The organism is Lentzea atacamensis (genome assembly GCF_003269295.1).
GTDB lineage: Bacteria > Actinomycetota > Actinomycetes > Mycobacteriales > Pseudonocardiaceae > Lentzea > Lentzea atacamensis.
Genome location: NZ_QLTT01000015.1, coordinates 56962 through 114632 on the forward strand (window position 1 = coordinate 56962; position 57671 = coordinate 114632).

Here is a 57671-nt window from a genome sequence, read left to right on the forward strand (position 1 = left end):
ACGGTCCCCGGCGCGAACCGCTGGGACTACACCACGAAGACGAGCTACGACGAGCTGGACCGCACCGTCGAGGTGCAGGAACCCGGAAAGCACAACTCGTACCGCACGTTCTACGACGAGGTGGGCCGGGTCCGGGCGACGATCAACCCCGAGGGCCTCGAGGTCAGGAACCGCTACCTCGACAACGGCCGCCTCGACGCGGTGACCGACCCGCGCAGGACCATGTCGATCACCTACACCAACGCGGGCCGGCGCGCGGCCGTGCGGACCGAGATGCGCGGCGACGGTCCCGACCTCGTCACGTCGTACAAGTACAACGCCAAGGGTCTGCTGCAGTCGACCACGTCGGCGCGCGGCAACGTGCCCGGCGCGAACCCGGCGGACTTCACCACCACGTACCGCTACGACGCGAACGACAACCTGGTCCGCATGTCCCGGCCGTATCCGGGCGGCCAGGTCGTGCACCGCGACATCAAGGTCGACGAGCTCGACCGCACGACGTCCACTGTGGACGAGTTCAACAAGACGTCGTCCAACCGGCGCGACAACAACGGTCAGGTCACGTCGGCGACGGACACGCTCGGCCGTGAGATCAAGATGGGCTACGACCGCAACGGGCGGCAGACGTCGCAGTCCGACGCGGGCGGCAACTCCTCGACGTTCACCTACGACGAGGCGGGCAACAAGACCAGCCGCACCGACGCGTCCGGCGGCAAGACGACGTGGGAGTACAGCGACGACGGCCTGCTGGTCGCGACCACCGAGCCGCGCGGCAACGTGCCCGGTGCGGACAAGGAGAGGTTCACCTCCCACCTCGAGTACGACCTGGCGGGCAACCGGGTCAAGGTGATCAACGCGCTCGACCAGGCCACGACGACGACCTGGGACGCCAACAACCGGATGACCTCGGTCACCGACGCCAACAACCACACGACCCGCTACCGCTACCGGGAGGACGACCAGGTCCACAGCATCCATCAGGCGGATGCGCAGTACTTCCCGCTCGCGCCGGACATCAACGCCACCGTCTACGACTACTACGAGGACGGTCTGCTGAAGTCGGTGCGGGACCCGAAACTGCACACCACGCGCCTGGACTACGACCGCGCCGGCCGCCCGGTGAGCTCGGTGGACCCGTTGGGACGCAAGGCCGAAGCGGGTTACGACGCCGAGTCCAACCTCGTCACGATGATGACCCGCCGGCAGGGCGAGCACATCTCCGACGAGGAACGGGCCAAGCGCACGATCGTCAATACCTACGACATCGTGAACCGGCGCGAACGCCGTGCGCTGGGCAGTGGCGGCCCTGTCTACACGTGGGGTTACGACGCCAAAGACCGTGTCACGTCCTATGGCGACCCGTTGGGCGTCCGTGAGGTCACCTACGACGACGAGGACCAGATCAAGAAGGTCGTGCGTCGCGAAGCGGGCGGCCGCACCGAGACGTTCAACTACGAGTACGACGTCCGCGGCGACATCACCAGCCGCGAGTACCCGGACGGCACACGGGTCACGTCGGACTACGACAAGGACGGCCGGGTCACCAGCGTGACGGCGGCGGGTGCGACGTGGAACTTCGGCTACGACGTGGCCGGACGGCGGATCCGCACGACGCTGCCCGGCGCCACGGGGCTGGCGGAGAACCGCACGTACGACGACGCGGGCCGGCTCACGAGCATCGGTACCGAGCGCGTCGGTCCGGCGCGTCCGGACGTGCAGGATCCGGTGTCGCGGTACCAGTTGACGCTGGACCCTGTCGGCAACCCGACGAAGGTCGACACCACTCGCGGTGGCGTGACCGAGACCGTCGCGTACGCCTACGACGAGGCGGACCGCGTGACGTCGGCGTGCTACGCGGCGGCGGACTGCGGCAAGCACACGCCGTCGGCGGGCCGGATCGACTACCAGTACGACCTGGTCGGCAACCGCCTGTCGCAGAAGAGGTCGGGCACCGCGGGCGACGACGTCACCCGTTACCACTACGACGCGGCGAACCAGCTCACGAAGAAGATCTTCGATCCGCGTGGTGGCAGCCCGACGACCACGGAGTACGGCTACGACCTCAACGGCAACCAGACCAAGGCGGGCAAGGAGAAGTTCACCTACAACCTGGACAGCTCGCTCGCCACGGCCACGAACGCCGGCGGTCAGCAGACGACGTTCTCCTACGACGCGACGGGTCTGCGGCTCGCCGGCACCAGCGGTGAGCACACCAAGCGCTGGGCGTGGGACGTCAACGGCACGCTGCCGCAGATCGCGCTGGACACCACCACCAATGCTTCCGGTGGCGTGGTCGAGAAACGTGCCTTCGCCTACGGCCCGGACGACGAGCCGCTGGCATTGATCGATCCGGCGGCGGGAGTGCACTCCTACACGCACGACTGGCTCGGCGGCATCGCGAACATGCTGTCGCCGGACGGCAAACCGCTGGCGGGCTACGACTACGACCCGTTCGGCAACCCGCGTCAGGGCCCGACCCTGACGCCCGGCAAGCCAGAGGGCCCGGCGAACCCGTTGCAGTTCACCGGCCAGTACCAGGACTCCAGCTCCGGTGAGGGCAACTACTACCTGCGGGCCCGCAACTACAACCCGGACACCGGCCGGTTCACCTCCACCGACCCGATGCCGCAGCCGGGCCCGGCGATCTCCGCCTACGCCTACGCGGAGAACAACCCGATGGCGTTCACCGACCCGACCGGTGCGGTGGTCGACGCGGGCGGCGGTGGTGGCACGACGCTGGAGAACGGTGCCACCGAGCCGACCGGTCCGAGCCCTGAGGACGTGGCGAAGGCCCAGCAGATCCAGAGCAAGAGCGTCCTCGACGTGATTCTGGAGGCCGGTGGTCAGATCCTCATGGAGTTCCTGGGGATCAACGACCTGATGAACTGCCTCAAGGGCAACCTGGGCGCGTGCGTGTCGCTGGTCGTGGGCGCGCTGCCGTGGGGCAAGATCTTCAAGGCGCCGAAGATCATCGCGGCGATCTTCAAGGCCGGCAAGGCCGTCGTCACCTTCTTCCAGGAGCTGAAGTGGGCGCGCGCCATCATCCAGGGCGCGGAGAAGGCGGCAGAGGCGGCGAAGGCGGCGGCCGCGGCAGCCGCGAAGGCTGCGGCGGAGAAGGCGGCGAAGGCCCGTGCCGCGGCGGAGGAAGCGGCTCGCAAGGCCGCCGCCCAGGCCGCTGAACGTGCCAAAGCCGCGGCGGCCAAGGCGAAAGCGGCCACCAAGAAGAAACCCGAGACGTGTCCGACCGGCGGCAAGCACAGCTTCCCGGCGGGTACGCGGGTGCTGCTCGCGGACGGCACGACCAAGCCGATCGAGGAGGTCCAGTCCGGCGACACGGTCGTGTCGGCCGACGAGAAGTCCGGCAAGTCCGCTGCGCAGCAGGTGTACTTCACGATCCGCACCGACCACGACAAGTCCTATGTGGACATCACGGTGGTCGCGGAGGACGGTTCGAAGTCCACGATCACGGCGACGGACAACCACCCGTTCTGGTCGGTGACCGCGGGACGCTGGGTCGACGCGGGCGACCTTCGCGCCGGCGATCTGCTCAAGACCGCCGCCGGGACGTTCGTGCAGATCGGGGCGGTGCGCGCCTACACGGCGTCGCAACGCACGTACGACCTGACGATCAACGGCACCAGCACGTACTACGCGCTCGCCGGTTCGACCCCGTTGCTGGTGCACAACTGTGGCACGAACCTCGCGGACGAGGCGGCCAAACTGCCGAAGGACCGCGACCGGAGGTCCACGGGCATTCTCGACGTCGGCACGGAGCAGTTCCCGATCTCAAGCGGTCCCGGGGGTCACTCCGAGCTGGTCAAAAGCCTTCCTGGGCGGACCAAACAGAACCAGGACCACGTCGAGACGCATGCCGCGGCGTTCTTGAGGAGCAATCCGGGGATCAGGAATGCGGTTCTCTACGTCCAGAACGCCAAGGGGCAGATGTGCCAAGGGCCTCGAGGGTGCTTCGAGAACCTCGAGGACATGCTCCCGGAAGGCGTGCGCATGTGGGTGTACATGAACGGAAATCCTGTCGGGAGGGGTCCTTTCATCGGTAACGCCAACTAGGCGGCCGGTGCATAATGACGGCGTGGAAGAACTGCTTTCGATATCCGAAGACAGTGTCGAAAAGTTCCTGAGGCGATGGTACGGCGAGCCGGATCTGCCGGCTCGCCCCCTGCCTGCGGATGTGCGGGTGCCGGCGCGGCTGAGGGCCTGGTTCGAGCTCACCTCCCGGTGGTCCGCCGACATCTGTGCGGTCAGCGGGCCACTGGACCCTCCGGAGCTCGTGGCAGAGGACGGAAAGCTGATCTTCTGGGTGGACGGGCCGGGTTCCTGGGAATGGGGTGCGTCCCTTTCCGGGGACGATCCTCCGGTGTTCGGCAGGGAGGTGGACTCGGACTGGGTGCCGGCCGGTGAGTCCCTGTCCGAGTTCCTCCTCCACGTGACCGTGCTGGAGACCGCGATCGGGGCCTCGAACCAGTGCTACGCGCACGGCGTCCCGGCGGAGCGGTTGTCCGGGGTCGTTTCCGGCTATCGCGCTCTTCCGCTGCCGGTGTTGCCGTGTCCGTCGATGGATTCCCGGATGTTTGTCGGATCGGATGCGCTGCTCCAGGTTTCGGAGAGCGTGAGCGATTTGACTCAGCCGAAGGGGGAGTTGTTCGACGTTTCGGTGTCGGTTTTGATGCCGGCGTCGATTGACGAAGTGATCGACAGCCATCCGGAGATTCCCTGGAAGCGTTACTCCGCGGTCGTTCCAGAGGGATTCTCGCCCGATGATCTTCCGGGATTTCTCCGTTAGCCGAGGCCCCTGCTGGTGTGAGCGCCCGCACCAGGCACAATGGAGCACCGTGGGGATCTCGGAGGGAGCTGTGGTGGGCCAGGGTCAGTTGCGCGGTGTGGTTGCACTCGACGGACCGGCCGGCACCGGCAAGTCCACCGTCGCGAAGCGCCTCGCGATGGCGCTGGACGCGCGCTACCTCGACACCGGCTCGATGTACCGGGCGATCACGGTGGCGGTGCTGCGCGCCGGGGTCGATCCGACGGACCCGGGGAAGGTCGCCGAGATCGCGGACGGCGCGAAGCTCGTGGTCGGCACCGACCCGGAGAAGCCCGGAATCACGCTGGACGGTGACGACGTGTCCGTGGAGATCCGCGGGCCAGAGGTGACGCTGGCCGTGTCGCCGGTGTCGGCGACCGCGCACGTGCGGGAGCTGCTCGTGGCGCAGCAGCGGGCGATCATCGCGGATGCCGTCGACAACGTCGGTGGCATCGTCGTCGAGGGGCGGGACATCGGCACCGTCGTGTCGCCCGACGCGCCGTTGAAGGTGTACCTGACCGCGTCGGAGGACGCGCGGGCGCGGCGGCGGACCAAGCAGGACAGCGCGGCCGGACGTGAGTCCACTTTGGACGCCGTGCTGAAGGACGTGCAGCGGCGCGACAACTACGACTCGTCGCGAGCGGTGTCGCCGTTGAAGGCCGCGGCGGACGCCGTCGAGGTGGACACGACCGACCTCGACCTCGCGGGCACCGTGGACGCGTTGCTCGACCTCGTCGAACGGCGCGGGCTGAGGGTGACCGGGTGAGCGTGCCCGAGGGCACCGTCGGGTGGCTGTTCGACTTTGGACGGTGGATCGCGCGCGTTCCGTACGCCTGGCAGTTCCGGATTCGGGTGCACGGCCGCGACCGCGTACCCTTGAGCGGCGGCGTGGTCGTCGTCGCCAACCACAGCTCGATGGCTGATGGACCGATCCTGTTCGGTGTCGTGCCCCGGCGCGTGACGTTCCTGATCAAGCAGGAGATGTTCAAAGGTGTCGTGGGCAACCTGCTGCGCAAGATCGGCCAGATTCCCGTCAAACGGGGAGAAGCCGATCGCACGGCGCTGACCAGCGCGTTGTCCGTGCTCAAGGCCGGTGGCGTGATCGGGATCTTTCCCGAGGGCACGCGCGGTGAGGGCGACGTGGCTTCGGCGCAGAACGGCGCGGCGTGGCTGGCGCGGGTCGGCGGCGCGGTGGTGCTGCCGGTCGCGTGCCGCGGGACGTACCAGGCCAAGGGCTGGCGGCCCCACGTCGACGTGATGATCGGTGAGCCGTTCCACCTCCCGGACGGGAAGGGGAAGGCCGCACTCGGCGTTGCCACCGAGCAGGTGCGCGACCGCCTGGCGACACTGGTCGCCGAACTCGATGGACTTCGTATGAGTGAGGGAAGACGATGACGGACCTGGACGGCACCTGGGAGGACGAGGCCGACTGGTCAGCCTTCGACGACCTCGACGGCTCCGACGGTGAGGACTCTTCGCCGCCGCAGCCGGTGCTCGCGGTGGTGGGGCGGCCGAACGTCGGCAAGTCCACGCTGGTCAACCGCATCATCGGCCGGCGAGAGGCCGTGGTGCAGGACGTGCCGGGCGTGACGCGTGACCGCGTGGCGTACGACGCGTTGTGGAACGGCCGCAAGTTCACCGTGGTCGACACGGGCGGCTGGGAGCCGGACGCGGTGGGCCTGCAGGCCGCGGTGGCCGCGCAGGCGGAGCTCGCGATGGCGACGGCGGACGTGATCCTCGTGGTCGTGGACGCGACGGTGGGCGCGACGACCACGGAAGAGGCCGTCGCGAAGGTGCTGCGCCGGTCCAAGAAGCCGGTGATCCTGTGCGCGTCCAAGGTGGACGACGACCGGCTCATGGCCGACGTCGCGTCGCTGTGGTCGCTGGGCCTCGGCGAGCCGGTCCCGGTGTCCGGCCTGCACGGCCGCGGCTCCGGCGACCTGCTCGACGTGATCCTCGCGAAGCTGCCCGAGACGCCGCGTGACGACTTCGGGGCACGCAGCGGTGGTCCCCGGCGCGTGGCACTGGTCGGCAAGCCGAACGTCGGCAAGTCGTCGCTGCTGAACCGCCTGACCGGTGAGCAGCGCTCGGTCGTCGACTCGGTCGCGGGCACCACCGTCGACCCCGTCGACTCGCTGGTCGAGCTCGACGGCGAGGTGTGGCGCTTCGTCGACACCGCCGGCCTGCGCAAGCGGGTGAAGTTCGAGAGCGGCGCCGAGTACTACGCCTCGCTGCGCACCAAGTCGGCGATCGAGACCGCCGAGGTCGCGATCGTGCTGCTTGACGCGCACGAGCCGTTGTCCGAGCAGGACCTCCGCGTGCTGACGATGGTCGTCGAGTCGGGCCGCGCGTGCGTGCTGGCGTTCAACAAGTGGGACCTGGTCGACGAGGACCGCCGCAACGAGATGATCCGCGAGCTCGAACGCGGCCTCGTGCGAGTGCCGTGGGCGGACAAGGTCAACATCTCGGCCCTGACCGGCCGCTCGGTGCACAAGCTGGCCCCGGCGCTGCGCACGGCCCTGAACTCGTGGGACACCCGGGTTCCGACCGGCCGCCTGAACCAGTGGCTGTCGGACCTGATCGCCGCCACGCCGCCCCCCGTGCGCGGCGGCAAGCAGCCCAAGGTGCTGTTCGCGACCCAGGCCTCGACCCGCCCGCCGACGTTCGTGCTGTTCACGACCGGTTTCCTCGAGGCGGGCTACCGCCGGTTCATCGAGCGCAAGCTCCGCGAGGAGTTCGGCTTCCAGGGCAGCCCGGTCCGCATCTCGGTCCGCGTCCGCGAGAAGAAGAAGTCGGGCGCCGCCAAGAGGTGAGCTGGTCAGAGCGAGAACTTGTTCCTCGCTTCGGTGAGCCGTTCGACCAGCAACGCACATTCGGCCTGAGTGTGCGTGCTGGTCACGCCGATCCGCAGCCTGCCTTCTCCTGACGGCACGTGCGGGTGCACGAACGTTCCGACGAAGATCCCGTGGTCCATCAGCCAGTTCGAGACGGCCACGGTCTTGTGCTCGTCACCGACCAGCACCGGGACGATGTGGCTGGTCGTGCGCATCAGGTTCAGCCCGGCCTCGGTGAGGCCGTCGATGACGAACCTGACGTTGTGGTCGAGCCTGGCGCGCAGGTCGCCGCCGTGTTCCTCGACGAGCTGGAGCGACGCGAGGCTCGCGCCCGCGACGCCGGGCGCGCTGCCGCGTGAGCTGGTGTAGCTCGGAGCGAGGTAGCGCAGCTCGCGTTCGAGCCCCTTGCCGGTGAGGACGAACCCGCCGACGCTGCCGAGCGCCTTGCTCATCGTGCCGACCACGGCGTGCACCCGGTCCAGCACCCCGAAGTGGTCGGCCACGCCCAGCCCGTTCGGTCCGATCGCGCCGAACGAGTGCGCCTCGTCCACGACGACCAGCGCGTCGTGTTCCCCGGCGAGTGCGGTGATCTCGTCCAGCGGCGCGAAGTCCCCGTCAGCGCTGTACAGGCCGTCGACCAGGATCACCCGGCGGCGCTTGTCCTTCTCCTTGCGCAGCAGGTTTCCAGCTTCTTCACGTTGTTGTGCGGGAACGTGCGCAGCTCGGCACCGGACAACCAGCTGCCCATGTAGATCGAGATGTGGGCGGTGCGGTCGCAGAGGATGACGTCCTCCGCGGAGGCGATGGTGGAGATCACGGCGAGGTTCGCGGCCATTCCGGACGGGAAGAGGATCGCGGACTCCTTGCCGGACAACGTCTTGAGCTTCGCCTCGATGCCGTCGTGCAGCCGGGTGCGGCCGCAGAGCAGTTGCGCGCCGTAGGTGTTCGTGCCGAACTCGTGGATCGCGTCGATCGCGGCCTGTTTGAGCGCAGGCTCCTGGGAGAGGCCGAGGTAGTCGCACGAGCCGAACATGAGCAGATCGCCGTGCGCGGCGGTCGTGACGTGGTGGCCTCGGTTGGTCTCGATCACCGGGAAGAACGGCGAAACGCCCTCGTCCTCCCACTCGTCGTACAGGGCGGTCGACTTGCCGAACAACGTCACTGGATCCCCCTGGAAAGTGCGGTGCGGTCGGTCTTGCCGTTGGCCGTGCGCGGCAGTTCGGCCACCACGGAGAGCGAGTCGATGATCATGTAGCCGGGCAGGCGTTCGGCGCAGTGCCGTTTCAGGCCGACGAGGCCCGGGCGCTTGTCGTTGCGCGGCACGACGACGGCGTGCAGTTTCGCCTCCAGGCCGCTGCCCCTGACGACGACGGCCACGGCGCCGACATCGGGGTGAGCGGCGAGCGCGGTTTCGATCTCGCCGAGTTCCACGCGGTGGCCGCGGACCTTGACCATGGCGTCGCGCCGGCCGCGGTACTCGAGCACCCCGTTCGTTCGTCTGCCGAGGTCGCCGGTGCGGTACGGGCCCTGCTGCGGTGGCCCGCCCCAGTAACCGAGCATGACGGTGGGGCCGTCGACGACGATCTCGCCGTCGTCCAGCTCGACGTTGTTGCCACAGCTGGGAGAACCGATCGGCAGTGGGCGGCTCGGATCGACGTCGTGCACCTCGTACGACGTGCAGACGTTCGTCTCAGTCGGCCCGTACCAGTTGAACAGCCTGGTGTTCGGCCACGCCTTGCGCAGCTCGAGCACCTGGTCGGACGGGAACGGTTCGCCCGCGAAGACGCAGACGCGCAGGGCGTTGTCCCGGTGCAGAAGGCCGCCTTGCCGCATCATGAGCAGCAGCGCGGACGGCACGGAGTACCAGACCGTGATGCCACGCGTGACGAGGAAGTCCGTGAGCTCCGCCGGGTGGTAGGCGACATCGCTCGGCACGAGGTCGACCGCGGCGCCCGCGTGGAAGGCGCCGTAGAGGTCGAACACGCTCAGGTCGAAGTTGAACGGCGCGTGGTTGCTGAGCCGGTCTCCCCGGTGCAGACCGGTTTCGCGGGCCGCCCAGGAGACGAACGCTTCGGCGTTGCGGTGGCTGACGCAGACGCCCTTCGGTTCGCCGGTCGAGCCCGAGGTGTAGAGGACGTAGGCCGGGTCGTCCGGCTCCGGCTCGTGGATCTCTGGTGCTGAGCCCGCGGTTGGCGCGGTGCGCGAGTCGGTGATGGCCAGCTTCGGCCGCGCGCTCCTGATGATCTTTTCCACGCGCGCGGGAGGGTTGGCCGGTGCCACCGGTACGTAGATGGCGCCGACTCGCAGTGCGGCCTGCATCAGTGCGATGGTGTCCGCGCTCTTGTCGGCGGTGATGACGATGCGGTCGCCCTTGCCGATGCCTTGTTCCCGCAGGCCCGCGGCGAGGTGGCCGGCACGGTCGTCGAGCTCGCGGTAAGTGATCGTCGTGGTGCCGTCGTGGATGGCGGGCGCCTCCGGTGTGCGTCGGGCGGCCTCGCCGACGAGCCGGTGCAGCGCGGTCACAGGCCCAGCTCCAGTGCCGCCAGCTGCCGCTGGATGTCCGACGTGCCGGAGAAGATCAGGCCTCCCACGGCGTCCCTGAGGTGCTCCTCGATGCCCTCGCCGGTCTGGTAACCGCGGCCGCCGAAGAGCTCGACGGCGTCCAGCGCGGTCTGCACGGCGGCCTGTGAGACGGCGAGCTTCGACAGTGCCGCGGGAAGCACCGCGAGATCGTCCTGGTCGATCGCCCAGCAGGCCTTGTAGAGCAGCAGACGGGCGCTTTCCAGTCGCAGCCGCATGTCCACGACCCGGTTGCTGACGGACTGGAAGTCGCTGAGCCGCCTGCCGAACTGCTTGCGCTGCTTGACGTGCCTGATGCAGCGCTCGATCAGCCGGTCCTGCACGCCGAGGTAGATCGCGAAGAGGCAGGCGCGTTCCCAGAGCATGCCGTGCTGGAACACGAGGGAGCCGTTGCCCAGCACCGCGTCCTCCGGCACCGCGCAGTCGCGGAACTCGACGGTGCCCGCCGCGCAGCCGTTCATGCCGAGCTTGCCGAACGGCTCGCCCCTGACCAGGCCGGGCGTGCCGGCGTCGACCACGAAACCGGTGGTGCCGAGGTGGCCCGCGGTGGGGTCGGTGACGGCGTAGGTGACGTAGACGTCCGCGATCGGGCCGTTGCTGACGAAGCTCTTCATGCCGTTGAGCACATATCCGTCGTCATCGCCGTTGCGCACGGCGGTGGTCTTCAGCGCTCCGATGTCGGATCCGGCGTCCGGCTCGGTCATCGCGTTGGCGCCGATGAGCGTGCCATCGCACAGTCCGGGGAGCTTCTTCTTCTGGCTCTCGGAGCCGAACGCGGCGATCGGCAGCGCCACGGCGAAGAGGTGCGCGCCAGCCGCGAAGATCAGCCCGGTGTCGTGGCAGCCGTACCCGGCGGCCTCGAAGACCAGGGCGGTGTCGAGCGCGCCGAGTCCTCGTCCGCCGTGTTCGACGGGTATCGCGGCGCCGAGCACGCCGAGTTCACCGAGCCGTTGCCAGTCGTATTCGCCGGCATCCCGAATTGTCCGGCAGCGGTCTCTTTGTGCGGCCGTCTGGCCGAACTCCATCCGGCTCACCCGCGCAATGCCGTGACGAGTCCGGCGATGCTTTGCAGATCTCGGAAGTTCTCCGTCGTGACTTGGGCCGGTGGAACGCGCACACCGAATTCGGTGCGCACGTACGTCACCAGCCGCGTGGTTTCGATCGACTTGAGGATTCCCCACTCCATCAGCGGTGTCGTGGCCGTGAGCTCCTCGTCCTCCCCGTCGAGGAACTCGTCGCGCACCAGTTCGGTGAGCTTCTCCAGCACATCGCGGTGGTACTCGTCGGACATGGGTCCCCTATTCCACGTCGGCGGGTGTTCCGGTGCCTGCTCTGCCTTTGTACTGCCGAAACGGATTGTTCGGTGGCCACGCCTGGACTTGTACGACGAAGCCCGAACAAAATGGGGAGCGGGGGAGGTAACCGACTATGGCCCGCAAAGAGCGTCCACTCGACGAAGGAGACAGCCCGCTACTACGATTCGCCGCCGACCTGCGCACACTGCGACGCGCGGCCGGCATGCCGACGTATCGCCGGCTCGCCGCGTTGACGCACTACTCGGCCGCGACGCTGTCCGACGCCGCCGGCGGCCGCAAACTGCCCACGCTCGACGTGACCTTGGCCTACGTCCGCGCGTGCGGCGGCGACGAACCGTCGTGGGAACGCCGCTGGACCTCGCTGGCCGCGCAGCCCGCCGACGTCAGGATGAACCGCGCGCCACAGGTCCGTGCCTTCAACGCGGCGGCCACGATGCTCGCCACCGTGGCGGAGGCCGGCGTCGTCCTGTGGCACATCCAGGACCAGCGCTTGGTGACAGTTCTGCCGCTGCTGGGACCACCGTTGCGCGCCTTGGTCTTCACGTCCGACGACTCGCACGTGATCGGAGTGCACACAGATGGTGTCGTGACCACTTGGGTGATCTAGTTGCCCTTTGGCATGGGGTGCGGTTGGTTGGGCTCGTGGCCGTACGAGTGGTGCTAGCCGACGACGAGGCCCTGCTGCGGCGGGGCCTGAAGGTCCTCCTGGAAGCCGACGGACGGGTGGAGGTCGTCGGCGAGGCCGCCGACGGCGCCGAACTGGTCGAAGTCGTCCTGGCCCGCCTGCCCGACGTCGTCCTGGTCGACGTGCAGATGCCGGGCGTGGACGGCCTGGAAGCGGTGCGGCGGCTGAGAACGTGGGCCACACCGCCCGCCATCGCCGTGCTGACCACGTTCGACCTGGACGACTACGTGGCCACCGCCCTCGACCTCGGCGCCCAGGGCTTCCTGCTCAAGGACGCCGAGCCAGAAACCCTGGTGCGAGCCGTGATCGACCTGGCCGCGGGCGGCGCCGTGCTGGACCCCCGCATCACCGCCCGCCTGCTGCCACGACTGCGCGGCTTCCGGGCCAACCGGCAACTGGACTCGTTGTCGGCCCGCGAACGCCAGGTGCTCGAACTGCTCGCCGGCGGCCGCTCGAACCACGCGATCGCGGAAGAACTGTGCCTGTCCGAGGCCACGGTGAAGAGCTACGTCTCGACCGTGCTGACCAAACTGGGCGTGGAAAACCGGGTGCAGGCGGCCCTGGTCGCGCACCAGGTCGGTGTGTGGTGAAGCCGCTCTACCGCGAAATCCTCACCGTGGGCATCACCACGGGCGTGGTCCTGCTGGCCCAGGACCGCCCGTTCCCGTGGTCGCTGTGGACTGCGGTGGTCGCCTCCCTGCTGCTGCCCGTACGCCTGCGCTGGCCGTGGCTGGCCGCGTTGCTGTGCGTCCCAGCCGTGGCAGGCGGCCTGGGCTGGGCCCCGGCCCTGGTGGCCCAATACCGCTTGGGCCGCAAGGAAAAGTCGATCCCGGTCCAACTCTTCTGGGTCGTCCTGCAAACCGTGGCCGCAATCGCCCCGGTACTGCTGACCGAAACCATCCCGCTCGGCTCGTTGCTGCTGGCCACCGCCTTCGCCTTCGGCCTGGCAGGCGCCCCCACGGCGCTGGGCGCCCTCGTGACCACCCGCAAGGACCTGACCCGGTCGCTCTACGAAACCCGCCGAGCCCGAGCCGCCGAACTGGAAGCCCAGGAAACCTCGGCCAGAGCCGCAGAACGCGCCCGCATAGCCCGCGAAATCCACGACGCCGTGGGCCACCACGCCACCCTGATAGCCGTGGAATCCGCCGCCCTCGCCGCCACCGCCACCGACCCCGCCGTCCGCGAAACCGCACAGCGCTTACGTGCCCTGGCAAAGGAATCCCTGTCCGAGATGCGCGCCGCCCTGGGCCTGCTGAACTCCGACACGTCCTACCCGTCCCTGCAGGAGCTGGTGGACCGCGCACGGGTCGCCGGCGTGTCGGTGACGCTGTCCGAGACGGGCGAGGCCGCGCTGTCCCCAGCCGTCTCCCGCGCCCTGTTCCGCGTGGTCCAGGAAGCCCTGACCAACGTCACGAAACACGCACCAGGCGCCGCCGTGACGGTGACCGTCGACCGCTCATCGCCCGTGCGAGTGTCCGTGGTGAACGGCCCCAGCACGCTGCCTTCCCTGGCCGACGGCGGCGGAGCGGGCCTGCACGGCCTGTCCGAACGAGTGCGGCTGGCCGGCGGCACCCTGACCACCTCGTACCGAGCAGACGGCGGCTTCAGCGTCTCAGCCGTCCTACCCTCCGGTAAGTCGAAGGTTGACGGACAAGACTCGACTTTCGGCGGTGGTGCACGAGACGCGGCCAACGCATAGTTCTCGGTGTCGGTCGAGGATCGGGGGATCGGTCGGACCGAGGGACGCGGGGACCCGCACGTCGGGTCCCCGCCGTATTTCCGCAGCTCCCGCCCTGTGCCGGGGGCCGTTTTTGATCTCTGTTCCGGGTGTTGTACGATTCTCCCTGCACGCCGGGCAACCGGGAGTGTGGCCGGGACGTGGCGCAGTTTGGTAGCGCACTTGACTGGGGGTCAAGGGGTCGCAGGTTCAAATCCTGTCGTCCCGACGGCCAAGAGGGTTCTCGCAGGTCAGATACTGCGAGGGCCCTCTTTTTGTGATCTTGCCGAGTTCTGCCGGGTCGAGCACGCCGCTCATCGACCCCTTTACTCGGAGGGCTTTCACAATGCCTCTGCTGAACCTCGACAAGCTCACCTTCGGCCTCTCGAAGACCTGGGCGGGATATCTCCGCGACTGGGATCGGACGCTGCGCTCCGCCAGCCATCCGGAGACCACTCGCTACAACTACCTGCTGGCCGCAGCCCAGCTCGCGCGCTACCTGGCGGAGTACTCGCCCGATCCCGACGCTGACGACGCCGCCGACGACCCGTGCGAGGTGACTCGCGCACACATCGAGTTCTTCCAAGCGTGGATGATCGAGACCCGGTCTGGCGCAACGGCGCTGAACAAGCACAAGGGTCTGCAGCAGTTCTTCAAGTGGCTCGAGTTGGACGAGCAGGACATCGACCGCTCACCGATGGAGCGGGTGAAGCAGCCCAAGCCACAGAAGAAGGTTATCGCCGTCATCCGCGACGACGACACCAAAAAGGTCCTCGACACCTGCAAGGGCAAGGACTTCGTCCAGCTCCGCGACGAGGCCATCATCCGGCTCTACTACAACACCGGCGCCCGCCTGTCCGAAGTCGGCAACCTCAGCCTCGAGGATCTCAACCAGGACACCGACTCCGTGCACTACCACGGCAAAGGCAACAAGGACCGCCGCGTCCGGTACGGGCCCAAGACCGCACGAGCGATCAGCCGCTACCTCCGCGCCCGTGCGAAGCACAAGGGCGCTGAGCTGCCGGACCTGTGGCTGGCCGACCGTGGCGGCAAGCCGTTGAAGCCCAACGGCATCAAGATCATGATCAAGCGCCGTGGTCTCTCTGCCGGGCTGACCGGTGTGCACGCGCATCGGTGGCGGCACAACTTCGCGCACGAGTGGAAGCGAGCGGGCGGCGACACCGGCGACCTGATGCTGCTGCTCGGCTGGACGTCCGAGGACATGCCGCGCCACTACGGCGAAAGCGCAGCCGCCGAACGTGCGCAGGAGATGCAGCTGCGGATGGGGATCGGTGAACATGTCTGAGGACCTGATTCGCCGAGCAGTGGCCGTGATTATGGGGACCGTCGTTGGGCTTACCTTCCTTTTCGGGTTCGGCAACGTATTGAGTCTCGGTCTGCGGCTGGGAGTGCCTGGATGGATCGCACCGCTGGTTGCTCCCGCAGTCGACTTGTCTGTGCTGGGTCTGCTCCTCGGCTTGCGTCAGTTGACTGCGGCGGGCGCGTGCGACTCGCAGCTCAAGCCCTTGCGTCGCTTGTTGATGTTCTGCAGCGTGGCGACGTTGGTCCTGAACGTGGCAGAGCCGCTGATCGGCGGCGAGTACGGCAAAGCAGCCTTCGACGCTGTGGGGCCGCTGCTCCTGATCGGCTGGGCGGATGTCGGCCCTTGTCTCTTGCAAGGGATACGTCCGGTCCTGCCAGCCCGTCAAGAAGTCGGAGATCCGTTGGCGACGCTTGGCCCGAATCAAGCCGCGGTTCAGTCGAATGCCGGTGCCATTGCCGCAACAAACTCGGAGCCGGTCCACGACGAACTTTTGGAACGCGCAAGGCGTGAAGACGTCCGCCATCGCGAACTTCATCATCGTCCGATATCGGCGGAGACGCTGCGCCAGCGGCTACACGTTGGTTCTTCAAGGTCGAGGAGCCTGGTCAGGGCCATACGCTCAGCCTCACGGACAAGCGGTGATTCTGTTCGTGCGCTCACCGCGTAGCTCCTGCTGGCCGACGTCGCGTTTGCCGGCGACCGACACTCGACCCCGCTGATTAAGAGTCCTCGGGGTGCACCCTGACGGAGGTGTCGGCTGATGTCGGCCAGTGCCGTTTCCGCACGTCAAGTACAGGGTCCAGAGGCCACGCCTGCTGCTCGATGTCAGCCTGTGTCGTCGCAGGTCAGCGTTCTCGGGCCCGTCACGGGCTCGCATTCCGGGGTTCTGCAGGACGTGTCGCGTGCGGTCACGGTGATCATCGCGGTGGTTGTTGGTCTGACGTTTCTCTTCGGGTTCGGCAATGTGCTCAGCCTTGCGCTGCGGCTCGGTGTACCGGTGTGGGTGGCTCCGTTGATCGCGCCTGCGGTCGACTTGTCGATTCTCGGGCTTCTTCTTGCGACGAGGTATCTCGCCATGCACGGCGCTTCGGCGGAGGACCTTCGGCCTCTGCACAGGTTCACGTTATTCGTCAGCGTGATGTCGCTGGCTCTCAACGTGGCTGAGCCTTTGTTGAGCGGTGCGTACGGCAAGGCGGCGTTCGACGCGGTCGGTCCGGCGTTGTTGATCGGTTGGGCGGAGGTCGGCCCGCAGGTCTTGCAGGCGCTCGCTCGCGTCAGTCCGTCCGCAGCCGTCCAGCTTGGGTCCGAACAGGTCGAGCGTGATGAGCTGGAGTCTGCAGCGCTCTCGCAGGACGACTTGGTGCGTGCTCGGCGTGCTGACGCGCGGTACTGGGCGTCGCACCTGCGGCCGATTCCGGCTGATGTGCTTCGCAGGGAGCTGGAGATCGGCACCGTCCAGGCACGTGAGTTGATCGCGGTGGTTCGCCGTGAAGTCGCGGCCAAGGTGTGTGCTGCGGTTGCCTAGTTCAATCCCGTCGGTCGTCGTGCAGGGGATGGTTCAACCGGTTTGGATCGATCTGCCTGGCCCGGAGGAAAGTGCTCATGGAGGCCGAGTACGGCCCATCGATGTGGAACAGGCCGTACAGCCGCTCCATCTCGTTCCAGGCCTGGCCGAACAACCCTGTGCCGCGCTCGTAGGGGTGCACCCACACCCAGTCCATCCACCACGTGTCGTCCTCGCGGCTGAAGCCGGCCGCGCCCGCGGCGATGGGGAACGTTGCGGAGAACCTCTCTGAGTTGATCAGGACGCCCTGGTAGTTCGGATTCGAGGGGTCGAACGGGCCGAGGTCGTACCTGGTCTCTCGCTTGAACTGCAGCCCGATCTCCGCCACCACCTGGCGCAGTGCGTAGGTGTTGGGGTCGATCAGCACTCCGGACGGGCACTCCGCGGTCAGCAGCGGGAACATGCGGATGTCGAAACGGGCTGGTTCGCCGAAGTGGGTCAGCTCCTGGCGGCGTCTGTCGAGAAGGTCGTCCATGACAGATGTGTACTGCATTTCAACGTCATGCGGACGAGTCAGCGCGAAGCTGATCGGCACTGTGATGCCGTCCGAGGCGACCTGCACAGCAACTCCGTGAACTCGTTGAGGTCGTTGCGATTGCGGTCAACGTGTGCGCGGTCCTGGTCGAGTAGACCTTGACCACGCGCTCTTCAGGCGCATGCGCGCAGGTTGGTCGCCGTTGCCCGGATGATCGTGGCGACAACGGCGAGCACTGCGTCGCAGTCGTCACGGACTTCCTCCATCTTTCGGCGCCACCGTGCTTTGCTGTTTGGAGCCGATGGATCTTCGTAGTCGAGATCGTGGACGATCGCATTTCGTGCAGCGAAGAACTTGTCCAGTGTTTCGATCTGCGCGACTGGGAGCTGTGCGTTCGAGATGCCCAGGGTGTCGCGCACTCGGGTCTTGACGTCGCCGCTGCCCTGCATACTGGCCTTGGTGCGGACATCGATGTACACCTTGATCATCTGCTTGCGAGGGTCGCCCGCAAGGATCGCCTGGGCCAGTGGATCGGAAGGGCCAGTGGCGAGCTCCTGTTTGATGAAGTCGTGGAACTTGCGGCCAGCAGTGGCGTTGCCCGCGATGAGGCTTTCCAAGGTGTCCCGGAGGAGCCGTTTGCAACAGGCATCAAGGCCGCTGGAAGTAAAGACCAGTGCCGCCCGGAGGAGATCCTCCTCGTCACTGGCGAGCCGGCCGCGTGTGTCTTGGCCCGTCGTGGCCTGCTTGGTCGCGCGGATAGTTGCAAGAGCGTCAAACAACCCTTTGACGCTGCTATGGCATCCGACGAGGTAACGCCATGCTCCGGTAACCAATGAGCCTGTGGGTTTTCGAGGCAGTGGCGTGAGAGCGATCGCCGTGTATCCGGCTCCAGCCATAGCTTTCTCCCTGTGGTCGCTGCCCTGTCCTAACAGGATGAGCGACTATTCGGTGACACCTACTACAACAGCGCCCGGCGGCGTCTCATTGACCGCCGCGAGCCGGCAACCGAACCAGCTCGGCCCCGTCTCCCTGGCAACCTTGATCCGGGTTTCCAGCATCGGCCTCAGTCGGGAATGGTCGAACCGCTCGTCCCGAACTGATGGTTGAGATCATCAGCGAGTTGGCGCGCCACACCGCGCAGAGCGGCGACATCGTCCTCAGCTGAGAACCCAGCCTCCACCGCCACCGGATTGCGCACTGCCCGCGATCCAGGAACCCGTTGGTAGAGCGAACTCATCCCGCCGATGAGCTGATTGTCGATCGCCTCGAGCGGCGCGCTGACGGCCGCCTTACTGGTCAACAAGGCTGCGCGAGCCAGGATCGTGCCGACTGTGCCAAGCCCGCGGGCATGGGTCGCCGCCAGCGTGACCGCCTCCGCGATCGCAGCATCAACGATCTTGAGGTGCACCTGCATGGCAGTCGGAGATGTGCCGACGATCTCCACACCCTGGGTGAACGCTCCCAGCGAGATTGCCAAAGCTATGGAGCCGTCGTGATGAAGTTCCACCAAGGCCCAGTTGACTCGTTCCTGGGCGTCGGTAGAGTAGTGATTCGACCGGATGACCCAGCGCCGCAAGCCGTGCCTTGCGTTGTTCACCGCATCACCTGACAACAGCTCGTTGAGCACCGGCACCCTGCCTTGCCCCCGTCCGAACACCTCAGAGGCCAGCTGCAGAGCGGTCCTCAGAGTGGTAGACACCTGCTCGCGTTGCGGACGCCGGCTCAGGAGCGGCAACGGCGCGATGGGGCGCGCTGCTACCGCAAGCCAGACGCCCTTGTCGAAGTCGATCTCGGGCACCAAGCCGTCGATCAACGCGGTGAGCGCCGCCCGATCGTCGGCTCGCCGGGAGAAGCGATCACGGTAGGCGCGTTCGAGCTGGCCCTCCGACATCCACAGCGTGTCTGAGCCGTCGCGGTGCGGGATGCCCATCTCGTTCTTCTCACCGATCACGTGAGGTGCGTCGGGACTCGGAGGCACAGATACAACAATCAGGCCAGGAGCGTCGTCCTCACCGTTGAGCGGCTCGATCACCAGGCTGTCCACCAGCGGCCGCAGGTACTTGTGGGTGAACGACCGCATGGCCTGTCTGTCCTGCTCACTATTCGGCACGCCCAGCAGCTTGACCGGCCGCTCGTTCTCCTCGGACACCCCGAAGACGATCAACCCACCTCGGGTGTTGGCCATCGCCGCTACGTCCTTGGCAAACTCCCGCTTCTTCTTCTCCTTGGCGTCGGGAGGCAGGTCTTTTTTCCAGGCCAGATCTCTCTTCCAGTCGAGGTCTTCGTTCTCACGAACGCCCTGCGCGATGGCCTGTTCCACCATGGCGTAGGTCAATGGCTGCGGGGAAAGGCCAAGTTCGGCATGGATCCGTGACCACATCAGCGCCATCAGCCGACACTAGCCAACTCGCCCGCCGACGACGCGAGGCTCGCCGGGACGCCGTGCTTTGGAAGCCAGCCTGAACGCGATAGCTGCACTGCTGGAGCCAACACCTGGCGCGTCGGACACGCGGCGAGGCAGCTGTGCATCCAAAATGATGGGCACTCAGATCGTGGGTGACAGCTGAAGGGATGGCTATGGCGCGGTTGCCAAGTGAAGGCGAGAGGTCGGCCCTGGTGGGGTTCGCCGGCCAGTTCCAGTTGGCAGCCAGGATCGTCATCGCGAAGCTCGGGACGCTTGAGTGGATCCACGTGGCGGATCCGGCTGCCGGGATCGCCGACGACTTTCAGTTCAAGTCGGGTCAGCGGCGACATGCTCTGCAGGTCAAGTGGTCTCAGCTCCCAGGCATGTTCAATTGGAGTGATCTGACGGCCGGTGAGAAGGACGAGCCTGGGCTGTGGACGAAACTTGCTGCAGCTTGGATCCGCTTGCGAGAGGTATCCGCCGAGCCACTGACCGTCTACCTGTGTACCAACAACCATGCGTCCACGACTGCGGCCACCGGGAAGACGCCGCTCGCCACGTCGTCTGCTGACAAACCGCGCAGTCTCGCGGCCTTCTTGGCCAGGGCATTCACTCCTGTGCGCACAATGATCGTCGATCGCGTCCAGGCATGGTCCGATCTTGCCGCGCTCCCGGAGGTCGTCCAGTGGGAACCAGCATGGACCCGGCTTCGTCAACTCAGCGGGCTGTCCGATAACGACTTCGTCCTGTTCATTCGAGACCTGGAGTTGATGTTTGGGCTCCAGCCGACCAGTCCGTTGCTCCGTCCTGACGAAGCGCCAGACGACCGCGAAGTTGACCACCTGGCTCAAACCTTGCAGAACATCGTGGCGGACCCCTCGCGGAAGGGACGGCTGAGTCGCGATGAGCTGCTGAGCAAGCTCGATTGGGTAGATCGTTTGCGGTATCGCCATCCTCACCGCTTCCCGATGCCCATGGTCTACGTGAGTAATGAGGCGGCCCGTGAGGCGCTGGAGTCGGCGGCGAGTGACCTGACAGGCGGGTACTTGGCGCTCGTAGGACCTGCTGGCTCGGGGAAGTCGACATTGCTCTCGATGATCAGCTTTCCGGGGCACATCGTGCATTACTACGCGTTTGTGCCGGACTCTGCGGATCCATTGAGCGGCCGCGGCGAGGCAGACAGCTTCTTCCATGACCTGTCGTTGGCCTTGGAGGACACGGGGCTGCGCCGCAGTGGCGTAGGCACTGACTTGCGTAGCCGTCAGAGGGTTCTGCTCGATCTGCGCGATCAGGCCGGCGTCAGGTGGGAGGAAGACGGCGAAGCTACGGTCATCGTGATCGACGGGCTTGACCATATTCCGCGTGAGCAGAGGCCGACGCGCTCGCTGCTGGAGGAGCTACCTGCGCCCGCTGCGTTGCCTCACGGTGTGTTCGTTGTTCTCGGCACGCAAACCGTGAGTGTGGTGCCGAGCGCGATTCAGGCAACGCTCGCTAGCGAGGGCCGGACGGTAGAGCTACCTCCGCTGACGAAACGGGAAGTGGAGCAGCTCGCGGAGGCCGCGGGCTTGACGGAGTGGCTATACCCAGGTCACATCAAGAAACTGGCAGAAGCCAGCGAAGGACACCCGCTGGCGTTGACCTACGTCCTGGAGGAACTGAAGGCGCTAGAAGAACACGAGCCGGATGCTGGCGTTCGTCAGGAACTTGCGAGCCGGTTGCTCGTGGATGCGTCGAACTACGGTGGCGACATCGAGTAGCGCTACAAGGGGTACCTGCGTGCAGTAGGCGACGAGGCAGCATTGACCGACTTGCTTGGAGTGGTCGCTCGTCTTCGTGTCCCTGTGAACGTCCGTTGGCTTGCGACGTGGGCTGAGCCTCACGCCCTGGACGAGTTCGTGCAGAGGACCGCGCCGTTCTTCCATCGCCACGGTCCGGAGTGGCAATTCATCCACAATAGCTTCCGTAGGTTTCTCTGAGGTTCCCCCCGGTAGCTCGGAGACTTTCAAGCATGGTCCGATAGGGCCTGAAGGGAGTCGTCCGTGGCAGCACCGAAGAAGTACCCCGACGAGTTGAGGGCTCGTGCGGTCCGGCTGTATCGGGAGTCGGATCCGAAGCCGGTGATCCGTCGGCTGGCCGAGCAGCTCGGGGTGCATCACGAAGCACTGCGCAACTGGATCCGGCAGGACGAGGCCGACCGCGGCGAGCGCGACGACCGGCCCACCACAAGCGAGTCGGAGGAGCTGCGGCGGCTGCGGCGGGAGAACGCGGAACTCAAGCGTGCCAACGAGATCCTCAAGGCCGCGAGTGCTTTTTTCGCCTCGGAACTCGACCCGGCCCGGCGACGGTCGTGAAGCTCGTGTCACAGCTTCGTGGCCGCTTCGGGGTCGAGCCCATCCTCCGGGTCCTCGGTATCGCCTCCTCCACCTACTACGGCTGGGTCCAGCGCCAGGCAGACCCGTCACCGCGGCAGCGCCAGGACGAGGAACTGGTAGCCGAGATCGTGGACATCCACACCATCTCCGGCGGCACCTACGGCAGCCCGCGGGTGCACGCCACCCTGCGCCGCCGCGGGATCCGGGTGTCGCGCAAGCGAGTCGAGCGGCTGATGCGCGGCCACGAGCTGCAGGGCGCGTTCCTGCGCACGAAGTGGCGAACACCCTCCACCCGGCGCGATCCACGAGCCACGCCGGCACCGGATCTGGTCAACCGGGACTTCACCGCCCCGGCGCCGGACCGGCTGTGGGTCGCCGACGCCACCCGCATCCCCACCGGCGAGGGCGTGTTCTGGCTGGCCGCGGTCCGCGACGCCTTCTCCAACCGGATCGTGGGCTGGAAGACCAGCGACCGCTGCGACACCAGCCTCGTGCTCGGCGCCCTGGAATACGCAATCTGGTCCCGCGACGTCCGCGACGGGCAGCTGATCCACCACAGCGACCGAGGCTCGACCTACACCTCGATCCGCTTCGCGCAACGCCTGGCGGACAACGGAATCCTGCCGTCGATGGGCTCGGTCGGCGACTCCTACGACAACGCGCTGATGGAGAACTTCTTCTCCACGTTGAAGATCGAGCTGGTGTACCGGAACTCGTGGCGCACCCGCGACGAGGCCGAGAACGCGATCTTCAGCTACATCGACGGCTGGTACAACACCCAGCGCATCCAGAAAGAGCTCGGCTGGCTCAGCCCCGACGAGTACGAAGCCGCCTGGCACGCCGACCAACTCGAGCCATCTATCATCCCGGCATCCCCGACCGGAGCCAGGTAGTCAACCCTCCGAGTTATCGGGGGAACCTCATCGAGCGTCACGATCCGGGTCGTGCCTGCGGCGATCGGTGCCCACGCGGGCATACGCGGGCCGTTCACACAGCTGACGTTCGCCAAGTACGAGCCGCTGGTGTGCCTGAGGAGCGAGAACTCCACGCTGTTCGTCGAAGACGCCGCCGCAGTCGAGGGTTACGCCGCGATTGTCCGCTCCCTCGACCGGTGCAGCCTGGATGCTGATCAGTCGAAAGCAGCGATAACTCGACTCGGCGAGGCGTTGTCGGCCACCGACTGCTCGAACGAGGAAACGATGCCGCAGGCCGATTCGATTCGCGCGCAAGGTGAATCCGCGTGACGCGGTTGGGGATCGGCGGCCTCGAGGGACCGCAGACGGAGGTCCAAGCCGCCGCGCAGTCCTATCAGGACGAACATGGCTGGACCGTTGATGTGTACGGCTCGGGTGTGTGGCTGGTCGCCGGGCGTGCGGTCGAAGCCCTTGACATGCCAAGGGAACTTGGCTCCCGTACATGGAACCTGCTGGACCAGTTGGCCCCTGTGTTCGAGTCGTCAGACGATCACGCTGTCCGCTGGACCTTCATCACGGCGCCGCACATCGGGCCGACGCTTCCGGAGTTCGCCGTGCGGGGTGTCGACCACATCCGGTCAGGCCTGTCGATCGACCTACCACCCAGCACCTTCGGACGGCACCGCCTGCGTTGGATCACCCCACCGGTCCCAGCGCAGGTACCCAGTTTCAACGCCGTGGCCGATGCCGTGCTGCGAGCTATGCCGAGCTGACTGACCGGGCAAGCGACCATGACACGTGCCGCAGCCATCCGCTGACCCAGCCGTGGCCGCAGGTCCGCGTCTCCTGGCCCGCCGAACCGTTGCTCGGCGACGACGGAGAGCGCGCCGACCGACTCGACCACGGCCGCGAGTTGATCGGGACCATGCAACTCGCCCCAGCCGTCCTCGGTGTCGGCGGTCAGCACCTCGGACAGGGCAACGTCCGCGTGCGCGTCGAGTTCGCGCCACGGGTCGGCTTCCCACCACTGCACCAGCCAGTCGGGATCGCTGTCGTTGCAGTACTCCAGGAGTGCCAGGAGCCGTGGATCGTCGGGCAGCTGCGCCGAGATCTCCAGTTCTACACCGTCGAACGGTTGCCGCATCGGCATGGTGTCCAAGCGCTTGCGCACCAGGCGTTGTAACGCGCCCAGCTCGCGACGCAAGTAGGCGACGCGGTGGTGCGGGAACACCCCGACCACCACGCCGTCCTCACGACGCCGCCACCCGAACAGGGGGCGGTTTACGGCTCGGTCCATTCACCGATGACGGGCGGCGCCACCAAGGCGTCGCTGCCAAAGGTCTCGTCAGGGTCCGGTTCCAGCAGGTACGACGGCGTGGTCCGCTCGAGATCTTCCTCGCCCTTGCCCTTCGCGCCACCGGCACCCATGGCACCCATCGCACCGGCACCGGCACCGGCACCTGCGCCACCGCGGCCAGTCGCCGCGCCACTGGTGCCCGTGCTGCCGCCACGGCCTGCCGAACCGTCACCGGGCAGCACACCCACGGATCCACCGGAGTTGAACCCCTTGGCGGCGTTGGGATTGCCGACGCCGGTGCCGCCGGGCACACGTCCGCCGCCCACACCGGTTCCAGTGCCACCTCGGCCTGCACCGGTACCTGCAGGGCCACCGGTCCGGCCGGTGCTCTTGTCGCCGGCGCCTGGGCCGGGCAGGAAACCTGGGTTGAGCCCGCCGCCACCGCGGTTGTTGTTGCCGTCGCCTGGCTGGTTGCCGCCCAGGCCGAGGTTGTTCTGGCCACCGCCCAGACCGCTGGTGTTGGTGGTGTTACCGCCGGTGCTGGTGACCGGTGGTGCCGTCCACGCCGTGTTGGTCGTGTCACCGATCTGCGGCGGTGGTGTGAACCCGCGGCCGTTCGAGTCATCGGTGCCGATCGGAGGCTGCGGCCGCGGCTCGGGTTGAGGCTGGGACGGTGGCGCTGGGGGAGCGGGTGCGAACGCGGGCTGGGCGGCCGCGGTCTGCGTCACTGTGCGGTCGTAGGTCTCTACCGCTCGCGCAGCGTCCTCGTGCTGCTGTTTCTGTTCCTGGAAGGCGGCGGCGTCGGCGGCAGCCTGTTGCACGTACAGGATCGGGTCGGTGATCGCCATCCGCCTGGCGTTCGCCGCTGCGGGGTCGTAGGGAACGGCGGGTGGTGGCGGCACGGTGGACTTCGCGGTGCTCAACGCGCGCGACTGCTGGGTGATCAGCGTGCCCGCGAGTTGCGCCGCCGTTCCGGCCTCGGAGGCTTTGTTGCCCAGGCCTGCGACCGCGGTGCGGGCTTGGTCGGCGGCTTTGCCGCTCCAGTCGGCCTCGCTGCTGCCGATCGCGGTGGCGATGCGGTCCTGGAACGCGGTGAGCTTGTTGCCGATCTGGGTGTAGGTGTCGCCGGCCGCGCCCACGGTGCCGGGGTCGACGCCGTTGTTGACCATCTCGTGCAGTTGCGGGTGGGAGATGCCGAGGTAGTGCACGCCGGGCGCGGCCGGGGCCTGGCGGGTCGACACACCCTGGTTGCGCAGGTTCACTGCCTGCCCGTCCAGGAGATCGTCGACCTGGCCGCTGCCCTGCACGATCGCCATCAGTGGGCCCATGATCGGCCCGTGCGTCGCCAGGTTCACCGCGGTGACCTGGTCATGGATCTGCTGGCCCGTCTGTACCTCGCCGTGACGCTGCAGCCCGTATCGCGAGTAGACGTCGCCGGACTGACCGCGTGGCCCCTCGTTCATCCCTGCACCCTCTCAACCCACAGTCAGAACAAGCGCCTCACGGCAACTTCGGCGCGACGAACTCAGCGACCTTCAAGGCCAGCGGACAACCATCACTCTTTGGCGGAGGCGTCACCGTTACGTCAACGCGCGACGAGGAAGTGACCTCAAGCGCGATGATGCAGGTGCCCGCAGTGTCCTCACTGACCTGCTTGGCTGGGCGGCCACCGACGGTGATTTCGGTCAGCTTGCCGCCGTCGGCCTGTACCTGTGCCAAACCGAGGTTCGTGCGAATGCCGACGTGGAAGTTGGAGTCTGCGGACTTCCACTTGCAGGTGTCCTTGGTGCCGACCATTTCACGCTTTGGTGTTCCTGTGGCGCCGAGTCCGGAAGCCTCCGTCGAACTCAGCAAGGAGCAAGGATCCTTGTCCTTGAGTGACCCGTCGTTCGCGCTTGGAGTGGTTGAAGCGCTCGTGGTCGTTGTCGCGGCCTGAGTGTTGGTTTCTGGGCGTGGTGTTCCGGACGACTGTCCGCCCGAACACGCGCTGATGGCAACCAGCGCACCAGCCGCCAGCGTGGTCAGGATGAAGCGAGATGTCACGTGCATTCCTTCGGTGTTCACGCCGTGGGGCCGCCAGCCTTGGTGATGTTCTGCTGGCCACCCTCGTCTGCGGCCTTGTAGGCGCCCATCGCCTTTTCGACCTCGGTTTTGAACTCCAGAGCTTCTTCGCGGAGCTTCGTCAGGACGGCGAATGCGCCTTGGCTTGGATCGGTCGCAACGGTCGCCATGAACGGTTTGTAGACCTGGGCAGCAGGAGTCGTGCCGAGCGGCAGTTCCTGTCCGAGGTCCCGTGAGTTGGCCAGGATCTCGCCAAGCTCGTCGTAGAGGTCCTGAGCCGCAGTGATCAAGGCTCGGCCGCCAGACTCGTTGATGGCCCAGCCGCCAGCTGCGCCGACAGCCTTCAAACTGTTCAACGCGTCGCCGAAACCACTCACGCTCGACCAGATGTCAGCCACTGCTGCCCCTCCCTGACAGGTGCTCCAACGTTAGCAATTCGTCGCTCACCGTGTTCGGTGATTCCGACGTATGACCAGCGGCGCTGGTTCCTTCACGACACGTTCCTCACCAGGTTGGTCAGGTGTCGGTCGAGTGCAGCGAGATCAGCGGGCGTGTAGGTCGCTTGGAGTCGTCCGTCGCAATCGGTGCTGTTTAGGACGGCGTAGCGGCCCGCTTGGGTGTCCAGCCAGTTCATCGTGATCGGAGTGCTCTGTCGGCTGTTGCGGCTGCGGGCAGTGACCAGGAAGTCGCCGCCACCCAGTCGTGGCTGGCGCAGGATGTCCTCGGCTGCGGCTCGTTGCGCCGCCGGCGAGTGTCCTGCCGCTCGTACCGTCGAGGTGAAGGTGAACTCGGAGAAGTCCTCGTCGACCCGTCGCCGCGCGGTCGGCGGGGGTTTGGCGGTCACGGTGACCGAGGTGCCCGGTCCTGGGGACAGCGGTGGCAACAGCCCGACGAGCCTGCGGATGACCGAGTCAGGTTGTGCCAGTTCGAACCGCAACGCCTCGCCTTCCTGCACCGCCAGCACGCCGGCGTGGTCGTCGATCACCGCGAGGGCGAGATGCTGCTCCTGGTCGGCAACACCACGCATGGCGATGGCGACCCGCCCACGCGCGTACACGTTCAGCGTCTGCACAAGCTCAGGGGCGAAGTCATCCCTGCGAATCAACCTGCGTGCGATCAGCTCATCCTGCGCGGCCTGCCCCAACCTCAGCCGCTCCTCCGCTTCGACGGCGAAGTGCGGAATCGAGAACGGAAACTGCCGGACGTCGAGCCGCAGCGCAACGCCCAGCACGTCGAGTTCGACGAACGAGCAGACGATCTCCCCTGACACGTGGATCTTCCCTCCCCGAACACCGCTCCCACGGTGCGTGACCGGAAGCCATACTGCCAGTCGACCTGTGCTCTACGGAGCGTTACAGAACGGGTTGCCCCTGTTTGAGGGGTTGATCACTACGGTCCGTGAGTAGATTGCGGTCAACATCGGCATCGGGGATAGGTAGAAGCACGCAATTCCGGGTGAACGGCGTGCGCCTCCACCACCTGTCATGATTCGCTCGCTGTGAGTGAGGGGCGGAGACATGTACGGGAACCCGGACGAGCTGGACCGGATCGCGGGCGAGATCGAGAAGCGCGCTGACGGGGTGCGGGATCGCGCGAAGAAGCTCGACGACGATGCGCGGAAGATGGAGTGGCAGTCGGTAGCGGCCGAGGGGTGCCGGGAGACGGTCGGTGGGGACCGGCGGCAGCTGGAGAAGGCCGCGGATGGGCTGACCGAGGCGGCCGCGCTGTTGCGGCGGCATGCGCAGGAGGTCCGTGAGCTGATCGCGATGATCAAGAAGATCTCCGAGGCCGTGGTCGGCTGGTTCACCAGCGCGATCGACCGGTTCAACCGAGCGGTCGATGCCTTCAACCAGGCTGCACGGGATATCGCGAACGGTGTTGCGGATGCGCTGGGGTTCGGTGGTGGTCAGCCGCCTCAACCTCCGCAGCCGCCGTGGACGGGATGGAAGTGGGGGCCGGACAACCTGCCGCCCGCGGGGGACAAGGCGTGGCTCGAGGTCGGCGAGTACCTGCGTGGGCAGGGGGTGCCCGCGTGAGCCCGGCACCGCACCGGCTCGTGCTCACCGCCGGCGAGCTCACGTACCTGGTCGAACGCGCCGGTGTCGAACTGCCGCCAGCTTGGATGCCGTCCGCCGACATCGGCCCTGCCGAGGCCAGCCTGATCAAGAAGCGCGTGGTCGACGGAGTGGGCGGCGAAGTGCACCGGTCGGTGGTCAAGAACCTGGAGATCCTGGCGTTGCCGATGGTCATGCTGGACACCGTCGCGGCGATCGGCGACAAGGGCCTGCACAGCATGCACACGGTCTCCGGCCCGTTGGGTGCGTCGCTGTTCGAGCTGGGTGACGGCGCGGTGGAGATGTCGATGTTCGCTTCGGCGGATCTGGGCAAGGAACTGATCCGGGCCGTTCCACCCGAGGGTCAGGGCACCAACGCCGGGATCGAGTCACGCCTGGGCGGAGGCGGATCGGAGCAGGCTCCGTTGCGTGGCCGGTTGCCGCTGGCGGTGCTGCAGGAGATGGGCGCCGCCAGGCTGTTCCGGGGTGCCGATCCCGGCGGTCCGGCCGCCGTGGCCGCCACGCTGAACCTGTCGGGCGGTGAAGCGGCGCTCGCTCGACAGGTGGCGACCGAGACGGATGGGGCGTTGCGGTGTCTTGTTGTCGGTCGCAATGGGATGACGTCCCAGGTCAGCTGGGTGCACACCGACGGTGGCTGGAGCGGCCTTGAACCGGAGCCGGACGGCTCCGGGCGTCGGATGGTGCGGCTGGAGCCAGCCGAGCGTGAGGATCTGGGCACGTGGGTCGCCCCGGCTGTGGCGGGAGCGCTGTAATGCCCGATGACCGCGTAGTTCCTGATAAGCCGGTGGACCGCAACGTAGAGATCGCCGCTGTCTCCGATATCCAGATCAGCGGTGGCGCTGGCGGGTTCAGAGCCAAGGGTGAGGATCTCGTGGCGATGAGCGTCCTCACCGATGAGGTTGCCGGTGACACGCTGAAGACCGCGTTGGCCAGCCACAAGTTCCTCGCTGAGCCCGACGTGCTGGCTTCGGCTCTGCTGAATCCGTCCGGGGTGGCGAAGTTCGAGGCGGCCATGGCCATGGCGCTCGACGGGCCAACCGGTCTCACCGCAACGTCCGCGGCCATCGGCCTGCGTGGCGATGCACTTCGCGCCACGAAGCTGGCTTACGAGGCCGCGGACGAGCTCGCAGCCAGGAGACTGGACGCCTCGCGATGGATGGCAGGCCTGGCGGTCGCCTCGGCGCCAGGTGGTGTTGTCGCCGCTGGGCTCGCAACGGGTACCGCGATCGCCGCGGATGTGTACACCAACTACGACGGTGACTGGCAGAAGTGGCTGGTTGATCACCCAGGCATGGTCGACACCCTGATCGGCATGTCGCCCGGCATGCTCTCATCGCTCGGCGTACCGGTTGATCTGGCATCCACATTGGATCTGCTCGCCGCGACTTATGCGGACGGTACGGCGGACGTCAAATACCTCCAGACCTATGACGACGGTTCGGGACCGCACAACCTGCGAGACATTCTGCTGGGTCTTGACGAGCGCAACAGCCCCACCAACAAGGAACCGAGCAACATCGATGTACGAATCATCAAGGACGCCAACGGAAACGTGACCGGCTACATCGTGGATGTCCCTGGTACCAAGGACTGGAATGCGCCGTGGGATCCCAAGAGCGCCAACGACTCAGGCGTCAACGTCGACGCGATGGCAGGCAACAGAACCGTTCTGCAGCAGGGCATCGAGCAGGCGCTGCGTGATGCCGGCGCGCAGGGATCCGGTGTGCCGGTGATGCTGGTCGGGCACAGCCAGGGCGGCATCGTCGCTGCCCAGTCGACCAGCGACCTCGTCGCGAGCGGGTACAACGTGACACACGTGGTCACTGCCGGCTCGCCGGTCGGCCGCATCGACATTCCCGGCAACGTGCAGATGCTGTCGCTGGAGAACAAGGGCGATATCGTTCCGCATCTCGATGCCAGCGACAACCCGAACACCGCGAACCGCACCACGGTCACCTTCGAGAACCAGACCGGCACCATCGGCGAGAACCACAGCATCGGCGGCTACCGGGAGAACCCTGGCCAACCGCAAGACCAGCGCGTCGACCGCAACTACGTCGCGGTCGCGGGACAACTCGACCAGAGTTCGGATCCTTCGGTCCGGAGGTTCCTCGACAGCACGGAAGCCTTCACCCAGGGCGGGCCGGCGTCGCAGATGAGGACCTATCAGGTGACGCGTGAGGGAGTGAAGTGAGTAGCGCGCTGCGTTCGGTCGTGCTGGCCGGCCTGCTCGCCATGGTGGGCTTGCTGGCCGGGTGCAACGTCGGCGACCAGTATTACGAGGGCGTCGACAGCTTCGGCAAGCAGACGGTCGCTGACTGGAAGGCGATGCCGGAGGTCGTCGATGCGACCTATGAGTACCGCCATGGGCTGGACCAGGGGCAGGTTGTGTACCTCGACGTCACGATCCGCGGGGACGTCGACAAGGACACGCTGATCGGCCAGTTGCAGGAAGTCGCCCGAAAGAACTTCTGGCAGAAGACCTCGTCGAACGACGTCAAGGTCAACCTGGCGGTCCGTTCCGAGGGCAGCGCGCTCGGCGGCGGGTCGGCGACGCCCGGTCCGGTGATCTACGAGGGTGGGCTCGGCCAGGGTTCCGGATCTCCTGAAGAAAAGTACGGGCCGAGAGCGACGACGAGGTGAGTAGACGATGACTCCGGACGAATGGCTGGCCGACTTCGAGGCCAAGACCGCGGAACTGCAGCGCAACGCGGTCGCGTTCCGCCGCAACCTGGAGGCCGCGGGGCAGACCGTCACCTCCGAGGACAAGACGCTGACCGTGACGGTAGCGCCGAACGGCGCCCTGCTTGATCTCAAGATCGCACAGAACCCGGATCTCGCCGCGAGGCTCATAACGTTGGTGCGGCAGGCGAGGGAAGGTGCCGCGGCCAACGTGCTCGGCGAGTTCCGCAACGCGGTCGGCGGACAGGCAGGACAGCTTGACAGCGATGTGTCAGTGCCCGCGTTCAGTACTCCTGAACCGCGGAAGCCGAAGCAGCAGCTGGTCGAGGACGAGGACTTCAGTGACAACTCGATCTACCGGCGACCGTTGTGATTGCGTAGTGGACGCCCCAGTGCCACCGCGAACCGCACGACGGGCACTTCAGCACCAAGACCGATCAGTTTTCGGATCAGCCTGCTCGAAGGTCCCGTCCGCGCCGCGCCCTGCTGGAGGGGAACCGGATTGACACCGGCTGCGGGTGCCGAGCGAAATCCCGCCCAGCGCCCGTCATCTCAGTACAGGGGCGTCATGTCTTTGTTTTCGACGACGAGGTGCGCTCTCATGGCGCGATCGCATAGTCGCAGGTAGATGCGTTGCCTGCTGCTTGCGTCCGTCGTCCATGTCGGTGATCCTCCGTACCTGACCGCTGTGCGCGACTCTCCCATCGGAGTCCGTAGCGCTGCAGGCCGAAGTTCCGGGGCAGCGCTACTGCGTCGGCATGCAGCTCTGACCGATGGTGCCTCATCGTCATCCGCGCAGAACTGCAGTCCAACCTGCTCGCTTGAGACCTGAGTGTCCGCATCCGACTTCTGCGCGAAGCTCGTAGAAGGGTTCTATCGATCTCCGGCGCCACCGTGCTGCGCCACCTGTGCTTTTGAACGGAGTGCGGTCCGGTCTCAAGGTGGAGTCTGTTGGCGTCGTTAACAGATTGAGTAGCAGTTGAGATGGTGATATCGTGTACTTCTGTTACATGCGGGGGCGTCGTGACGACGTAGGGCGAGTGGGCCGTTCACGGTCGGCGAGCGCGGGAGGGTGGGAGTGTGAAGCCGGAGATGGACCTCGTGGCTGGCCGGTTCCGGCTGACGGCTGCGATCGGCAAAGGCAACATGGGCGAGGTGTACCGCGCGGAAGACCTGGAGAGCGCGGGCAGAGATGTTGCTGTAAAGCTCGTCCTGCGCGGCCAATCAGGCGCGGTGCTCGTCTCGGGATTCGACGAGAAGGCCGTTCGGCGATTCGAGCGCGAGGTCCGGATCATGCGCAAGCTTGATCACTCCAACCTCCCGCGCCTGCTGGCCGGTGGTGTCGACCAGTTTCCTTATCTGGCGATGGAGCTGTTGGACGGCCGCACGCTTCGCGACCTCGTGGACGAGCAGCCGCAGCTGCCTGTCTCCTGGGTTGCGGCGATCGGCGCGCAGATTGCCGATGGTCTCTCCGCAGCGCACGCGGTGAATGTCGTTCACCGAGATCTGAAGCCGGCCAACGTCATGCTCGTCCAGGGCGGCGGTGTGAAGGTCCTCGACTTCGGCATGGGTCGCATCATTGATGATGCTGGGGACGGGAAGCTGACCAGCAGCGGTGTCACGGTCGGTACGGCTCGGTACATGGCACCTGAGCAGTTCGAGGCCGCCTCCGTCACCCAAGCGGCCGACCTGTACGCGTTGGGCTGCGTCTTGTTCGAACTGCTGAGCGGTGTTCCACCGTTTCACAGCGAATCCGCGCACGGGCTCGGCGAAAAGCATCTGAAGCAGCAACCGCCGTCGATCAAGCTCATGCGCTCGGACACGCCGGAAGCGCTGGCGCTGCTGATCGAGAAGCTCTTGGCGAAGAGTCCGGCGAGCCGCCCCGCTGACGCCGTCGCGGTTCGTGAGGCGTTGTTGCCACTTGCGGTGGGCGCCGAGGGAGTCCCAGGTTGGGATTCCCTGAACCCCGTCGCTTGGCTCGAGGCGAGGCCCGGAGCGCAGAGCGTGACCGTGGAGTCCGCATCCAGTGCAGTGGTGAAGACATCCGGAATGGACGTCTTCGCAGTGCACGAGAAGTTGATCGCCGACTACCGGGCCTTCACCGAGGGCGGCACGATCATTCGCGACGACGAGATCGCCGAGTTCGTCCGGCAGGACCTGGACAGCAAGTCGCAGTGGCCGGACCCGTGGGTGTCGTTGAACCCGTTCTTCGCTTCCGGGGGAACGGTGCTCGAGCTGGTCAGCGATGGTGTGTTGCACAACGAATGCGCGCGGATCTTCCAGGCTGGCAAGACGGAGGGTGGCACCGTGTGCGACGGTCGTCCTCTGACCCTGCACCGTCACCAACGCGAAGCGATCGACATCGCGGATGCGGGCCGTTCCTACGTGCTGACCACAGGAACTGGGTCCGGCAAGTCGCTCTCCTACATCATCCCGATCGTCGACCGAGTGCTCAAGGAACGGGCTGAGGCGGGACCATCCGCACGCAGGCGGGTCCGCGCGATCATCGTGTACCCGATGAACGCCCTGGCCAACAGCCAGCTCAAGGAGCTCGACAAGTTCCTGCTCGACGGCTACGGCAAGGGCCACGAGCCGATCACCTACGCCCGCTACACAGGCCAGGAAACCGACGAGCGCCGCAAGGAGATCCGCGACAACCCGCCGGACATCTTGCTGACGAACTACGTCATGCTGGAGTTGATGCTCACCCGACCGGACGACCGGAAATCGCTGATCAGAATGGCGAAGGGTTTGCGGTTCCTGGTTTTCGACGAGCTGCACACCTACCGGGGCCGGCAAGGGGCTGACGTAGCGCTGTTGATCCGCAGGGTTCGTGACGCGTGTGAAGCAGACGGGCTCCAGTGCATCGGCACCTCCGCCACCATGTCGAGCGAAGACACGTTCGACGATCAGCGAAATGTCGTTGCCGATGTGGCCACGATGCTGTTCGGCGCCGAAGTGCGACCGGACAACGTCATCGGCGAGACGCTTGTGCGCGCCACCAGTGGTGACGACGGCGCTGTTCCGATCGGACGGCTTCGAGTACTTGAACCGCCACGTGCGTATGCGGACCTCGTGACCGATCCTCTCGCGTCCTGGATCGAGACGCGCTTCGGGCTGCGAACGGACACCACCGGGCGTCTGGTCCGGCAGAAGCCCGCCAAGATCGAAGATGCTGCCCGCGAGCTCGCCGACGCGAGAGGGCTCAGCGTGCGTGTCTGCAAGGAAGCGATCCAGCGGACGCTCAAAGCGGGTTCGGAGGCACGGCATCCGGTGACGGACCGTCCGCTGTTCGCGTTCCGGCTGCACCAGTTCCTGTCGAAGGGCGACACCGTCTACGTCACGCTTGAAGACAAGGCATCGCGCCACCTGACTCGCGACTACCAGCGCGTGCTGCCCGGCTCTGACGGCAAGATCCTGCTGCCGCTGGCATTCTGCCGTGAGTGCGGGCAGGAGTACCTGACCGTGTGGCGGACGGTCAAAGACGGCACGGTTCGCTACGAGCCCAGGCGGGACACCTCGGCAACGGGTGGACGTGCGGGCGACGGCTACCTCTACTTCGATGCGGATCGGCCCTGGCCCGCCACCACGGATCAGGCGATCGACGGTCGCCGGCTGCCCGAGTCCTGGCTGGAAACGGATGACCACAGCAACGAGCGCGTGCGTGAGTCATATCGGCCGAGGCTCCCGATTTCCATCAACGTTGATCCGTACGGCAAGGAGGTGGCAGCGGGGCTCGCCGTCGCGTTCATCCCGGCGCCGTTCCTGTTCTGCCTGCACTGCTCGGTCAGCTACGAGCAGACGCGGGGCAAGGACTTCGCCAAGTTGGCTACCCTGGACCAGGAGGGACGGTCGTCAGCCACGTCCCTGGTGTCCGCGTCGATCGTCCGCTCGCTCAAAGCAGTCCCGGAGGAAGCGCTCAGCAAGCGAGCGCGCAAGCTGTTGACGTTTGTCGACAACCGTCAGGACGCGTCGCTGCAGGCGGGGCATTTCAACGACTTCGTGCAGATCACGCAGTTGCGCGGAGCGTTGTACCGCGCGGTTGTGGCCGCCGGGGAGGCGGGCGTTCGGCACGAGGAACTGTCGTCGCGGGTTGCTGGTGCACTCGGCCTCACACCGGCCGACTACGCGAAGGGGGCTGACGACCTCGCTCCGGGATTGCGCACCCGTGCTGCCAAGACGTTGCAGGACGTCATCGCCTTCCGGCTCTATCTCGATCTTCAACGTGGCTGGCGGGTCACGATGCCGAACCTGGAGCAGACCGGACTGCTCCGGATCCAGTACGAGGACCTCGAGTGGCTCGCCGGCTCGAACGACCGATGGGCCGGCACGCACCCGAGCATCCGTGACGCTGAGCCGGACCGCCGAGCGGAGATCCTCCGCACCCTGCTCGACCACCTGCGCCGCAACCTCGCCATCGACGTGCAGTACTTCCGCGATGATTTCGACTCCCTGCAGCGTGCCAGCGAGGAGCGCCTCGTTGATCCCTGGATTTTGTCGACGAGTGACCAGCCGCAGGTGGGAACGGCTTTTCCAGGGAGTTCCCGGCCGGGGGTGAGCCGGTCGAGCCTGTTCGTGTCCGGCCGCGGAAAGTTCGGCAAGTACCTGCGTCGTGAGCATTTCAAGGGCCTGTCGACGGACGATGCCGCGCAGGTGATCGAGCAACTGCTGGAACTGCTCGCCGAAGCCGGGCTCGTCGAGCGAGTCGACGTTGCCCCGCAACGCTCCGGGCGGTTCCGGAGAGGTACGGGGTCGAGCGCCACCGGTTACCGTGTCGCGGCGAGAACCCTGATCTGGCAGGCCGGAACTGGCGAAACGGGTTCGCACGACCCGCTGACCCGCACCTATGCCAGCGGGGACGGCCCAAGGGTCAACACCTTTTTCCGCGATCTGTATCGAGAGGCCGGCAGTGCGCTCAGCGGTCTGGCCGCTCTTGAACACACCGCGCAGGTCGATCCGGAAAGGCGCGAGCAGCGCGAAGAAGCGTTTCGCAGAGGCGACCTGAAACTGCTGTACTGCTCGCCGACCATGGAACTCGGTGTCGACATCGCCGAGCTGAACGCCGTCATGCTGCGCAACGTTCCGCCGACTCCTGCCAACTACGCGCAGCGCAGTGGCCGGGCAGGCCGGTCGGGCCAGCCCGCGCTGGTCACCACCTACTGCGCCACCGGCAACAGTCACGACCAGTACTACTTCCGCCGCTCCGACCGGATGGTCTCCGGCATCATCACCCGGCCTCGACTGGACCTGACGAACGAGGACCTGGTGCGCTCGCACGTGCACGCCATCTGGTTGGCCGAGTCGGGACTCAAGCTGGGGCGGGCGATTCCCGACATCATCGACATCAGTTACCGCGAGGACACCCGCCTTCCCAATCCTGAGCTGCGCCTGCACGACGACATCGATGTGGGACGCCGTGACCCGCAAGCACAACGACGGACCGTCGAGGCGGCGCATCGCGTGTTCGATGCGATGGGAGCCGAGTTCGCCGAGACCTCGTGGTGGCATCCGCAGTGGATCGAGGAAACCGTCCGTGTCGCAGGTGAACGGTTTGACGAGGCGTTCGACCGGTGGCGGCAGCTGTTCAAGGCCGCTCTGGTCGACCAAGCCGAGCAGAACCGCCGAGTGCTCGACCACACACTGTCCAAACGCGACCACGACATCGCCAGCGCCCGCCGACGCGAGGCGGAGACCCAACTCAACCTGCTCAAGAACGACACCGCCGACAGCAAGTCGGTGTTGTCCGACTTCAACCCCTACCGCTATCTCGCCAGTGAGGGGTTCCTGCCGGGCTATTCGTTCCCCCGACTTCCGCTCGCTGCCTACGTGCCCACCTCAGGACGTCGCTTCGGTGACGGCGACTACCTCCAGCGCCCGCGTTTCCTGGCCATTCGCGAGTTCGGCCCAGGAGCGCTGATCTACCACGAAGGAAGCCGGTACCAGGTCACCCGTATCCAGCTGACGCCCGACGCGAGTGGCGACCTGGTCACCACGAGCGCAAAGCGCTGTGGTGCCTGCGGTTACCACCACGACGTCGTGGAGTCGGCCAGCCGATGCCAGATGTGCGATGAGCCGCTGAGGGACAATACGACCGGCCTGCTGCAACTGCACACGGTCTACACCCGCAAGCGTGAACGGATCTCCTCGGATGAGGAGGAGCGGCGCCGGGCCGGCTTCCGCCTGGTGACGTCGTACCGCTTCCACGACCACGGTGCCCGCCCTGGGCGGAGGGACGCCCTGGTTTCGGATGCGGACGGCCTGATCGCAACGGTCATCTACGGGGATTCGGCAACGGTGCGGATCACCAACGTTGGCCGGGTGCGTGCGCGGGAGGACGAACCGCCGGGTTACTGGCTCGACCCCGCGGACGGTCGCTGGCTGAACGAACGCGAGGCCGGCGAAGCCTCCGGGGACTCCAGCGAGCTGCCGGTGATCGACAGCGACGGTAACGAGAAGCGACACAGGAAGCGGGTTATCCCGTACGTGGAGGACCGCCGGAACGTGTTGGTCTTCAAGCTCGCCGAGCCGCTCGACGAGCCGGTCGCACTGTCCCTGATGTACGCGCTGGAGCGCGGCATCGAGGCCGAGTTCGAGCTGGAGGACTCGGAGCTGACCAGCGAACTGCTCCCGCCTGATCAGGGGCCCCGCGAACGGTTCCTGTTCACCGAAGCGGCGGAAGGTGGTGCGGGCGTCCTGCGCCTGCTGCAAGCGGACCCCGACGCACTCCGGCAAGCCGCAGCCAGGGCGCTAGAGATCTGCCACTTCGCCCCGGACGGCACAGACCTCGGTGGCCCGCACCCGGAACGGCTCTGTGCGCGAGGCTGCTACGAGTGCCTGCTCACCTACGGCAACCAAGGCAGCCACGGCATGATCGACCGCCATTCAGTGCGCGCGTTGCTCCTGAGACTTGCCGGTGCCCGTGCGGAGGCGACCGGCCGGGGCGAGTCCCGCACCGAGCAGTTGGAGCGGTTGTCACAGCAGTCGGAAACCGGGCTGGAGCAGCGGTTGATCACCTGGCTCAAGGAGCACGGCCTGAGGCTTCCCGACGAAGCCCAGCCGTTCATCGCCGAGGCGCTCGCCCGGCCTGACTACGTCTACCGGTTGCCCGGCGTGAACGTGGCGGTGTTCGTCGACGGCCCCGTGCACCAATACACCGAGGTCGCGCAACGCGATGCGGAGGCTGAGAACCGCCTGGAAGACGCGGGTTGGGACGTGGTCAGGTTTCCCCACGACGGCGACTGGGCCGCCATCGTGAGTGAGTGCGAACGCTACTTCGGCCGCATCGCGGGCGTTTGACGACGGAAGAGAACAGCAACAGATGAGCACTTACACCGCAGGCTCGCTGGTTTCCGCGCGCGGCCGCGACTGGGTGGTACTGCCCGAAAGCGCCGATGACATGTTGGTCCTGCGGCCGCTCGGCGGCTCGGACGACGACGTGGCAGCGGTCTTTCCGGCTTTCGAGGAGGTCAGGTCGGCGGAGTTCCCCCCGCCCTCTCCCGACGACCTGGGTGACGACCTGGCTGCGGGGATGCTGCGCTCCGCCCTGCGAATCGGCTTCCGGTCAGGCGCAGGGCCTTTCCGGTCGCTCGCCGGAATCGCGGTCGAACCACGCGCGTACCAACTCGTGCCCTTGATGATGGCCCTGCGGCAGAAGACCGTGCGCATGCTGATCTCCGACGACGTCGGGATCGGCAAGACCGTCGAGGCCGGTCTGATCGCGAGCGAGCTGCTCGCCCAAGGCAGTGCGCGCCGGCTCGCCGTGCTGTGCTCACCCGCTCTGGCCGAGCAGTGGCAGCAAGAGCTGCGGACCAAGTTCGGCATCGACGCCGAGCTCGTCCTCGCCTCCACCGTGTCCAAACTGGAGCGCAAGCTGGACCTCGGGCAGTCGCTGTTCGACCGTCATCCGAACGTGGTGGTCTCCACCGACTTCATCAAGTCGACCCGTCACCGCGACGACTTCGTCAAGCACTGTCCCGACCTCGTGATCGTCGACGAGGCGCACACCTGTGTCACCGCGGACGAGACCTCTTCGACGCAGAGCCAGCTGCGCTACGGGCTCCTGCAGCGAATCGCGGGCGACCCCGATCGGCATCTCCTCCTGGTGACCGCTACGCCGCACAGCGGCAAGGAGAGCGCATTCCGCGCCCTCCTGGGTCTGGTCAGGCCCGAGCTCGCCACCGCGGAACTCGACACCGACGCGGGCAGGCGCCTGCTGGCCGGTCACTTCGTGCAGCGCAAGCGGGCCGACGTGCGGCAGTTCCTCTCCACAAAGGACGGACTCGCCGACGACAGCCTGCGTGAGGACACCGTGTTCCCGGCGGACCGGGAGTTCAAGGACGAGACCTACCAGCTGTCCCCGGCCTACCGCGCGCTGCTCGACGACGCCATCGCCTACGCAGGGGAACGAGTCAGTGCCGCAGGTGATCGCGGCAAGCGCGAGGCCCGCATCGCCTGGTGGTCGGCGATCGCGCTGCTGCGGTCCCTGGTCTCGTCACCGCGAGCCGCGGCACAGACGTTGCGGACTCGCTCGGCCGCGGCCGCGGCTTCGACGGTGGAGGAGGCCGATCTGCTCGGTGCACCTCTCACCAGGGACTCCGCCGACAGCGACGCGCTGGAAGGGCTTGACGTCGCTCCCGGTGCGGAGCTGGACGAGCCGGGTGCTCGGCTGGGAGAGCTCGCTGACCGAGCGGCGGCCCTCGAAGGCCCAGCGGAGGACTTGAAGCTCGCCGCCCTGGTCAAGCACCTGCAGGCATTGCTCAGCAAGGGGTACAACCCGATTGTCTTCTGCCGCTACATCCCGACCGCGGAGTACGTGGCCGAGCACCTGCCGGAAGCACTGGGCAAGAAGACCTTCGTCCGAGCGGTGACCGGAACGCTGTCCCCTCAGCAGCGGATCCAGCGGATCGAGGAGCTCGCAGACCAATCGCGAGGGCCTGGCGCGCGGCGAGTCCTGGTGGCGACCGACTGCCTCTCCGAAGGCGTGAACCTCCAGCACAACTTCGACGCCGTCGTCCACTACGACCTGGCGTGGAACCCGACCCGGCACGACCAGCGAGAGGGGCGCGTCGACCGCTTCGGCCAGAAGACCGATGTCGTTCGGGTCGTCACGCTCTACGGCAGTGACAACGGCATCGACGGCAAGGTGTTGGAAGTTCTGATCAAGAAGCACCGGCAGATCAGGAAAGACCTCGGCATCTCGGTGTCGGTGCCTGACGAGATGTCGTCCGGAGTGACCGATGCGATCGTGGAGTGGTTGTTCCTGAGGGACCGGCGTCCGGAACAAGCAACTTTGTTCGAGGTTGAGACGGTGCGCGAACGGGCTGCCGCCGTCGATGCGGAGTGGCAGTCCGCGGCTGAGCGCGAGAAGGCCTCGCGGTCCCGGTTCGCCCAACGGACGATCAGGCCGGAGGAGGTCGCGAGGGAGGTGGCGGCGGTACGGGACGCACTGGGGCGCGCGAGTGAAGTCCGCGGGTTCGTCCGGCAGGCGCTCGGTTCGCTCGACGCCGTGCTCCGCCCAGACGGCGACGGCTTCACCGCTGACGTGTCCGGTACCCCGGCGGGACTGAGGGACGCGCTCGCACCGGTCGTCGGAGGTGACCTGGACAAGCCGGTCGCGTTCCGCACCAGCGCCGCGGTGGCCCGCGGTGAGGCGGCTCTCGTGCGCACCGATCCGGTGGTGGGCGCGCTGGCCGGGTACGTCCTCAACTCCGCGTTCGACGAGAAGATCTCAGGCCCGAGGCCGGCTCGCCGATGCGGGGTGATCCGGACGAAGGGTGTCCAGACCAGGACGACACTGCTGGTCGTCCGGTATCGGTTCCACCTCACGCTGCCGTCCCGTTCAGGCGAGCGGCAACTGGTCGCGGAAGACGCCCGGCTGCTCGCCTTCGAGGGCGCGCCGGCGAATGCCCGATGGCTCACCGCGGACCAGGCCCAGGCGCTGCTCGAACTGACGGCCGACGAGAACACCGACCCGGCGTTCGGTCATCGCACCATGGCCAGGGTGCTCGACGGACTGCCGGAGACCGCCGGGCACCTGGCGTCCTTCGGTGACGAACTCGCCGCCGAGTTGCTCGCGTCGCACCGGCGGGTCCGCAGTGCGTCCGGTGAGATCGTCCGCGGTGTGCACGTGACGGCACAGAAGCCTGCCGACATCCTCGGTGCCTACGTCTACCTGCCGGTCGCTGGAGGTGCTGCCTGATGTCCGCCGTAACCCGCAACCAGGTCTTCCCCGCTGTCGACACCATCGGCGGCCTGCTGCCTGCGGACATGCTCTTGCGCATCGCCGAAGGCAAGGACGTCCGGGGGTGCATGCCTGCCGACTACCGCGTGCTCGGCTCACGGTCCGTGCGTGACGAGGCCGAGCGCCATTGGGACTACCTCAGGGCCGCCTGGACGGAGCTGCGTGCGCACTTGCCGGTTGCGCCGGAACAGGACACGCCGGCTGATCCGACCGGCCGGGCGATCATTGAGTGGTTGTTGCCGCTGTTCGCCGAACTCGGCTTCGGTGAACTGACCGCTATCGGTACCTCCGGCATCGTCGCCGACGGCGACGAAAAGAGCTTCGCGATCAGCCACCGCTGGAACCACATCCCGATCCACCTCGCGCCCTGGCAGTCCACATTGGACAAAAGGTCGGGTGGCGCGGGCACGGTGCCACCACAGTCTCTGGTCCAGGAGTGCCTGAACCGCACCGACGCGCATCTCTGGGGAGTTCTCACCAACGGCAGGCAGCTGCGATTGCTGCGTGACTCCAGTGCGCTGGCCACGGCTTCATACGTCGAGTTCGACCTGGAGGCGATCTTCGACGGTGAGCTGTTCAGTGAGTTCGTGCTGCTGTACCGGCTGCTGCACGTCTCCCGCTTCGCCGTGCCAGAGGGCTCTCCGGCCGCGGCCTGCTGGCTGGAGAAGTGGCGTCTCGACGCGATCACGTCCGGCACCCGCGCGCTCGACCAGCTCCGGGACGGTGTTCAGCAAGCGATCACGACCCTGGGCACCGGTTTTCTCCGCCATCCGGCCAATTCCGGCCTGCGTGCGAACCTTGACGTCACCGCGCTCCACAACGGACTGCTGCGGCTGGTGTACCGCCTGCTTTTCGTCTTCGTGGCCGAGGACCGGGGAGTCCTGCACGCGCCGGATGCCACCGACCAGGCTCGAGAACGGTACGCCGCCTACTTCTCGACGGCGAGACTGCGTGCTCACGCGCGAAGGCGTCGCGGTACCAGCCATGATGACCTCTACCAGGCGCTGTACATCGTTCTGTCCGCTCTCGGTGACGAGAATGGCCGCCCCGAGCTGGGCCTACCAGGCCTCGGCGGCATCTTTGACCCGTCGCCGGCCGACCAGGTGCTCGATGGTCTTGCGTGCTCGAACGAGTACCTGCTGGCGGCGGTCAGGCACCTCGCGCAGGTGCGCGACATCGGCTCACGGCGGGTTAGGGCGGTGGATTACCGGCACCTAGACGCCGAGGAGCTGGGGTCCATCTACGAGTCGCTGCTGGAGCTCGTCCCGCGGCACAGTGCGGTGGACCGCACCTTCGAACTGGTGGAGATCGCGGGCAACAGCCGCAAGACGACCGGTTCCTACTACACGCCGTCGTCGCTGATCGAATGCCTGCTGGACACCACGCTGGACCCAGTTATCGACGACGTGGTGAAGCGCGGTGAACTGGCAGCCTCAGCCGCCGGGCAGGCCGACCCCGCCGATGCAATCGTGAACGAGCTGCTGTCGCTGACGGTGTGCGATCCCGCCTGCGGTTCAGGACATTTCCTGGTTGCGGCAGCTCGCCGGATCGCCAAGCGTGTTGCCGCCGTGCGCGAACGCAATCCTGAACCTGTCACGGCAGCAGTGCGAGAGGCGCTGCACGAGGTCATCGCGCGTTGTGTCTACGGCGTCGACCTCAACCCGATGGCGGTGGAGCTCGCGAAGGTGTCGCTGTGGCTGGAAGCCCTCGTCCCCGGCAAGCCGCTGGACTTCCTCGACGCCCATATCAAGTGCGGCAACGCCTTGCTGGGCACCACGCCCGCTTTGCTGCGGCGGGGCATCCCGGACAGCGCGTTCATCGCGACCGAAGGCGACGACAAGAAGTTTGCCAAGGCTCTCGAGAAGATTAACCTCGAAGAACGTGAAGGGATCTTCACCCTCTTTGACATCGAGGACGTTCCAAAAAAGGTCACCAACGCCGCCTTCGCCACCAGAGTCCGGCAGATCACCGGCAGGTCCTCGCACGAGCTTCGTGAAGTGCGCCGAAAGGCCGAGGCGTACATATCCTGGACGGAGTCGCCGGAGTACGTTGAGGCATTGCACCTCGCAGACGCCTGGTGCGCGGCGTTCATGTGGGTCAAGACCACGGACCGTCCCCGAGCCGTGACCGAGAAGGTCTTCCGAGCGTTGGAGGATCCTTCGGGGGAAGGCGTGTCGCAGGAGACTCACGACGAGATCATCCGGTTGCGCGACCAGTACCGGTTCTTCCATTGGCACCTCGAGTTCCCGGAGATCTTCGCCGCCGACACGGGCAACGACCTGGCGGGGACCGGCTGGCGGGGCGGGTTCAGCTGCGTCCTCGGCAACCCGCCGTGGGACAGCGTCGAACTCAAGGAACAGGAGTTCTTCGCCCAGCGCTCGCCCGATATCGCTGCGGTGGGCAAGGCGGACGCCCGGAAGAAGCTGATCGCGGCGCTGCGGAACGATCCGGACACGTTGCCGTTGTTCAACGCCTACGCCGACGCCAAGCGCGCTGTCTACGCCGAGAGCCACTTCCTGCGCCGGTCGGGCCGGGTTCCGTTGACGGGCAAGGGGAACCTTAACACCTACGCGGTGTTCTCCGAGACCGCTCGCATCTTGACCGGTGACCGCGGTCGCGCAGGCGTGATCGTGCCGACCGGGATCGCCACCGACGCCAGGACCCAGTACTTCTTCAAGGATCTTGTGCTGCGTGGCTCACTGACGGCCGTGTACGACTTCGAGAACCGTGGCGGCCTCTTTCCAGCGGTCGACTCTCGGATGAAGTTCTGCATCATCTCGATGGCTGGGCAGGCGCTTCGTGAACCGGCAGCCGAGTTCGCGTTCTTCCTTCACGACCCGGCCGAGCTGGACGAGGCGGGGAAGGCGTTCGCCTTGTCGCCGGAAGAGATCACCCTGCTCAACCCCAACACGGGCACCTGTCCGATCTTCCGGTCACGCCGAGACGCTGAAATCACCTTGGCGATCTATCGCCGCGTTCCTGTCTTCGTTAAGGAACCGGACGAACGAGGTCAAGATGGTAGCAACCCTTGGGGAGTGTCTTTCCTGAGGATGTTCGAAATGGCCCATGATTCTCGTTTTTTCCGTACTCGTGCAGAGTTGGAGCGGGAGGGTTGGGGGTTGGTTGGCAACATTTTCTCCAAGGGTAAGCAGCGCATGCTTCCGCTCTATGAGGCTAAGATGGTTGACTTCTTCAATCATCGTGCGGCCGACGTGGTAAAGAGTGAGACTGCCGTCAGTCGGCAGAATCAGCCACGCCCGTTGGAGGAAGCCGAACTCGCAAAGCCGGGTCGTCTTGCTTTCCCGCTAAGTTGGGTGCCAGAGGATGATGTCCGAACCGGAAAGCTGGATAGAAAAGGGTTCGAGATTGAGGAAGCTGGCGTTCGGAGTCGCCTGGTAGGGCAAGAGTGGTCGTTCGATTGGCTGCTGGGGTGGCGGGATGTGACCTCATCTACCAATGAGCGCACTGCTGTACCGGCTTTCCTTCCGCGTGTTGGTGTCGGACACAAGTTTCTTCTAGAGCTGCCGCGTGTTGAGCCGCCTCTTGCTGTCGCTCTCTTGAGTGCTCAGAGTTCGCTTGTGTTTGATTTTGTAAGTCGCCAAAAGATAGGCGGCAACAGTATGTCCTTCTTCATTTGGAAGCAGCTTCCGGTACTAGAGCCTGAAGCGGTGACGGTGCATGTGTCGTTCGTGGCTACACGCGTCCTTGAGCTTGCATATACCGCCTATGATATGGCGTCATTCGCTCGTGATCTCGACGGGAGCGGTCCTCCGTTCATTTGGGACGAAGACCGACGCGCTGTCATCCGCGCCGAGCTGGACGCGCTGTTCTTCCACCTCTACGGCATCGGGCGCGACGATGTCGACTACATCCTCGACACCTTCCCGATCGTCAAGCGCAAGGACGAGGCCAAGTACGGCACTTACCGCACCAAAGAGCTGATCCTCGCCGAGTACGACCGCATGGCCGCGGCCGGCGTCAGCCTCACCAACCCGCTCGTGGACGGTGAGAACTACACCTCCAACCTCACCCCGCCGCCGGGGCACGGGCCGCGCCATCCCGCCCGAGACGGCCAGCCGACGGAGTAGGTGACGATGCCGCAGCTCGCGTTCGCCAACAGCTTCTGGGAAACCTACGACCAGCTGGAGAAGCAGGTCAGGTCCGGGGTGCGCAAGGCCATGTCCAAGTTCCAGCAGCTCTCGATCGCCGAGCTGTACGCAGACAAAGGGCTGCATCTCGAGTCCGTTGACAAGGCTCGTGATGCGCGGATGCGCACCATTCGGATCACCGACTTCTGGCGCGGTGTCGTGCTCGCACCCGACGACGGGAGCGACATCTTCCTGTTGCTCAACGTCGTGCCGCACGATGACGCATACACCTGGGCCGCGAAACGGCTCTACACGGTGAACACGGCCACGCGGGCGCTCGAAGTTCGCAACGTTGTCGCGATCGAGCAGTTGACGCCTCCCTTGGAGCAAGCGGCCGCGAACGCGCCGGTGTTGCTGTTCGAGAAGCACTCCGACACGGTGCTGCGGGATCTCGGCATCGACGACCAGGTGCTCCGGGCGGCGCGCGCGATCAGCGACCGGGCGCAGCTGGAGGCGTTCGGCAGCCTGCTGCCGGAGGACCAGTTCGAGGTGTTGCAGTACCTCGCAGAAGGGTTCTCGCCCGAGGAGGTCTACCGCGATGTCGTAGCCGAGCGCCGGCCCGCCGATCAATCGTCCGAAGTGGACGACAGCCTGGCCAGGGCGATCACCAACACGCGCACGCGTATCACGTTGGTGACCAGCCCCGACGAACTCGCCGAGATCCTGGACAAGCCGTTCGCGGCCTGGCGGGTGTTCCTCCACCCGTCACAGCGACGGGTGGCCTACCGCGTCTCCTACAACGGCTCAGCGCAGGTGACCGGTGGCCCCGGTACGGGCAAGACGGTGGTCGCGTTGCACCGGGTGAAGCACCTGCTTTCCCGTTCTCCGGATCGCCGGGTTCTCCTCACCACTTATACCAACGCCCTCGCCAGGGCGTTGCGCGAAAACCTGGCGTTCCTGCTCGATGATGACGAGCAGCTTGCCAGGGTGCAGGTGACGACTGTCGACGCGTTCGCGAACCGAGTCCTCCGGGAACACGCCGGACGAGTGCTGTCTCCCATTTCGGACAACGATGGACGGCAGATATGGCGGCGCGTTTGCAGGCAACAGAACCTTCCTTGGAACGAACAGTTCCTCGCGAGCGAGTTCCGGCACGTCGTGCTGGCCCAAGACGTGCGAACCCATGACGAGTACCTCAAGGTCGAGCGTCGCGGCCGTGGCTCGTCGCTTCGGGCTGCGCAGCGCAGTCAGATCTGGTCGGCGATCGAGGCTTTCAAGGCCGAGTTGCGCTCGGCGGGCAAGACCACGCACCTCCAGATCTGCGGCGAGGCGGCGGACGTCCTCGCTGGCGGCGAGCACCAGTACGACCACGTGGTCGTGGACGAAGCCCAAGACCTGCACCCGGCTCAGTGGCGAGTGCTGCGCGCTGCCGTCAAGGCCGGACCGGACGACCTCTTCATCACTGGTGACCCACATCAGCGGATCTACGACTCCCGGGTTTCGCTGCGCGCGGTCGGCATCTCGGTCACCGGCCGGAGCAGCAGGCTGCGGATCAACTACCGCAGCACCGCCGAGATCCTCGCCTGGTCGACCAGGCTGATGGCCGACGTCGCGGTCGACGAGCTGAGTGGCGACGGCGGCGACACCTTGGTTGGCTACCGGTCCCTGTTGCACGGCGGGAAGCCCCGGCTGGCGGGGTTCCCGAACGAGCAGGCCGAGGTCGCGGCGATCGCCGGGTGGGCGCGCGACTTGATCGCCCAGGGGGTTCCGGCTGCGGACATCGCCGTGTGCGCCCGGTTCAACCTGACCTTGGACAAGGTGTTCGACCAGCTCACCGCCGAAGGGATTCCGGCGGTGCGGGTCAGAGACCAGCCGGGTGCCGATGTCGACGGAGTCAGGCTGGCCACTATGCACTCGATGAAGGGACTGGAGTTCCGGTGCGTGGCCGTGATCGGTGTCAACGAGAAGGCACTGCCCTTCGCGAAGGAGATCACGCCTCCTGACGTCGATCTGCGGCAGTACGAGAGCGACCTCCTCAAGCAGCGGTGTCTGCTCTTCGTCGCATCCACGAGGGCAAGGGAGGCTCTCGCGGTTACCTGGAGCGGTACGGCCAGCCCGTTCCTTCCCGCTGGCGCGGAACGCCAGGTGTGGGACTGACGGCTCCTTGCAAATGGGGTGTCTGTTCCGCGCTTGCGGCTATTCGCGGCACGTCACCTTCGCTGCCTTCGCACAAGCGTTGGCGAGGCATCTTGCGGCCTCGTCCTCGTAGGCAGGTCGAGCACCTGCGGCGGAAGACGTGCCGCGGAACCTAGTCAGCGGTGTCCGGGCCAGGACGCAGAGCTCCGCGAGCCAGGCCGTCGCGAGCCAGCTCGACGGCGCGTCGGCTCCACCTCGCGAGTTCGGTCACGGACCTTTCGAACTCGTCGAGACGGCGGAAGGCCGCGCCATAGGCTCGTTGATCGGCAATGCTCATCTGGGGGATGCGTGCGCCTCGAACGTCCACGCGGAACGTGCCGCTGCTACTGGTGGCCTGCTTGATGTTCGCGGCGCTTCGCGCGAACCCCGCCAGGTAGTCGGTGTCGAGCCTGTCGCTGGTGGAGGTAACAGCATCACCGGAAACCTCGACGAGCCCGGCCCTGGCCAGATCGGCGATCTTGATCGCCGCACTGTCCAGCGAACCTGGACCTGCCGTGATGGTGGGCAGTAGCGTTTCGAGCTCCGCCAGCCGGGAGGCCACCGCTGCGCGAGCGGCTTCGTAGTCGGCGAGGTGGTCGATCCGCGCCGCCGCCACGTACCGGCCGGGAGTCAGATCGACCTCCTCGTCGAGCAGGTCGATGGCGGGCACGTCAACCGTGTGCGCCGTGTCCGGTTCGAGGGTGTCGCCCGGTGCGTGGTCACTCAGATCGATCATGCGGACATGGCTGCCGACTAGTTCCCCATCGGTCGGGCGCGTCAGCGACCAGAGCTGCACCGGCTGCTGATGGGAGGGGACCATGCCGCCTGGCAGAGCGACGACCTGCGTGAGCACGCCGCGGCGGACGAGTTCGGCCCGGATTCGTCGTCCGGCCTTGCGGTAGGCGGCCGAGGCGGGCATGACGACGACCGCCCGGCCACCCGGTGCCACGTGGGCATAGCAGTGCTGGAGCCAAGCCAGTTCGCTTTCCGCGCGGGTCGGCACACCGAATTCCCAGCGCCTGTCCAGCAGGAGCTCGTCACGTCCCCAGTCGCTGGCGTTCACCGGTGTCTCGCACACCACGAGATCCGCGCGAAGGTCCGGCCACTGATCATCGCGAAGTGAATCTCCGACTCTGATCGTGACCTGAGGTCCGCCACCGAGAGTCGCCCGGCACGCGGCGAGGCGCGCCGCGTTTGGATCCAACTCCTGCCCGAACAGCGTCACCTCGTCGGATCCGCGGCAGGCGAGCAGCAACGACCCGACACCGCAGGCCGGGTCGAACACCTTTCCCCTCGCCGGACCGGCGAACCGGAGCACGGCAGCTGTCAAGCGCGGTGTGGACATGGGCTCGGCGCCTGCTCGGCTGGGGGACGCGAGCACCCTTGCCAGCAGCGCGTCGACGACCTCGTTCGGTGAACTGTCCCGCGCCATCTCGTGCACCTTCGCGCGGGAGTCCGGTCCAAGGCCGCTCGAGTTTCCCGTCGTAAGCTCGTCCGCGACGTCGGCCACGGCTTCGACGAGGTCGTCGCCGTACCGGGCGCGCAGGGCTTGCCAGAGGAGAACTTCGGGTGAAGGGCCGTCATCTGTCTTTCCCTGGCTGTTCAGCCACGCTTCTACGTCTGCCAACGCGAATCGGGCGGTACGGCCGACTCCGCTGGCAGGGGCGGGGAAATCCGGATACCGCTTGCGCCAGTTGGACACCGCGGCTCGTGTGACGTTGGCCAGCTTCGCGATCTCGGCCGCCGTCACCAGCGGTCCGGGTCTATCTGCGAAGTCCGTGTTCACGAGACGATCGTACACGTGGGCTGCAGTTCGACCGTCGTCTAATCTGTTAACAGCGCCAACATATATTGGTCCAAATGAATTGATTTACCTGGGCGGGCGAGCTCGTCAGTCAGGCCCCGTGCCCGCGACGCCCTGCGGATCAGCTGGCACGGCAAGCCCAGTCCGCACCTGCCGTGTAGCTATCAGTCCTGTCCTTGAAAGACCTGCTGTAGTCGGGTTGCGGCGTGGCTGAGCGGGATGGCTTCCTGCTCGATCCTTCGGAACGGGGTGGGGCCGGCGGTTGCGATGATGTTGTACGCGGTGGTCTCGGCTTCGGTCAGGCGCGGCAGGGTTGTCGCTGACGGCTTGATGGGGCGGCCTGCCTTGTCGTGGTTGACGCCGTGTTGGGCGTACTGGTGCAGGTCAGTGGCATTCATGAGGATGGAGGCAACGGGTCTCGCCGGTGCGCCGTCTGGCGCCGGTTCGGCCAGTGCGGCGCGGAACTGGTCGAGGATCGTGTACCCGTCCGCGTCGATGTCGCCCCAGTAAACGATGTGGTCTGCGGCACGGATCCAGGGGACGTTCGCGAGTAGTGCGGCTGCGGCCTTGCCACCGCCCTCGACCACGATCGTGTTTCTGACTGGTGGGAACCAAAGGCGGGAGTCGCGGTTCTCGACGACGAGGACGACGCGCGGCTGATAGGCGATGTCGTGCACGTCGCCGGTGGTCCAGGCGTCGTGCCTGCGGCGCCCCGACGCAATGTGCTCAGGATCGACATAGGTCAGGTGCACGACGGTCAGCCGGGGTCGGACTTCTTCTCGGACATCGCGTCCGGCGGCATCGCGCAGCAGTGCGCCGTGGGTGTCTAGCCACTTGGTGTGCATTCCGGGAACCGGGAGCTGCCGCAGGGTCCACGTGCCGGCATCGGGGTGCTGGCGTAGCCAGGTCACGGCACTGAGCAACACCTCCACGTCGACGGCCTGAAGACGGTAGACGGCCCGGAGCGTGGTCGGGGAGAGGACCGCGTTGGCGGACTGCAGCATCAACGCGAGCGCACGGGCGCGGTCGACGGCCACGTTTGGAGGTTCAGCGTCAGCACGGGTGTCGGCTATGAGTGCGACGGCGCCGTCCAGATCGGTGACGAGCGTGGCGGGGAAATCGCCGGCGACTCTGCGGATGGTCACCGCCTTGCGAACGACTTCTGCTCCGGTGGGGAGCTGGCTGGCGAATTCGCGCCACTGCATGTGCCACTCGTGCCAGACGGCGTGCCCGAGCCGCTCGACGGCCTTGCCAGTCGACACACCTGGGCGGAGCGGAACCGAGAACACAATCTGTTCGCCGACACCGAGTTCCGCGCACACGGCCTCCGCCCACTTCTGATCGACCTTGCGGCGAACCGCCGCTACGGCGTCCTTCGGGGTGACGAGTGCGCTCATGCGTCCGGAACACCGACCAGGGGCTTTGCCCAGGATCGGCCCTGGGAGTTCTTGAGGATCAGGTACTCCGCGTCCACGTGCGGTTCGATCGCGCTGTGCTTGTCGTTGGGGGCACCGATGACAAGTTGGAAGCCGAGGCCGCGCCATGCGCCGATGGCACGGCCGGTGAAGTGTGCGTCCGCCTTGATCAGCGCCTCGTCGAGGAACACGGGCGCGTAGCGGGGGCGGTCGGCGCCCGCGTCGCCCAGCTGGTACCGCAACGCAGCTCCGACGATGAACGCGACCAGCTCCTGCGACTCACCGCCGGACTTCTCGCCGATGTGGTCGTACACGGCGACGTGGTGACCATCGAGATCGCGTTTCTCGGCGCTGATCCGAACATGGTTGCGCACGTCGACGAGGTCGGCGAAATCAGGCGCGGTGCGTCGGATGCGGTCGATCACCTTGGCCATTCGGTGATAGGCGCGTTCCCTGTCATCGTCCGTTGCCGCCTGGTCGATGAAAGCGCGGACTTCGCGTAGCTCCTTGCGGAACCGGGCTCGCACCGCTGAGTGGCTCTCCTGAGGGTCGATCCGCAGCCGGTGGTTGTCGTCGGAGAACGGCAGTTCGGCGAGGATGCGGTTGACCGGGTCGATCCGGTCGCGGATCTCCCGGACGGCGGCAGCGAGCTCGCTGTCCAGACCGGTGAGGTCATTGCCGGACAGTTTGAGCAAGCTGTCGCGCCACTCGGCCTCCAGCTCGTGCAGGCCGTTGGTCTCCAAGTCGGTGAGCAGCCGGTCGAAGTCGCGGTACGAGGCGTCCGCATCGACGCCGAGGTTCGGGTTCGGCCAGCGCTCGAGGAACGTCGACAACGTGTCGAGCAAAGCCTTCTTCGACCGGCCGATCGCCTCCGCCGCGGACTGCCGGTCGGCGCGCAGCCGCTCGGTAGCCCGCTTCACCGCCGCGTCGAACTCCGCGAGCACCCCAGCAGGGGTGGTGCCGTCCAGATCGCTGGAGAACAGCGCCTCCAGGTACGTGCGGTGTTCCACGCTGACATCGGCGCCTGTCTCCGCGGCGGTGTCCAGTGCCAGCTGGGCGCGGTCCACCTCGTCGACGGTCGCCTCCCAGGACTCACTGAGTACCTTCACGCTGTCTTTCTGCTGTCCGACGCGCTCGGTCAGTTCCCTGGCCCGATCCTTGAGTTCGTCCACCTGGCGCTGCAGCTCATCAATTCGCGGATTGCCTGCGCGGACCCCCTCGATGACGCGGTTCCAGCGGACTCGTTCCGCCTGAACGGACTTGATGTCCACCTGGTCCCAGGACAACTCGGTCAGGGTCTGGTAGGCCGTGCGCCTGGTTTCGAAAGAGTTGAGGTTCTCCTCTGCCCTCGTTGCAGCACCGACAGCATCGTCAAGGCGTTTGCGTGCAAGGCCGATTCGGTTCTCGAGGTCGGCAAGCAGCCGGTTGTTGGTGAAACCGAGCAGGTTGGGCCGACCGTGACCGCCGTGTGCGCCCCGACCACCTTCCGACGTCTGGCCGGTGATCGTGAGCGCCTTTGGGTGCTGCGCCAGCAACTTCGGTGTTTCGACACAGACGTAGTCGAACCGGCGGGCGAGCTCGCTCTTGAGCCAGGCGGTGAACGGCGACGGCCGGTAGTCGAGCCGGCCGGGGAGTGTCTTGCCGTCCAGTCCGATTTCGTCGCGCAGACCGGTGCGCACGCCCTCGAACTGGACCCGCCGCGCGGTCGGCACCGCGTTGATCGCCTCGCGGAAGGAGTTCAGCCGACCGATGTCGATCAGCATCCGTGTGGCGAATCCGCCGAGCGCCAGGTTGAACGCCTCGCGCCACGGCTCGAACTCCGTCCGTACCTCGATCAGCTCACCGACGAACGGCAGGTCGTCCGGGCGGAGTCCGGCGGCCTCAGCCAACGCCGCGCGAGCCGCGTGCAGCTCGGTCGGAATGTTGCCCCGCCGGTTCTTGACCGCCGTGTACTCGGCGCGCCACTCGGCCAACTCGCGTTCGGCTTCCTTCTTCTCCGTCATCGCATCGGCGAACCGGATCTGGGCGGTCCTCCTGGCGTCCGTATCCGCCAGCACCCGGTGCGCCGTCTCGACCAGGCCTGCGAAGTCCTCCCCGGTCGACACGGTCGCACCGATGGTGGCGAGTGCCCGGTCCAGCCGCTCCCGCGAGCGTTGGACATCGCCCAGCCGCTGCTCCACGCCGCGGATCTCCCGAAGGGCGGTGTCGAGGCGGTCACCACCGGAAGCACGAAGCGTGTCAGCCACCCCGTCGCGCTGTACTTCGGTCGCCTTGACCAGGGCGATGGTCTCCGACAGTTCGTCTTTCGCGCGGCGGTGCCGCCGGGAAAGGTCTGTTTCGGCCGCGCGCAGCAGATCGAGCCGGCGCTCATGACGCCACAACGCGGCAGGGGACGACGGGTCGGTGAACGATCCGACCTCGTCGATCAGGCGCAACCGGTCCACCGCTTCGTCGATCGTGTGCCGGTGTTCGCGGATCGGGGTCAACGCCTTCACCTGCTGGCGGGCGGTGATCATTCTCTTCCGGGTGCCGGACAGCTCGTCGAACTGCTGCACCACCGCGTCCGCGGTGGCCAGTGTGGACGGCTCCTCGAGGACCATCGTCTTGTACAGAGCATCGACTGTGGTGATCTGCTGACCGGCCTGGATACGACCCAGCAGCGCGACCGCCTTGTGCCCATCGCCCGCAGCGCCGATGCCCAGCGTGGTGTGCAGACGCGCGGTGAAATCCCGGTCGGTGTCGAAGCAGGTCAAGCCGGTTGCCGTGACCTCGGCACGAGCGAGCTTCTTGCTTGCCGGGCCTTCCAGCGCCCGCAGTTCGTATCCGTGGTCACAGGTGGCGCGCACCGCCACGACGTCGTCGAGTCCACGGGCGGACGATGGCACATACCAGGCCCGAAGCGCGGTGAATTCGGCACCGGTGTGGTCGGCCCATGTCATCGCGATGGCGGACCAGGTGTCGCGGCCGTCGCCGCGCAGCACCCGCAATTTCGTCTCGCCGTCGGTCCGGGACTCGTCGAGTTTGCCGCGCGCGTAGGAGAGGATGTTGCGCTGGTCCTTGCCGCGGGGCCTGCCGACGACTCCGCCGTTGGACGCCCCGTTGAAGGGCGTTGTGTGCGGCATGAGCAACGCGATGTAGGAGTCCATCAGCGTCGACTTTCCTGAGCCGGAACCTCCACTGAGCAGGGTCGCTCCCGGTGCGAGTCGCAGGTGGTGGTACCCGTCGTAGCCGCCCCAGTTGACCAGTTGCAGGTCTCGTGCCACCCACTGCTGGCCTCGCGACGCTGCCGGGATCAAACCGAACAGCGTGTCGATCATGCTCATGCGGTGGCCTCGTTCCGTCCGCGCAGCCACTGCTCCAGCTCGGAGAGCTTCGCGGTGCTCAACACAACCTCCACCATCGGGGTGATCCGGTACCGGCCCGCTGACTCCTCTGTGAGCAGGCCTTCGGTGACCAGCCGCTCCACGGCTTTGCGGACCTCTTGCTGGCCGCGGGCCAGGTTGTGGTCGTTCGGATCGAAGTACGTCAGCACAGTCTGCTCCAGCTCTTCGATGTCCACCCTCGCGGACGTCTCGCCCGTGCCGCGTTCGCGTTGGAAGACGGTCCGCAAGTGCACGAGCACCAAGGTCTCGGCCCGGTTGTAGGGGTCGTCCTTGAGAAGGATCGGCACGTCGAGCTCCGCTGAGCGCACCTGCTGCTTGTAAGCGACGCCCCGGTCGTGGTCCACCACGAGGCGGACGAACAGATCATGCATCCGTGACTCGATGATCTGCTGGTTCTCCAGCAACGTGCGCCACTGCGTCGAGTTCTTCTCGGCCAACAAGAACTTGCGCCGCAACAACTGCACCAGCACCCGCCGCACATCCGCGTCCAGGGTGCCCGCGTCGCCGGCGAACAATTCGGCTGGGTCGTCCTCCATCGAGACCGGGTCGATGAAACCGGCCTCCGTGCCTGCCGACCAGTCGTCGTCGGCGCCGTCCGGTTCACTCATCGCCACCGCTCCTGTCAGCACTCGCCGGGTTCGCCGCCACCACGCCGCCGAGGGCGAACCGACGCCGGGTCTGGTCGGGTCGGACCGTGTCGACCACGGCGACCTCGGCCGTCTCGGTCATACCGGCGTCATGGGCGATTTCCAGCAGGCCGAGCAGGTCTACCGGCCGCTGGATGTCCTCAACCGCCGCGCGGAACGCGGCCGTGACGTCCACGCTCTCCGCATCGCCCGCGAACGCCGCCAGATGCGCGCGTAGTTCGGCGTACCTGGGCCCACCCCATGCGCGGGTGTCCGCGTCCGCCGTGTCCTCGGATTCATCCCATTCCCGCAACGGCGCAGGCGGCTGTGGTGGCCGCAGGTCGCTCATCCGCTGCCGCAGGTGCCCGACGTCAGCCACCGGCAGGCGACGGAGCGGCTCGACAGCCTCGCCGCGGCGAGAGCCGGGAACCCACTTGTGGAAACCGGACATCACATCCCGCAGCAGTTCGTCCACCTGGCGATCCCGCATCGGATCGTGGTTGCGGACCTGGGTGGTGATCACATGGGAAGCCTGCCGCTGCGCGGTCAGCACCTCCTTGACGCCCTGCTCGATGCGTCGCGAGATCTCGGTGAGCTCCCGCCGCTGCTGTTCGGGCAGCAGATGGGTGAACCGGTGTCGCAGCACCGTGCGCAGGTGGCTCCACAGGTCATCGATCTGGGCAGGGTCGCCGATCAGACGCAACGCCCCCGCGAACGCACGACCTTCTGGTGTCGCGTCCAGGATCCGCTGGCCGCGGGCCAGGTACTCGCGGAGCACCTCACCGGTTGGCCGCACGTCGTGCCGCAACTCGGCGACGACGTCGCGTTGGATGGCTTTGATCGACTCCGCCACGCGGGCGAAGTCTGCGGGCAGCTCCCGAGCCAGGTGCAGCACGTTCTCAGCCGCCTCAAGTAGCTGCTCATCCTCGACGGTCTCGACGGCGCCACCCTGTTCGAGCCGCGTGAGCTCCTTCTGACGCTGCTGAATCTCCTCATGCAGGCGCGCTATCCGGGCCATCACGTCCGGATCGGCGTCCTGCGCGAGCCGCTCGATCGCCTCCAGCAGCGTCCTGACCCGGGACTCCGACACCCTGGTCCGCACTCCGCCGACCCGCCCGGCGACCTCGAGCGCACCGACGCCGTACGCGGACAGCCGGTACACCTCGACGTCGTCGTCGGACACCTGCCGCACCAGCCACCCCGCCTGCACCCACTGCCTGCACAGGTCCCGCGCATTCCCGGTGGGCAGCGGCTGGTTGTCCTCGTCGCCGTAGCCCGCGGCCCGTAGCTGAGCAAGAGCGTCGTTGATCTCCGCGTGTGAGTCAGCGACCGCCACCCTCGGCCGCTCCGCGGTGAACACCATCGCCAGCACCGTCACCACGAACGGTGCGTGTGTCTGGTGGAGCAGGGCGAGCATCGGGTTCTGGAACGCCCGGAGCGCGCCTTGGTAAGCGCCTTCTACGCCTCGTGTACCCATCGCCACTCAGCGTACGACTCGAGTACGACATAGGGCCTTTGCTCGCCTGAAGGGCATGCCACTCGTCCGCTGGCCTACGTGTCGATCTGGACGTCTTTGCCCATCGCGCTGCTGATGAGGGCGAGCAAGGCGGTCTCGCGTGCGGTCATCGCGGTCCTGAAGTCGTCGGCGCGCAACGCCTCGGGGGAGATCTTGTGTGAATGCACGTTGAGGTCGACCTGTTCGGGTGTCGTCTCGGCGCTCTTGGCGAGGCCGCGCAGGTACGCGGAGGGAGCGCGGCCGCCGATGATCCGGTTGGTGCGGGCGGTCAGCGGCGTCTTGTTGAGGATCGAGTTGTAGTCGGCGGAGGGTATGCCCTGCTTCTCGCACCAGGCTTTGGGGAAGACGTGGTGGATGTCGACCGCGTTGTCGAAGTAGTTCTCGTCCGACATGTCGGATCCGGTGCCCCAGTCGACAGGTTCGTTCTGCAGGAGCAGTGCGTAGAGGCCCTTGTATGCCGCGGAGCCGCGGGTGCGCAGCGTCCAGAGGCGGCTAGAGAAGAACTGCGCTTCCTGCACAGTCCTCGGCTCCGCTCCGTGGCCGGCTACCCACGCGACGAGCTCGGGAAGGTCGCGTGCGAAGCGGGTCTCGGTCGTGCCGCCGTAGAGCTCTCCGAAGACTCCAGACCAGTACCAGCGGGAGATCTTCATACGGATGAACGATCCAGGGACCAGAACTCGTCGTCGAGCACGAACGCCACGCGCACAGGAGTCGCCGTCACTGCGCCATCGGCGCGGGTGAGGTCGTGCACGCCTCAACCGCCGTTCCAGACAGATGACTTGCCTGCCCGCAACTTCCTGCTCGCGACCGGTGCATCCTCCGTGGGGCGGGCTTGTGGCAACGACTTGCGTGTGCTCGAGGGCTGGGTGTACTCGTTGGACCGGATGATCATCAACCGGAAGGTCGTCGACGGCGACTCGCGCCTGTACGTCTGCGCCAGCCGGAGTGCCCCTGTCGCCGGTCGACGAGCGGAGCGGTCAACGTCAGCGGCATCCGATGGTCGCGCACTAGCTCCGCATCCGGCCACTCGCGGGGCCCAGGTCTCGCTATCGTGGCGATGAGATGCCTACGACCGTTGCCGGGCGGAGGGCGCTGATGTTCGACGTGTTCATCAACTACCGGACGGCCGATGCGCGGTTCGGCGCCGCGGCGGCGTTCGAACTGCTGGCTCGGAGGTTCGGGCGGTCGCGGGTGTTCCTGGACAACCAGTCGATGCGCCCCGGAGCCATCTACCCGGAGCAGATCCGGTCCGCGCTGTCGTCAATGCGTGTTCTGCTGGTGCTCATCGGGCCTGACTGGATGACC

At 66.5% G+C, this 57671-nt stretch carries 42 protein-coding genes, 1 tRNA gene and 1 pseudogene (2 of these 44 only partly in view); 26 read left to right on the forward strand and 18 right to left on the reverse strand.

Annotated features, from left to right (window positions below; translation table 11 throughout):
- The 5 genes from C8D87_RS42635 to der all read left to right on the forward strand — a co-directional run.
- On the forward strand, positions 1–4068 hold the 3' portion of the coding sequence (locus C8D87_RS42635; protein ID WP_170166790.1) for an RHS repeat-associated core domain-containing protein. Its footprint begins 1995 nt before the window's first position; only the last 4068 of its 6063 coding nucleotides appear in the window; its start codon lies beyond the left edge, outside the window; its stop codon occupies positions 4066–4068.
- 22 nt (positions 4069–4090) lie between these two features.
- Complete coding sequence (locus tag C8D87_RS42640) at positions 4091–4801, forward strand: hypothetical protein (protein ID WP_109638910.1); 711 nt, start codon at positions 4091–4093, stop codon at positions 4799–4801.
- A gap of 97 nt (positions 4802–4898) precedes the next feature.
- Positions 4899–5585, forward strand: a complete 687-nt coding sequence (cmk, locus tag C8D87_RS42645; RefSeq protein ID WP_170155116.1) for a (d)CMP kinase — start codon at positions 4899–4901, stop codon at positions 5583–5585.
- Entirely contained in the window at positions 5582–6214 is a 633-nt protein-coding gene (locus C8D87_RS42650; RefSeq protein ID WP_109638908.1) for a lysophospholipid acyltransferase family protein, read from the forward strand. Before cmk ends, C8D87_RS42650 begins: the two co-directional genes overlap by 4 nt.
- Positions 6211–7632: a ribosome biogenesis GTPase Der gene (gene der / locus C8D87_RS42655; RefSeq protein WP_109638907.1), complete on the forward strand. Its 1422-nt coding sequence runs from the start codon at positions 6211–6213 to the stop codon at positions 7630–7632. The genes C8D87_RS42650 and der overlap by 4 nt, the downstream gene beginning before the upstream one ends.
- 5 nt (positions 7633–7637) lie before the next feature.
- Here the strand turns inward: der and C8D87_RS49015 are convergent.
- The 4 genes and pseudogenes from C8D87_RS49015 to C8D87_RS42675 all read right to left on the reverse strand — a co-directional run bounded on the left by C8D87_RS49015 (position 7638) and on the right by C8D87_RS42675 (position 11524).
- Positions 7638–8686 (reverse strand): annotated as a pseudogene (locus C8D87_RS49015) (aminotransferase class I/II-fold pyridoxal phosphate-dependent enzyme).
- A 125-nt stretch (positions 8687–8811) separates the two neighbouring features.
- Positions 8812–10176, reverse strand: coding sequence for an AMP-binding protein (locus C8D87_RS42665; RefSeq protein ID WP_112232149.1), 1365 nt, complete (start codon positions 10174–10176; stop codon positions 8812–8814).
- The gene (locus C8D87_RS42670; RefSeq protein WP_112232151.1) at positions 10173–11258 is read right to left on the reverse strand and encodes an acyl-CoA dehydrogenase family protein; all 1086 of its coding nucleotides are present in this window, start codon (positions 11256–11258) and stop codon (positions 10173–10175) included. Before C8D87_RS42670 ends, C8D87_RS42665 begins: the two co-directional genes overlap by 4 nt.
- A 5-nt stretch (positions 11259–11263) precedes the next feature.
- A complete protein-coding gene (locus C8D87_RS42675) occupies positions 11264–11524 on the reverse strand; it encodes an acyl carrier protein (protein WP_112232153.1) in 261 nt (86 codons plus the stop codon).
- Positions 11525–11661: 137 nt separating this feature from the next.
- Here C8D87_RS42675 and C8D87_RS49375 point away from each other — a divergent pair, with 137 nt between their 5' ends.
- The 7 genes from C8D87_RS49375 to C8D87_RS42710 all read left to right on the forward strand — a co-directional run bounded on the left by C8D87_RS49375 (position 11662) and on the right by C8D87_RS42710 (position 16800).
- Entirely contained in the window at positions 11662–12156 is a 495-nt protein-coding gene (locus C8D87_RS49375; protein WP_112232155.1) for a helix-turn-helix domain-containing protein, read from the forward strand.
- 35 nt (positions 12157–12191) lie between these two features.
- Positions 12192–12824, forward strand: coding sequence for a response regulator (locus C8D87_RS42685; protein WP_170155109.1), 633 nt, complete (start codon positions 12192–12194; stop codon positions 12822–12824).
- Positions 12818–13933, forward strand: coding sequence for a sensor histidine kinase (locus tag C8D87_RS42690; RefSeq protein ID WP_233442553.1), 1116 nt, complete (start codon positions 12818–12820; stop codon positions 13931–13933). The genes C8D87_RS42685 and C8D87_RS42690 overlap by 7 nt, the downstream gene beginning before the upstream one ends.
- Positions 13934–14106: 173 nt before the next feature.
- Positions 14107–14180 (forward strand) — tRNA-Pro (locus tag C8D87_RS42695).
- A 117-nt stretch (positions 14181–14297) separates the two neighbouring features.
- The gene (locus C8D87_RS42700) at positions 14298–15257 is read left to right on the forward strand and encodes a tyrosine-type recombinase/integrase (protein WP_112232157.1); all 960 of its coding nucleotides are present in this window, start codon (positions 14298–14300) and stop codon (positions 15255–15257) included.
- Positions 15250–15942: a hypothetical protein gene (locus tag C8D87_RS42705; protein WP_112232159.1), complete on the forward strand. Its 693-nt coding sequence runs from the start codon at positions 15250–15252 to the stop codon at positions 15940–15942. The genes C8D87_RS42700 and C8D87_RS42705 overlap by 8 nt, the downstream gene beginning before the upstream one ends.
- A 165-nt stretch (positions 15943–16107) precedes the next feature.
- A complete protein-coding gene (locus C8D87_RS42710) occupies positions 16108–16800 on the forward strand; it encodes a hypothetical protein (protein ID WP_325049767.1) in 693 nt (230 codons plus the stop codon).
- A gap of 1 nt (position 16801) precedes the next feature.
- Here C8D87_RS42710 and C8D87_RS42715 read toward each other — a convergent pair whose 3' ends face one another.
- The 3 genes from C8D87_RS42715 to C8D87_RS42725 all read right to left on the reverse strand — a co-directional run bounded on the left by C8D87_RS42715 (position 16802) and on the right by C8D87_RS42725 (position 19703).
- On the reverse strand, positions 16802–17314 hold the full coding sequence (locus C8D87_RS42715) for a hypothetical protein (protein WP_146772069.1): 513 nt from the start codon (positions 17312–17314) through the stop codon (positions 16802–16804).
- A 173-nt stretch (positions 17315–17487) separates the two neighbouring features.
- On the reverse strand, positions 17488–18210 hold the full coding sequence (locus C8D87_RS45500) for a hypothetical protein (RefSeq protein WP_146772070.1): 723 nt from the start codon (positions 18208–18210) through the stop codon (positions 17488–17490).
- A 167-nt stretch (positions 18211–18377) separates the two neighbouring features.
- Positions 18378–19703, reverse strand: a complete 1326-nt coding sequence (locus tag C8D87_RS42725) for an AlbA family DNA-binding domain-containing protein (protein WP_112232165.1) — start codon at positions 19701–19703, stop codon at positions 18378–18380.
- A 227-nt stretch (positions 19704–19930) separates the two neighbouring features.
- On the opposite strand from C8D87_RS42725, the gene C8D87_RS42730 reads away from it, so the two are divergent.
- The 4 genes from C8D87_RS42730 to C8D87_RS42745 all read left to right on the forward strand — a co-directional run bounded on the left by C8D87_RS42730 (position 19931) and on the right by C8D87_RS42745 (position 23334).
- Positions 19931–21475 (forward strand): ATP-binding protein, encoded by a 1545-nt coding sequence (locus C8D87_RS42730; protein WP_146772071.1) that lies wholly within the window; start codon positions 19931–19933, stop codon positions 21473–21475.
- 282 nt (positions 21476–21757) lie between these two features.
- Entirely contained in the window at positions 21758–22069 is a 312-nt protein-coding gene (locus tag C8D87_RS42735; RefSeq protein WP_112232169.1) for a transposase, read from the forward strand.
- A 5-nt stretch (positions 22070–22074) separates the two neighbouring features.
- Positions 22075–22983 (forward strand): IS3 family transposase, encoded by a 909-nt coding sequence (locus tag C8D87_RS42740; RefSeq protein ID WP_170166791.1) that lies wholly within the window; start codon positions 22075–22077, stop codon positions 22981–22983.
- Between the two features lie 15 nt (positions 22984–22998).
- A complete protein-coding gene (locus C8D87_RS42745; protein WP_325049769.1) occupies positions 22999–23334 on the forward strand; it encodes a Scr1 family TA system antitoxin-like transcriptional regulator in 336 nt (111 codons plus the stop codon).
- A gap of 220 nt (positions 23335–23554) precedes the next feature.
- Here the strand turns inward: C8D87_RS42745 and C8D87_RS42750 are convergent, their stop codons facing one another.
- The 5 genes from C8D87_RS42750 to C8D87_RS42770 all read right to left on the reverse strand — a co-directional run bounded on the left by C8D87_RS42750 (position 23555) and on the right by C8D87_RS42770 (position 27632).
- Positions 23555–24301 (reverse strand): hypothetical protein, encoded by a 747-nt coding sequence (locus C8D87_RS42750; RefSeq protein ID WP_146772072.1) that lies wholly within the window; start codon positions 24299–24301, stop codon positions 23555–23557.
- A complete protein-coding gene (locus C8D87_RS42755) occupies positions 24286–25764 on the reverse strand; it encodes a hypothetical protein (protein WP_112232177.1) in 1479 nt (492 codons plus the stop codon). Before C8D87_RS42755 ends, C8D87_RS42750 begins: the two co-directional genes overlap by 16 nt.
- Before the next feature lie 37 nt (positions 25765–25801).
- Entirely contained in the window at positions 25802–26344 is a 543-nt protein-coding gene (locus C8D87_RS42760; RefSeq protein WP_170166792.1) for a DUF3558 family protein, read from the reverse strand.
- A 17-nt stretch (positions 26345–26361) separates the two neighbouring features.
- A complete protein-coding gene (locus C8D87_RS42765) occupies positions 26362–26760 on the reverse strand; it encodes a hypothetical protein (RefSeq protein ID WP_112232181.1) in 399 nt (132 codons plus the stop codon).
- A 92-nt stretch (positions 26761–26852) separates the two neighbouring features.
- Entirely contained in the window at positions 26853–27632 is a 780-nt protein-coding gene (locus C8D87_RS42770; RefSeq protein WP_170166793.1) for an ESX secretion-associated protein EspG, read from the reverse strand.
- A gap of 247 nt (positions 27633–27879) precedes the next feature.
- On the opposite strand from C8D87_RS42770, the gene C8D87_RS42775 reads away from it, so the two are divergent.
- From C8D87_RS42775 to C8D87_RS42815, 9 genes are all read left to right on the forward strand, one after another.
- Positions 27880–28398, forward strand: a complete 519-nt coding sequence (locus C8D87_RS42775) for a WXG100 family type VII secretion target (protein WP_112232186.1) — start codon at positions 27880–27882, stop codon at positions 28396–28398.
- Positions 28395–29189 (forward strand): hypothetical protein, encoded by a 795-nt coding sequence (locus tag C8D87_RS42780; RefSeq protein ID WP_112232189.1) that lies wholly within the window; start codon positions 28395–28397, stop codon positions 29187–29189. The genes C8D87_RS42775 and C8D87_RS42780 overlap by 4 nt, the downstream gene beginning before the upstream one ends.
- On the forward strand, positions 29189–30631 hold the full coding sequence (locus C8D87_RS42785; protein WP_112232191.1) for a lipase family protein: 1443 nt from the start codon (positions 29189–29191) through the stop codon (positions 30629–30631). The genes C8D87_RS42780 and C8D87_RS42785 overlap by 1 nt, the downstream gene beginning before the upstream one ends.
- Before the next feature lie 20 nt (positions 30632–30651).
- Entirely contained in the window at positions 30652–31080 is a 429-nt protein-coding gene (locus C8D87_RS42790) for a hypothetical protein (RefSeq protein WP_146772074.1), read from the forward strand.
- Between the two features lie 7 nt (positions 31081–31087).
- Positions 31088–31492, forward strand: a complete 405-nt coding sequence (locus tag C8D87_RS42795; protein ID WP_112232195.1) for a YbaB/EbfC family nucleoid-associated protein — start codon at positions 31088–31090, stop codon at positions 31490–31492.
- Positions 31493–32199: 707 nt separating this feature from the next.
- Positions 32200–38415, forward strand: coding sequence for a protein kinase domain-containing protein (locus tag C8D87_RS42800; RefSeq protein WP_233442554.1), 6216 nt, complete (start codon positions 32200–32202; stop codon positions 38413–38415).
- A 22-nt stretch (positions 38416–38437) separates the two neighbouring features.
- On the forward strand, positions 38438–41317 hold the full coding sequence (locus tag C8D87_RS42805; protein ID WP_112232197.1) for a DEAD/DEAH box helicase: 2880 nt from the start codon (positions 38438–38440) through the stop codon (positions 41315–41317).
- On the forward strand, positions 41317–45447 hold the full coding sequence (locus C8D87_RS42810) for an Eco57I restriction-modification methylase domain-containing protein (protein WP_112232199.1): 4131 nt from the start codon (positions 41317–41319) through the stop codon (positions 45445–45447). The genes C8D87_RS42805 and C8D87_RS42810 overlap by 1 nt, the downstream gene beginning before the upstream one ends.
- Before the next feature lie 6 nt (positions 45448–45453).
- Positions 45454–47604, forward strand: coding sequence for a UvrD-helicase domain-containing protein (locus C8D87_RS42815; protein ID WP_112232263.1), 2151 nt, complete (start codon positions 45454–45456; stop codon positions 47602–47604).
- Positions 47605–47755: 151 nt separating this feature from the next.
- Here the strand turns inward: C8D87_RS42815 and C8D87_RS42820 are convergent, their stop codons facing one another.
- The 6 genes from C8D87_RS42820 to C8D87_RS42845 form a co-directional block, all read right to left on the reverse strand.
- Positions 47756–49408: an N-6 DNA methylase gene (locus C8D87_RS42820; protein WP_233442555.1), complete on the reverse strand. Its 1653-nt coding sequence runs from the start codon at positions 49406–49408 to the stop codon at positions 47756–47758.
- A 182-nt stretch (positions 49409–49590) separates the two neighbouring features.
- Positions 49591–50823 (reverse strand): Wadjet anti-phage system protein JetD domain-containing protein, encoded by a 1233-nt coding sequence (locus C8D87_RS42825; RefSeq protein WP_112232201.1) that lies wholly within the window; start codon positions 50821–50823, stop codon positions 49591–49593.
- Positions 50820–54164, reverse strand: coding sequence for an ATP-binding protein (locus tag C8D87_RS42830; RefSeq protein ID WP_112232267.1), 3345 nt, complete (start codon positions 54162–54164; stop codon positions 50820–50822). The genes C8D87_RS42825 and C8D87_RS42830 overlap by 4 nt, the downstream gene beginning before the upstream one ends.
- Positions 54161–54832, reverse strand: coding sequence for a DUF4194 domain-containing protein (locus tag C8D87_RS42835; RefSeq protein ID WP_112232269.1), 672 nt, complete (start codon positions 54830–54832; stop codon positions 54161–54163). Before C8D87_RS42835 ends, C8D87_RS42830 begins: the two co-directional genes overlap by 4 nt.
- Positions 54825–56327: a DUF3375 domain-containing protein gene (locus C8D87_RS42840; RefSeq protein WP_233442556.1), complete on the reverse strand. Its 1503-nt coding sequence runs from the start codon at positions 56325–56327 to the stop codon at positions 54825–54827. The genes C8D87_RS42835 and C8D87_RS42840 overlap by 8 nt, the downstream gene beginning before the upstream one ends.
- A 74-nt stretch (positions 56328–56401) precedes the next feature.
- Positions 56402–57016: a hypothetical protein gene (locus tag C8D87_RS42845; protein ID WP_215732651.1), complete on the reverse strand. Its 615-nt coding sequence runs from the start codon at positions 57014–57016 to the stop codon at positions 56402–56404.
- A 412-nt stretch (positions 57017–57428) separates the two neighbouring features.
- On the opposite strand from C8D87_RS42845, the gene C8D87_RS42850 reads away from it, so the two are divergent.
- Positions 57429–57671, forward strand: partial view of an ATP-binding protein gene (locus C8D87_RS42850; protein ID WP_112232205.1) — the 5' portion only. The gene runs 2298 nt beyond the window's last position; 243 of the gene's 2541 nt are visible here — the first part of the coding sequence; it begins with the start codon at positions 57429–57431; the stop codon falls past the right edge of the window.

Bases quoted from the DNA above. Each gene is read 5' to 3' on its own strand.
- der (WP_109638907.1), top strand. From the start codon at position 6,211: ATGACGGACCTGGACGGCACCTGGGAGGACGAGGCCGACTGGTCAGCC.
- C8D87_RS42670 (WP_112232151.1), bottom strand. From the start codon at position 11,258: ATGGAGTTCGGCCAGACGGCCGCACAAAGAGACCGCTGCCGGACAATT.
- C8D87_RS42675 (WP_112232153.1), bottom strand. From the start codon at position 11,524: ATGTCCGACGAGTACCACCGCGATGTGCTGGAGAAGCTCACCGAACTG.
- C8D87_RS49375 (WP_112232155.1), top strand. From the start codon at position 11,662: ATGGCCCGCAAAGAGCGTCCACTCGACGAAGGAGACAGCCCGCTACTA.
- C8D87_RS42700 (WP_112232157.1), top strand. From the start codon at position 14,298: ATGCCTCTGCTGAACCTCGACAAGCTCACCTTCGGCCTCTCGAAGACC.
- C8D87_RS42705 (WP_112232159.1), top strand. From the start codon at position 15,250: ATGTCTGAGGACCTGATTCGCCGAGCAGTGGCCGTGATTATGGGGACC.
- C8D87_RS42715 (WP_146772069.1), bottom strand. From the start codon at position 17,314: ATGGACGACCTTCTCGACAGACGCCGCCAGGAGCTGACCCACTTCGGC.
- C8D87_RS45500 (WP_146772070.1), bottom strand. From the start codon at position 18,210: ATGGCTGGAGCCGGATACACGGCGATCGCTCTCACGCCACTGCCTCGA.
- C8D87_RS42725 (WP_112232165.1), bottom strand. From the start codon at position 19,703: ATGGCGCTGATGTGGTCACGGATCCATGCCGAACTTGGCCTTTCCCCG.
- C8D87_RS42750 (WP_146772072.1), bottom strand. From the start codon at position 24,301: ATGGACCGAGCCGTAAACCGCCCCCTGTTCGGGTGGCGGCGTCGTGAG.
- C8D87_RS42755 (WP_112232177.1), bottom strand. From the start codon at position 25,764: ATGAACGAGGGGCCACGCGGTCAGTCCGGCGACGTCTACTCGCGATAC.
- C8D87_RS42775 (WP_112232186.1), top strand. From the start codon at position 27,880: ATGTACGGGAACCCGGACGAGCTGGACCGGATCGCGGGCGAGATCGAG.
- C8D87_RS42785 (WP_112232191.1), top strand. From the start codon at position 29,189: ATGCCCGATGACCGCGTAGTTCCTGATAAGCCGGTGGACCGCAACGTA.
- C8D87_RS42795 (WP_112232195.1), top strand. From the start codon at position 31,088: ATGACTCCGGACGAATGGCTGGCCGACTTCGAGGCCAAGACCGCGGAA.
- C8D87_RS42805 (WP_112232197.1), top strand. From the start codon at position 38,438: ATGAGCACTTACACCGCAGGCTCGCTGGTTTCCGCGCGCGGCCGCGAC.
- C8D87_RS42810 (WP_112232199.1), top strand. From the start codon at position 41,317: ATGTCCGCCGTAACCCGCAACCAGGTCTTCCCCGCTGTCGACACCATC.
- C8D87_RS42815 (WP_112232263.1), top strand. From the start codon at position 45,454: ATGCCGCAGCTCGCGTTCGCCAACAGCTTCTGGGAAACCTACGACCAG.
- C8D87_RS42825 (WP_112232201.1), bottom strand. From the start codon at position 50,823: ATGAGCGCACTCGTCACCCCGAAGGACGCCGTAGCGGCGGTTCGCCGC.
- C8D87_RS42830 (WP_112232267.1), bottom strand. From the start codon at position 54,164: ATGAGCATGATCGACACGCTGTTCGGTTTGATCCCGGCAGCGTCGCGA.
- C8D87_RS42835 (WP_112232269.1), bottom strand. From the start codon at position 54,832: ATGAGTGAACCGGACGGCGCCGACGACGACTGGTCGGCAGGCACGGAG.
- C8D87_RS42840 (WP_233442556.1), bottom strand. From the start codon at position 56,327: ATGGGTACACGAGGCGTAGAAGGCGCTTACCAAGGCGCGCTCCGGGCG.
- C8D87_RS42845 (WP_215732651.1), bottom strand. From the start codon at position 57,016: ATGAAGATCTCCCGCTGGTACTGGTCTGGAGTCTTCGGAGAGCTCTAC.